Annotated in this window: 50 protein-coding genes (2 of these 50 running past the window's edge); 19 read left to right on the top strand and 31 right to left on the bottom strand. The window is 69.1% G+C overall.

From position 1 onward, the window contains the following. Both HOV77_RS17530 and HOV77_RS17525 read left to right on the top strand, forming a co-directional pair. On the top strand, positions 1–877 hold the 3' portion of the coding sequence (locus tag HOV77_RS17530; RefSeq protein ID WP_290863469.1) for a choice-of-anchor D domain-containing protein. It extends 2,831 nt beyond the left edge of the window; only the last 877 of its 3,708 coding nucleotides appear in the window; its start codon lies beyond the left edge, outside the window; its stop codon occupies positions 875–877. A 37-nt stretch (positions 878–914) separates the two neighbouring features. Continuing rightward, positions 915–1,352, top strand: coding sequence for a hypothetical protein (locus HOV77_RS17525; RefSeq protein WP_290863468.1), 438 nt, complete (start codon positions 915–917; stop codon positions 1,350–1,352). Positions 1,353–1,362: 10 nt separating this feature from the next. Here HOV77_RS17525 and HOV77_RS17520 read toward each other — a convergent pair whose 3' ends face one another. After that, positions 1,363–2,820, bottom strand: a complete 1,458-nt coding sequence (locus HOV77_RS17520; RefSeq protein ID WP_290863467.1) for a methionine--tRNA ligase — start codon at positions 2,818–2,820, stop codon at positions 1,363–1,365. Between the two features lie 234 nt (positions 2,821–3,054). Here HOV77_RS17520 and HOV77_RS17515 point away from each other — a divergent pair, with 234 nt between their 5' ends. Together HOV77_RS17515 and HOV77_RS17510 are read left to right on the top strand one after the other, a co-directional pair. After that, complete coding sequence (locus HOV77_RS17515; RefSeq protein WP_290863466.1) at positions 3,055–3,324, top strand: DUF4287 domain-containing protein; 270 nt, start codon at positions 3,055–3,057, stop codon at positions 3,322–3,324. Between the two features lie 39 nt (positions 3,325–3,363). Then, positions 3,364–4,536 (top strand): glycoside hydrolase family 3 N-terminal domain-containing protein, encoded by a 1,173-nt coding sequence (locus HOV77_RS17510; RefSeq protein ID WP_290863465.1) that lies wholly within the window; start codon positions 3,364–3,366, stop codon positions 4,534–4,536. Between the two features lie 2 nt (positions 4,537–4,538). On the opposite strand, the gene HOV77_RS17505 is transcribed toward HOV77_RS17510, so the two are convergent. Further along, on the bottom strand, positions 4,539–5,012 hold the full coding sequence (locus tag HOV77_RS17505) for a molybdenum cofactor biosysynthesis protein (RefSeq protein ID WP_290863464.1): 474 nt from the start codon (positions 5,010–5,012) through the stop codon (positions 4,539–4,541). A 65-nt stretch (positions 5,013–5,077) separates the two neighbouring features. Here HOV77_RS17505 and HOV77_RS17500 point away from each other — a divergent pair, with 65 nt between their 5' ends. Then, the gene (locus HOV77_RS17500) at positions 5,078–5,551 is read left to right on the top strand and encodes a hypothetical protein (RefSeq protein ID WP_290863463.1); all 474 of its coding nucleotides are present in this window, start codon (positions 5,078–5,080) and stop codon (positions 5,549–5,551) included. 19 nt (positions 5,552–5,570) lie between these two features. Here the strand turns inward: HOV77_RS17500 and HOV77_RS17495 are convergent, their stop codons facing one another. From HOV77_RS17495 to HOV77_RS17475, 5 genes are all read right to left on the bottom strand, one after another. Next, positions 5,571–6,083, bottom strand: coding sequence for a DUF6346 domain-containing protein (locus HOV77_RS17495; RefSeq protein ID WP_290863462.1), 513 nt, complete (start codon positions 6,081–6,083; stop codon positions 5,571–5,573). A gap of 39 nt (positions 6,084–6,122) precedes the next feature. Further along, entirely contained in the window at positions 6,123–14,828 is an 8,706-nt protein-coding gene (locus HOV77_RS17490; RefSeq protein ID WP_290863461.1) for a DNRLRE domain-containing protein, read from the bottom strand. Positions 14,829–15,238: 410 nt separating this feature from the next. After that, positions 15,239–16,078 carry an HAD family acid phosphatase gene (locus HOV77_RS17485; RefSeq protein ID WP_290863460.1) on the bottom strand — a complete coding sequence of 280 codons (840 nt, stop codon included), beginning with the start codon at positions 16,076–16,078 and terminating at the stop codon, positions 15,239–15,241. Positions 16,079–16,233: 155 nt separating this feature from the next. Next, the gene (locus HOV77_RS17480; protein ID WP_290863459.1) at positions 16,234–18,567 is read right to left on the bottom strand and encodes an MFS transporter; all 2,334 of its coding nucleotides are present in this window, start codon (positions 18,565–18,567) and stop codon (positions 16,234–16,236) included. Between the two features lie 99 nt (positions 18,568–18,666). After that, a complete protein-coding gene (locus tag HOV77_RS17475; RefSeq protein WP_290863458.1) occupies positions 18,667–19,404 on the bottom strand; it encodes a carbon-nitrogen hydrolase family protein in 738 nt (245 codons plus the stop codon). Here HOV77_RS17475 and HOV77_RS17470 point away from each other — a divergent pair. Then, positions 19,403–19,537, top strand: a complete 135-nt coding sequence (locus HOV77_RS17470) for a hypothetical protein (RefSeq protein WP_290863457.1) — start codon at positions 19,403–19,405, stop codon at positions 19,535–19,537. The two genes, HOV77_RS17475 and HOV77_RS17470, sit on opposite strands and share 2 nt — an antisense overlap. 47 nt (positions 19,538–19,584) lie before the next feature. Here the strand turns inward: HOV77_RS17470 and HOV77_RS17465 are convergent, their stop codons facing one another. Beyond that, positions 19,585–19,911 carry a hypothetical protein gene (locus HOV77_RS17465; RefSeq protein ID WP_290863456.1) on the bottom strand — a complete coding sequence of 109 codons (327 nt, stop codon included), beginning with the start codon at positions 19,909–19,911 and terminating at the stop codon, positions 19,585–19,587. 145 nt (positions 19,912–20,056) lie between these two features. Between HOV77_RS17465 and HOV77_RS17460 the strand changes: the two genes are divergently transcribed. Then, positions 20,057–21,088, top strand: a complete 1,032-nt coding sequence (locus HOV77_RS17460; protein ID WP_290863455.1) for a right-handed parallel beta-helix repeat-containing protein — start codon at positions 20,057–20,059, stop codon at positions 21,086–21,088. 89 nt (positions 21,089–21,177) lie between these two features. Here the strand turns inward: HOV77_RS17460 and HOV77_RS17455 are convergent, their stop codons facing one another. From HOV77_RS17455 to HOV77_RS17435, 5 genes are all read right to left on the bottom strand, one after another. Then, positions 21,178–23,136: a thioesterase domain-containing protein gene (locus tag HOV77_RS17455; protein WP_290863454.1), complete on the bottom strand. Its 1,959-nt coding sequence runs from the start codon at positions 23,134–23,136 to the stop codon at positions 21,178–21,180. Next, on the bottom strand, positions 23,133–24,329 hold the full coding sequence (locus HOV77_RS17450; protein ID WP_290863453.1) for an NAD(P)/FAD-dependent oxidoreductase: 1,197 nt from the start codon (positions 24,327–24,329) through the stop codon (positions 23,133–23,135). Before HOV77_RS17450 ends, HOV77_RS17455 begins: the two co-directional genes overlap by 4 nt. A gap of 202 nt (positions 24,330–24,531) precedes the next feature. Next, on the bottom strand, positions 24,532–25,086 hold the full coding sequence (locus HOV77_RS17445; RefSeq protein WP_290863452.1) for a hypothetical protein: 555 nt from the start codon (positions 25,084–25,086) through the stop codon (positions 24,532–24,534). Between the two features lie 146 nt (positions 25,087–25,232). Further along, the gene (locus HOV77_RS17440) at positions 25,233–26,462 is read right to left on the bottom strand and encodes a glycoside hydrolase family 6 protein (RefSeq protein ID WP_290863451.1); all 1,230 of its coding nucleotides are present in this window, start codon (positions 26,460–26,462) and stop codon (positions 25,233–25,235) included. A 97-nt stretch (positions 26,463–26,559) separates the two neighbouring features. Next, entirely contained in the window at positions 26,560–27,135 is a 576-nt protein-coding gene (locus HOV77_RS17435) for a TetR/AcrR family transcriptional regulator (protein WP_290863450.1), read from the bottom strand. A 117-nt stretch (positions 27,136–27,252) separates the two neighbouring features. Between HOV77_RS17435 and HOV77_RS17430 the strand changes: the two genes are divergently transcribed. Then, entirely contained in the window at positions 27,253–28,239 is a 987-nt protein-coding gene (locus tag HOV77_RS17430; RefSeq protein WP_290863449.1) for an LLM class flavin-dependent oxidoreductase, read from the top strand. A gap of 6 nt (positions 28,240–28,245) precedes the next feature. On the opposite strand, the gene hrpB is transcribed toward HOV77_RS17430, so the two are convergent. Both hrpB and HOV77_RS17420 read right to left on the bottom strand, forming a co-directional pair. After that, complete coding sequence (gene hrpB / locus HOV77_RS17425; protein ID WP_290863448.1) at positions 28,246–30,726, bottom strand: ATP-dependent helicase HrpB; 2,481 nt, start codon at positions 30,724–30,726, stop codon at positions 28,246–28,248. A gap of 33 nt (positions 30,727–30,759) precedes the next feature. Beyond that, complete coding sequence (locus HOV77_RS17420; protein WP_290863447.1) at positions 30,760–32,688, bottom strand: alkyl sulfatase dimerization domain-containing protein; 1,929 nt, start codon at positions 32,686–32,688, stop codon at positions 30,760–30,762. Positions 32,689–32,809: 121 nt separating this feature from the next. Between HOV77_RS17420 and HOV77_RS17415 the strand changes: the two genes are divergently transcribed. Next, complete coding sequence (locus HOV77_RS17415) at positions 32,810–33,655, top strand: LLM class flavin-dependent oxidoreductase (protein ID WP_290863446.1); 846 nt, start codon at positions 32,810–32,812, stop codon at positions 33,653–33,655. On the opposite strand, the gene HOV77_RS17410 is transcribed toward HOV77_RS17415, so the two are convergent. Further along, positions 33,645–34,529 (bottom strand): aminoglycoside phosphotransferase family protein, encoded by an 885-nt coding sequence (locus HOV77_RS17410; RefSeq protein WP_290863479.1) that lies wholly within the window; start codon positions 34,527–34,529, stop codon positions 33,645–33,647. The genes HOV77_RS17415 and HOV77_RS17410 overlap by 11 nt on opposite strands. 11 nt (positions 34,530–34,540) lie before the next feature. Continuing rightward, on the bottom strand, positions 34,541–34,993 hold the full coding sequence (locus tag HOV77_RS17405; protein ID WP_290863445.1) for a hypothetical protein: 453 nt from the start codon (positions 34,991–34,993) through the stop codon (positions 34,541–34,543). Positions 34,994–35,074: 81 nt separating this feature from the next. Here HOV77_RS17405 and HOV77_RS17400 point away from each other — a divergent pair, with 81 nt between their 5' ends. Beyond that, positions 35,075–35,674, top strand: coding sequence for a putative glycolipid-binding domain-containing protein (locus tag HOV77_RS17400; RefSeq protein WP_290863444.1), 600 nt, complete (start codon positions 35,075–35,077; stop codon positions 35,672–35,674). Between the two features lies 1 nt (position 35,675). Here the strand turns inward: HOV77_RS17400 and HOV77_RS17395 are convergent, their stop codons facing one another. From HOV77_RS17395 to HOV77_RS17375, 5 genes are all read right to left on the bottom strand, one after another. After that, the gene (locus HOV77_RS17395) at positions 35,676–36,287 is read right to left on the bottom strand and encodes a hypothetical protein (protein ID WP_290863443.1); all 612 of its coding nucleotides are present in this window, start codon (positions 36,285–36,287) and stop codon (positions 35,676–35,678) included. Positions 36,288–36,330: 43 nt separating this feature from the next. Next, positions 36,331–37,092, bottom strand: coding sequence for a GntR family transcriptional regulator (locus HOV77_RS17390; protein ID WP_290863442.1), 762 nt, complete (start codon positions 37,090–37,092; stop codon positions 36,331–36,333). 67 nt (positions 37,093–37,159) lie between these two features. Beyond that, positions 37,160–37,900 (bottom strand): SIS domain-containing protein, encoded by a 741-nt coding sequence (locus HOV77_RS17385; protein ID WP_290863441.1) that lies wholly within the window; start codon positions 37,898–37,900, stop codon positions 37,160–37,162. After that, entirely contained in the window at positions 37,897–39,240 is a 1,344-nt protein-coding gene (locus HOV77_RS17380) for a hypothetical protein (protein ID WP_290863440.1), read from the bottom strand. Before HOV77_RS17380 ends, HOV77_RS17385 begins: the two co-directional genes overlap by 4 nt. Then, the gene (locus HOV77_RS17375) at positions 39,237–40,163 is read right to left on the bottom strand and encodes a BadF/BadG/BcrA/BcrD ATPase family protein (protein ID WP_290863439.1); all 927 of its coding nucleotides are present in this window, start codon (positions 40,161–40,163) and stop codon (positions 39,237–39,239) included. Before HOV77_RS17375 ends, HOV77_RS17380 begins: the two co-directional genes overlap by 4 nt. 59 nt (positions 40,164–40,222) lie before the next feature. Between HOV77_RS17375 and HOV77_RS17370 the strand changes: the two genes are divergently transcribed. The 3 genes from HOV77_RS17370 to HOV77_RS17360 are packed head-to-tail and all read left to right on the top strand — an operon-like array spanning position 40,223 to position 42,539. Next, positions 40,223–41,176 (top strand): hypothetical protein, encoded by a 954-nt coding sequence (locus HOV77_RS17370; RefSeq protein ID WP_290863438.1) that lies wholly within the window; start codon positions 40,223–40,225, stop codon positions 41,174–41,176. A gap of 39 nt (positions 41,177–41,215) precedes the next feature. Next, complete coding sequence (locus HOV77_RS17365; protein WP_290863437.1) at positions 41,216–41,692, top strand: macro domain-containing protein; 477 nt, start codon at positions 41,216–41,218, stop codon at positions 41,690–41,692. After that, the gene (locus HOV77_RS17360) at positions 41,676–42,539 is read left to right on the top strand and encodes a hypothetical protein (RefSeq protein ID WP_290863436.1); all 864 of its coding nucleotides are present in this window, start codon (positions 41,676–41,678) and stop codon (positions 42,537–42,539) included. Before HOV77_RS17365 ends, HOV77_RS17360 begins: the two co-directional genes overlap by 17 nt. On the opposite strand, the gene HOV77_RS17355 is transcribed toward HOV77_RS17360, so the two are convergent. From HOV77_RS17355 to HOV77_RS17345, 3 genes are all read right to left on the bottom strand, one after another. Further along, positions 42,523–43,077 (bottom strand): NADAR family protein, encoded by a 555-nt coding sequence (locus HOV77_RS17355; RefSeq protein ID WP_290863435.1) that lies wholly within the window; start codon positions 43,075–43,077, stop codon positions 42,523–42,525. The genes HOV77_RS17360 and HOV77_RS17355 overlap by 17 nt on opposite strands. Positions 43,078–43,164: 87 nt before the next feature. Beyond that, the gene (locus HOV77_RS17350; RefSeq protein WP_290863434.1) at positions 43,165–44,016 is read right to left on the bottom strand and encodes a hypothetical protein; all 852 of its coding nucleotides are present in this window, start codon (positions 44,014–44,016) and stop codon (positions 43,165–43,167) included. A gap of 67 nt (positions 44,017–44,083) precedes the next feature. Continuing rightward, complete coding sequence (locus tag HOV77_RS17345) at positions 44,084–44,566, bottom strand: VOC family protein (RefSeq protein WP_290863433.1); 483 nt, start codon at positions 44,564–44,566, stop codon at positions 44,084–44,086. Positions 44,567–44,640: 74 nt separating this feature from the next. Between HOV77_RS17345 and HOV77_RS17340 the strand changes: the two genes are divergently transcribed. After that, the gene (locus HOV77_RS17340) at positions 44,641–45,282 is read left to right on the top strand and encodes a TetR/AcrR family transcriptional regulator (protein ID WP_290863432.1); all 642 of its coding nucleotides are present in this window, start codon (positions 44,641–44,643) and stop codon (positions 45,280–45,282) included. Positions 45,283–45,355: 73 nt separating this feature from the next. Here the strand turns inward: HOV77_RS17340 and HOV77_RS17335 are convergent, their stop codons facing one another. Both HOV77_RS17335 and HOV77_RS17330 read right to left on the bottom strand, forming a co-directional pair. Then, entirely contained in the window at positions 45,356–45,970 is a 615-nt protein-coding gene (locus HOV77_RS17335) for an HAD-IA family hydrolase (protein WP_290863431.1), read from the bottom strand. Between the two features lie 51 nt (positions 45,971–46,021). After that, positions 46,022–46,912, bottom strand: a complete 891-nt coding sequence (locus HOV77_RS17330; protein ID WP_290863430.1) for a GNAT family N-acetyltransferase — start codon at positions 46,910–46,912, stop codon at positions 46,022–46,024. Positions 46,913–47,158: 246 nt separating this feature from the next. Between HOV77_RS17330 and HOV77_RS17325 the strand changes: the two genes are divergently transcribed. Continuing rightward, a complete protein-coding gene (locus HOV77_RS17325; protein ID WP_290863429.1) occupies positions 47,159–49,618 on the top strand; it encodes a glycoside hydrolase family 3 N-terminal domain-containing protein in 2,460 nt (819 codons plus the stop codon). A gap of 44 nt (positions 49,619–49,662) precedes the next feature. On the opposite strand, the gene HOV77_RS17320 is transcribed toward HOV77_RS17325, so the two are convergent. From HOV77_RS17320 to HOV77_RS17305, 4 genes are all read right to left on the bottom strand, one after another. Beyond that, positions 49,663–50,436: a GH25 family lysozyme gene (locus tag HOV77_RS17320; protein WP_290863428.1), complete on the bottom strand. Its 774-nt coding sequence runs from the start codon at positions 50,434–50,436 to the stop codon at positions 49,663–49,665. Between the two features lie 10 nt (positions 50,437–50,446). Continuing rightward, on the bottom strand, positions 50,447–51,109 hold the full coding sequence (locus HOV77_RS17315; protein WP_290863427.1) for a peptidoglycan recognition family protein: 663 nt from the start codon (positions 51,107–51,109) through the stop codon (positions 50,447–50,449). A 71-nt stretch (positions 51,110–51,180) separates the two neighbouring features. After that, a complete protein-coding gene (locus HOV77_RS17310) occupies positions 51,181–51,933 on the bottom strand; it encodes a GH25 family lysozyme (protein WP_290863426.1) in 753 nt (250 codons plus the stop codon). Between the two features lie 224 nt (positions 51,934–52,157). Then, positions 52,158–52,781 (bottom strand): VOC family protein, encoded by a 624-nt coding sequence (locus HOV77_RS17305; protein ID WP_290863425.1) that lies wholly within the window; start codon positions 52,779–52,781, stop codon positions 52,158–52,160. A 264-nt stretch (positions 52,782–53,045) separates the two neighbouring features. Here HOV77_RS17305 and HOV77_RS17300 point away from each other — a divergent pair, with 264 nt between their 5' ends. The 4 genes in view from HOV77_RS17300 to HOV77_RS17285 are tightly spaced (at most 46 nt apart) and all read left to right on the top strand, a layout consistent with a single transcriptional unit that may run on beyond the window. Continuing rightward, entirely contained in the window at positions 53,046–54,824 is a 1,779-nt protein-coding gene (locus HOV77_RS17300; RefSeq protein WP_290863424.1) for an AfsR/SARP family transcriptional regulator, read from the top strand. 46 nt (positions 54,825–54,870) lie between these two features. Continuing rightward, the gene (locus HOV77_RS17295; protein WP_290863423.1) at positions 54,871–56,295 is read left to right on the top strand and encodes an amino acid adenylation domain-containing protein; all 1,425 of its coding nucleotides are present in this window, start codon (positions 54,871–54,873) and stop codon (positions 56,293–56,295) included. Continuing rightward, positions 56,292–56,510, top strand: a complete 219-nt coding sequence (locus tag HOV77_RS17290) for a phosphopantetheine-binding protein (protein ID WP_290863422.1) — start codon at positions 56,292–56,294, stop codon at positions 56,508–56,510. The genes HOV77_RS17295 and HOV77_RS17290 overlap by 4 nt, the downstream gene beginning before the upstream one ends. Further along, a protein-coding gene (locus HOV77_RS17285; protein WP_290863421.1) for an NAD(P)/FAD-dependent oxidoreductase crosses the window boundary here: on the top strand, positions 56,507–57,259 show its 5' portion. 600 nt of this gene lie beyond the right edge of the window; the window shows 753 of its 1,353 coding nt (coding positions 1–753); it begins with the start codon at positions 56,507–56,509; the stop codon falls past the right edge of the window. Before HOV77_RS17290 ends, HOV77_RS17285 begins: the two co-directional genes overlap by 4 nt.

Below are 57,259 nucleotides of genomic sequence, written 5' to 3'. Positions count from 1 at the left end.
TGATCCCTCGGACAACTTCATCGGCCTGGCGACGACGATGAAGTCCGACGGCGGTTTGGCCTGGTTGCAGACCAGCACGCAGATCAACACGATCCGCAGGAACACCCACAAGTTCACCGTGCAGGTCGTCGGGAAGACGATCACGGTGGCGATGGACGGTACGCAGAAGCTGTCCCTGTCGGTCGCGAGCCTGCCGCCTGCGGCGTTCGTCGCCTTCACCGGGGCGAACGGAGCGCTCACCGACATCCACACGATTCGCGACGCCAACATCACGGCGACGGCGTACGCGTTGCCGCCGCCCGGGGTCAACGGCTGGACCTTCAACGGCACCGCCAAACTGTCCGGCACGGACCTCGTGCTCACGCCGGCCGCCAAGGGCGTCAAGGGATCGGCTTTCCAGTCCACGGTGATCCCGCCGACCCGGCTCAAGGCCCATTTCGTGGCACAGATCAGCGGCGGCGGGACCATCGGCGCCGACGGCATGACGCTGGCGCTGCTGGACTCGTCGAAAGCCGGGGTGACGTCCCTCGGCGGCGGCGGTGGCGGTCTGGGCTTCCAGGGCCTGCCTGGCGTGGCGATCACACTGGACACCTATCGGAACAGCTGGGACCCGGCGACCAGCCTCGTCACGGTGGCGACCACCGGATCGAGCGGGCATCTGGCGTACGCGGCCACGGCGAGCGTGCCGAATCTGCGCTCGGGCACGCACACCGTCGACGTGGCGTACGCGTCAGGCCAGCTCACCGTCGCGGTGGACGGCCGGCAGGTGATCAACGTCGCGATCACCCTCCCGGCCGGGATCATCGCCGGGTTCACCGGAGCTACGGGCGGCTACTTCGACGTGCACACCGTACGAAGCGTTACAATTAGCTACTAAGCGTGCATTATCTGTACGCAAGCGGGAGGTGAGCGGCATGCTCCGAACGGCGACCGCGATCGCGGTGACCCTGCTGGGCACGCTCGCACCCGCGACGGCGTACGCCGAACCGCCGGCGCCGCCACCGCTGACGGTCGAGATCCAGGAGAGCGACATGGCCGGGCGGGTGCTGGCCACGCTGGACGGCATGACGCTGTACACGTACGACGCCGAAGCGAACGGCACCGTGGTCTGCGTCGACACCTGCGCCGACCTGCACCCGCCGTTCGCGTACCACGACGGCGACCCGCTCGCGTTGCCGCCCGGGCTGATCGGCACCCTCGGCACGGTGCCGCGCCCGGACGGTTCCCTGCAGGTCACGTACGACGGTTTCCCGATGTACACGTCCGCGTACGACTCGCAGCCCGGCGACGCGTTCGGGGCGGACCTGCATTGGCAGGTGGCCGAACCGCACGACGCGCCGCAGTCCGACTAGGCTGAGTCATTCAGGGCTCAACGACCCGGGGGAAGGCGGGAGCCGTCCGCTCGCCGTCGCACTGAGACTGCAGCCGGGCAGCGCCCTCCGGCAGGAAAGGCGTGAGTTCGCCCGCGATCAATCGGCACGCGGCGAGCAGATCCGCCAGCACCGCGCTCTTGGCGGCCGAGTCCCGATCGCCGAGCTGCCACGGCCGCGTCGCGTCGATGTGCCGATTGGCTTCCTCGACCGCGCTGCACAGCGCTCGGGTGGCGCTCCGGAAGTCGCCGATGTCGAGCGCCCGGCTCACCTGTTCCGGCAGGCTGCCGATCGCCTCCGTCAGCGGCCCGCCGGCCACTGCGGGTGGCGGAGTCGCGCCGAAGTGCCTGCGTACCAGTGTGGTCGTGCGATGGATGAGATTGCCGAAGCCGTTGGCGAGGTCGCGGTCGGCCCGGTCGACCAGGCGGCCGGTCGTGAAGTCGGTGTCGCCCAAGCGCGCCACGTCGCGCAGCAGCCACCAGCGGACGGCGTCGGTGCCGTAGCGGCCGACGAGCTGGAGCGGCTCGACGCCGGTGCCCGCGCTCTTGCTGATCTTCGCGCCATGGAGCGTGATGTAGTCGTGCACGAGAATGGTCGTGGGTAGCGGCAACCCCGCCGAGAGCAGGAGAGCCAGCCAGTAGACGGCGTGGAACCGCACGATGCCCTTGCCGATGATGTGGATACGCTCGTCGGACTCGGCCCACCAGTGCCGGTACAACGGCGAGTCCTGGCCGAGCGCGGTGACGTAGTTGCCGAGCGCGTCCCACCACACGTAGACGGTCTGATCGGGGTCGCCGGGGACCGGAATGCCCCAGCCGCCGGATCGCGCGGCCGGGCGCGAGACGCTGATGTCGTCGAGGCCGCACCGCAGGAAGGCGAGCACCTCGTTGCGCCGCGCCGGAGGTTCGACCCGTACGCGGCCCGACTCGATCGCCGCGAGGACGGCGTCCTGGTATCGGGACAGGCGGAAGAACCAGTTCGTCTCCGTCACCGGCTCGGGCACGACGCCATGCTCTGGGCATACGCCGTCGACGAGGTCGGCCGGGGCGTAGAACTGCTCGCAGCCTCCACAGTAGAGACCCGAGTACGCGCGGCGGTAGAAGTCGCCCCGCTCCGCGCACGCCGTCCAGAGCCGGGCGACCCCGTCGGCGTGCCGCTGGTCGGCGCTCGTCCGCACGAAGTCGTCGTACGCCACTTGCAAGGGCCCGGCCAACGCGGCGAACGATGCGGCGTTGCGGTCGACGAAGGTACGCGTGTCCACTCCGGCGGCTCGGGCGGCGATCACGTTCTTCAGCGCGTTGTCATCGGTGCCGGTGAGCAGCCGCGCCTCGTGCCCGGCTCGGCGCGCCTGCCGGGCCAGGACGTCAGCCTGCACGAGTTCGAGGGCGTACCCGAGATGGGGTTCGGCGTTGACGTAGGGAATGGCGGTGGTGACATAACGGCGTCCCATGGCGGGTCCTCTCCTCCTGGCCCGCGTACGCCGAGATGCCCCGCCGCCGCGGGGAGTTCTCGTCGGATGTGTCAGCGCACGACGAACGGCCCCGGGAAGGGGCGCATCATCTTGACGGTCGGCGCTGTCATGGGCGAATCCTGACACGGCGAGGCGCCGAACGCAGCCGAGTTTCACAGACCGCCCCGGGTACTCTGCCCGGCAGCTGCCGAACCACGATCGGGGAGGAAGAACATGTCGTTTCAGGCATACCTCGACAACATCGAGGACAAGACCGGGCTGACCCCGCGCCAGCTCATCACACAGGCGCAGGAGAAGGGGTTCGATGCGCCCGGCACCAAGGCCGGCGTGATCGTCGACTGGCTCAAGGCGGATTACGACCTCGGACGCGGCCACGCCATGGCGATCGTCCACGTCCTCAAGAACGGCGACAAGGTCGGCGGGAAGGATGCCGCCGAGGGCGAGAAACTCTGGCTGGAGGGCAAGGCCAGCAAGCCCGCCTGAACGGGCCCGTCCGCCGCCGCGCTGAGCTACCTTGGCCTGATGGGACTGAGCCGCCGTCATCTGCTGACCGCGGCGGGCTTGAGCATGACCGCGGCGGCGTGCGGTTCGACCGACGAACCCACGACGACGCCGTCCGCCACGCCCGCGAGCCCGACCAGTGGCGCGCCCGCGACGACCGGAGGCTTCGACGAGGCGGCGGTGCGGCGCAAGGTCGCCAGCCTCCTGGTCGTGGGCTTCCGCGGCCAGACCGTCGGCGCGAACGACTGGATCGTCAAGGCCGTCCGGGATCAGCACATCGGCGGCGTCATCCTGTTCGACACCGATCAGCTGACCGGGCGGCCCCGCAACATCACCTCGCCCACCCAGGTCACGAAGCTGGTCACCACGCTGCGCGACGCGGCGCCGGGTCCGCTGATCGTCTCGATCGACCAGGAGGGCGGGCGCATCGCGCGCCTCAATCCGGACAACGGCTTTCCGGCCAGCCAGTCGCAGGCTCAGGTCGGCGCGGTCAACCAGGCCGCGCATACCACGGCTTGGGCTCAAGGCATGGTACGCAGCATGCAGTCAGTCGGCGTGACCATGAACTACGCCCCGGTCGTCGACCTGGCCACGAATCCGAACAACCCGGCGATCGCCAAGCTCGGCCGCAGCTTCTCCGCCGATCCGGACGTCGTCGTCGGCAATGCCACCGAGGAGATCAAGGTGCACCGGGCCGGCCGCATCAAGACCTCCATCAAGCACTTCCCCGGTTTCGGCAGCGCGACCGGCAACACCGACTTCGACGTGGTCGACGTGACCGGCACGTGGAAACGCAGCGACCTGATCCCGTTCCAGCGGCTCATCTCCAGTGGAATGACCGACTCGGTCCTCGTCGCCCATCTGCTGAACCGCCAGCTCGACCCGGACAAGCCGATGTCGTTGTCCCGCAAGGTGGTCACCGATCTGCTGCGCGGCGAGCTGGGCTGGGCCGGCCCGGTGGTCAGCGACGACATGCAGGCCACCGGCATCACCGACAAGTACGGCACCGACGAGGCGTTCACCCTGGCCGTCCAGGCGGGCGTCGACCTCCTCGTGTACGCGAACCAGCAGGTCTACGACCCGGCGATCGTCACGAAGATCCTCGATGTGGCGGTGAACCGGGTCAAGCGCGGCGACCTGACGATGGCTCAGATCGACGCGGCGGTCGCCCGAGTCGACCAGCTGCGCCCCTGACTTCAGCGCAGGATCGTGACCTCGACCGGACCGACGCGCAGAACTCCGTCGGTCAACGGGGTGCACCGTAGTCCGCCCCGGCCCTTCAGCAGGTCGCGCGCGCCCGACCCGATGGTCACGTCCATCCAGGCGCACGGATTGGCCGGGCGATTCGCCTGGAGGCGTACCGGGCCGTCGCCGCAGTCCAAGATCAGAACGGCGCCGACGAGCTCGTCGACGGCCACCCCGGACAAGAGCACGTTCCGGCGTACCTGGGTCAAATCCGCGCCGGGCGGCAAGGACTCCTGCGCGATGACCGTCACTGCGGCGTCCTTGTGCGCCTGATGCCCGAAATAGCGATCACCTACGATGCCGAGACCGGCGCGGAGGCGTACTTCGGCGACGAGTTCGCCATGCGGAGCGGGCACCGGCCCGTCCTCCGGGCGGCCCTCGAATCGATGGATCGGCGACGCCAGCAGCTGCACGATCTCCGGCATGACCGCATGGTACTGGGTTTCTGCGTATCGGAGTCAGGTAAACCTGGGGCGGCTACGGTGGGGGGATGAGCGAAGATCCGCTCACCCCGGCTGAGCTGGGCGAAAAGCCCGCCTCGCCGGGCAAGCGGCGCTGGCCGATCTGGGCGGCCATCGGCGCTGCCATCGTGCTGTTCCTGTGCTGCGCGGGAACCGCCACCGCGGGAGCCGTCGTGTGGAAGATGCGGCACGACGACTTCACCGTCACCGGCGACCTGACGCTTTCCGACGGCGGGACGAAGGACGGCGCCGTCTGCTCCGGCAGCGAGATGTACAGCGACATCGTCCCCGGTATGCAGATCGTCGTCAGCGATCCCGCCGGGACCGTCGTCGCGATCGGCGCGCTCGGCGAGGGCGTGTCCAAGGGCTCGGACTGCGTCTTCCCGTTCACGATCGCGCACGTGCCGAAGATGGAGAAGTTCTACGGCGTCACGATCTCGCAGCGCGGCACCCTGACCTATACGCCCAAGCAGATGCGAGACGGGTTGCACCTCTATCTGTAGGCGCGGTCGGGGCACAGCTCTATTGCCGCTGGGACTTGCCCACCCAGGCATCGGCCAACCGGCCATAGCGATGGCGGCCGAGCGCCGCGCGTACGAGACAGATGACCGCGAACAGCGCCAAGCCCGCCAAGATCACCCATTGCAGCAGCCCGACCACCCCGAGCAGCAGCGTCCACCCACGACCCGCCGGTCGCCCGTAGGAGCAGTCGGTCGTGCCGGACTTGCAGGCCTCCCGGAACTCAACCGGCTTGCCCGCGTCCGCCGGAGTCACGATCGACCTGTCCACCGTGGTACGCACGACTCGGCCGTCCTCGGCGCGGACCGTCACGTCGCACTTCCACCAGAAGCCGAAGCCGTTGTCGCTGACCGGGCCCCGTTGCTCACAGGTGCCGACCTCGGCGGTCGCCGGGCGTTCGGGCGGACCCCACCAGCCGGTGTTCGCCCCCGGGTAGACGTTGAGCAGAGTCAGGCCCAGCAGATACAGGACCACACCCGCAGCGATCGCCCCGACTGCGCCCAGGACCAGTTTCACCCGTTCCCGGGCGGGTTCCGGATCTTCCGCGGCGGTCGATCACTGGAATCCTCCACCGAGCATGCCACCGATGATATTGACGACATTCGGCACGCCGAAACTCGGGCCTTGTTTGAACAGGCCGACGGCGTCGGACCGGGTCGACGGCATGGCTCCGCCGACCGCCCCGGCACCGATTCCGTCGGGAGTGACCATGCCCTTCAGCAAGTCCTTCCCAATCGCAAGCGCCTGCCCGCCGAGGCCCTTCTCGGCGAACTCGGTCCTGATGTTGCTCAGCGAACCCTTGGCGAAGGCGCTCAGCGACCGGGCGCCGAAGGCACGGATCGCCGAACCGGTGCCGGGGATCAACCCCTTGGCGGCGTTCGTGAAGCCGGATCCGATCCCGCGGACCGCCGCGCCGATGCCGCCCCGGGCTCCGGCGATGAGGCCCGCGCCGGCTCCGCCGATGAGCGCTCCGAGTGCACCACCGGCTGCGCCGAGCGCCGCACCGGCCACTGCGTCGAGCAGCAGTCCTGCGCCGCAGTGGGACTGGTCGCCTCCGGCGCATTGCAAGCCGCCGGTGACCAGGCCGTTGACCAGGCCGCCCAGTGCGCCGCAGGCGATCGCCCCGGCGCCGCCGGTCAACGCGGTGCAGCCCAGCCCGACCAGTACGCCCGCGACGGTGCCGACCAGATCCGCATGTTCGATCGACCAGTCCTTGACGTCGTTGGCGATCTCCTTGGTCTTGTCCCAGGCGTCGGAGGCGATCTCCTTGGTGTCCTCCCACCGGTCGCCGACCCAGTCCGTCGTGGCGTCCCACGCGTCGCCGACCCAATCGGTGGTGGCGTCCCACGCGTCGCTGACCGCGCCGGTGGTGGCGTCCCAGGCGTCACTGACGCAGTCGCCCCAGGTGGTGGGGTTCCAGCCGCAGTGGCCGTCGACCTCGACGTTGGTGATCGGGTTGCCGCCGCCGAAGCCGTACCGGCTGCCCGTGAACGGATCGGTGGACAGTCCCATGTCGGACATCGCGCCGGCGTAGCTGTCGCGGACGTTGAACCGGTTCGTCGCCGGGTTGTAGTCACGGAACCCCATGTCGTAGGTGCCGGTGCCGGGGTCGACGCGCTTGGCGTTGAACCGATACGTGTTGTACGCGTCTTTATCCGGGTTCTGCGGATCGGGCTTGTCCCGGCCGGTGAACAGGTCGGTGTTGTCGGTGCCGAAGGCGCTGTAGCCGTACGTCGCGATGACGCTGCCGTTGGCCGCACTCAGCGTCTCGACGTCGGAGTGGGAGTTGTAGCCGTAATAGGCGACCTCGTCGGTGCCTCCGGTGTGGGTGACCTGAGCGAGCCGGTCACCGGTCGCGGAGTACTCGTAGGTCTTCTTGAGGACTCCGGCGACCTTCTCGTCCAGGACCTCACCGGACAAGCCCTGGTACGCGAAGGTCGTCGTCTCCGCGTCGGCCGTGCCGGCGTCCGTCGTCTTGGAGGTGGTGCGGTCCAGTGCGTCGAAGGTGAACTTGCTGACCTTCGTGGTGCCACCCGCCGTGGACCGATTCTCCACAACGTGGTCGAACCCGTCGTAGATCATGCGTTGGACGACGGATCCATTGGCGGACACCGTGTCCAGCCGCCCGTACGGGTCGTAGTTGTAGCGGCTGGTCACCCCGCCGCTGCTCGACGTGAGCAGCCGGTTGCGCTCGTACACGAACGAGGTGCTGGTGCCCTTGACGTTCTGGCTCACCACGTTGTTGTTCGCGTCGTGGATGTAGCTCTCGGTACGCGCCCCGGCCCCGGTCGAGGTCAGCGAACTGAGCCGGTCCCGTGGGTCGTAGGTGTAGGTCGTCGTGGTGTTGAGGTACGCCGAGTTGTCGTCGGCGTTCATCACCGAGGCGGTGTCCTTGACCCGGTTGCCGTTGGCGTCGAAGTCCAGCGTGTGCGAGGCGACCAACGTCCCGCTGGAGGTCTTCTCCGTCTGTGCCTTGACCAGGCCGTCGAGGTAGTAGTCGACGTCTACGGTGTTGCCGTTGGCCTTGGTCTGACGCTTGAGCTGGCCGGTGTCGGTGTACGCGTACTGGGTGACGTGAGGTGACGGAGCGGTCGGGGTCGCCCCGATGCTGACCGTCGACAGCAGATCACGCGCGTCGAACTCGTACGAGGCGTACTGCTGGTCGTGGGTGACCGTCTTCGTCGCGCCGATCTCGTTGTAGGTGAACGTCGTCGTGTTCGTCACCGAACCCGACTTCTTCTCCTGCACCTGGCCGAGCTGGTTCAGCCCGTCGTAGGTCATCGCGTACGCGTCGACCAGCGCGTTGGGGCTGGCGTCGCCGATCGACGTCCGGTTGCCGTTCGGGTCGTACGCGTACGTGAAGTCCTGCTTCTCGGTGTCGGTCTCGCCGGTGTTGTCCCGGACGAGCTTGACGGCGTCGGCGACGACCACCCCGTTGGCGGCATCGCTCAGCTCGATCTTCTGACCGGACCCGTCGGCGAAGGCGAGGCTGCCCAGGCTCACCCATTGACCGCCCGCCGTCGTCTGGTCGACGGTCTTCGTCACGGTGCCGGTCGCGTTGGTGATGGCGAACTTGGCGTCCGACGCCGCCCCCGCGACACTCGGATACCGGACGAACACCTCGTAGGTGCCCGCCTGTGGCAGGTTCAGCTGCCAGGTGAACTTGTCGGTGCCGGTGCCCGCCGGGTGGGTGGCGTAGTCGCGGCCGTAGAAGCCGGTCGCGGTGGTGGCGGCCGTCCAGGTGCCGGTGGTGGTCACGTTGTTGACGTCGGTGTCGTCGACCAGGGCGACCTGCTTGCCGACCGGCACACCGTCGTCCGAGCGAGCCTTGAGCTTGCCGTCGGGGTAGTACTGCCAGGTCATGGTCCGCTCGGACGAACCGCCGGCGCTGGTGAGCCGCCGCAGGGTCTGGTTGCCGAGGTTGTCGTAGTCGTAGGTCGTCAGCAGATCCCACGCGTCGACCGTCGTACGCGTCCAGCCGTTGTCGTAGTAGGTGAAGGTGGTGTCGTTACGGACCGTCTGCCCACCCGACGGCGGAGCCGAGACCTTGGCCAGCCGGCCGGCCGCGTCGTAGGTGTAGACGGTGGAGTCCGGGGTCTTGTAGCGGGCGTCGTCCTTGTCGTACGCCGTGCGGGACTCCGCCACCCGGTTGAGCTTGTCGTAGACGGTAACCGTCGCGAAGTCGTCGGGGTCGTCGGTGGTGTCGACGCCTCGGGGGGTGGTCGTCTTGACGACGTTGCCGACCTCGTCGTACTCGGTGCGGGTGATCCGGTACTGGACGCCGCCGCCCGGGTCGACGTGCGGGATCTTGACCTCGATCGGCTTGCCTCGCGGATCCAGCGCGGTCGTGACCGTGGTGCCCGCCTGGTCGGTCGACGAGATCGGGATGCCGTCCTTGTCGTACGCCGTCGTGGTGAACTTGCCCAGAGCATCGATCGACTTGGTCAGCCGGTGGTCGAGGTCGTACTCGGCTTTGCTGGTGTAGTCGTTCGGGTCGGCGGTGGCGTTCTTCCGGGCGTCGATCGTGGTGGCGACGTTGCCGCCGCTGTCGTAGACGTACGTGGTCACCTGCCCGGCGGCGTCGGTGACCCGCACCAGCCGGTTGAGTTCGTCGTACGCGTTCGTCGTGGTGAAGTCCCCGACGGTGGCGGTCAGATTGCCCTTCGGGTCGGTCGTGGTGAGGAGGTTGCCGTTGCGGTCGTACGTGTTGGTCGTCCGGCGCTCCGGGTCACCCGCCTTGTCGACCGGCAGGATCATGCTGACGAGCTGGTCGGCATCGTCATAGGAGCTGGTCGTGACTGCTCCGTTGGGCGCCACGGTGGCGATGATGTTGTTGTTCGCGTCGTAGGTCGGCGCCGGGACGGTCAGCACGACACCGCCGGCCTGGTCCTTCGGCACGGTGCTGACCAGGGGCCGGCCGAAGACGTCGAAGGTCTGCGTCGTGAAGGTGCCGAGCGGGCCGGTCGCCTTCGTCGTCTGACCGCGTACGCTGAACTCGTAGGTCGAGACGTTGTTGAGCGCATCCGTCACCCGGCGTGACATGCCGTTCGCGTCGTAGTCGCCGTACGCCGTGATGTTGCCGTTGGCGTCGGTCGCCGACTGCATCTGACCCCACGTGTCATAGGCGTAGGTCGTCATGTAGTCGTCGGGAGTGGCGGTGGCGGTGCCGTTCGGGTCGGTGACGCTTGTGAGATTGCCCTCGGTGTCGTAGCCGAAGGTCCACAAGCGACCTTCCGACGACTGCTTGGCGATGACGTCGGCCCAGTGGCCGTTCAGCCCGGTCTGGTACGCCAGCGTCGTGCCCGGCCAGCCGTTCTTGACCGCCTCGGCGTCCTTGACGACGGTCGGGTACCCCGTCTTCGGGTCGAACGCCCAGGTGGAGACGGCTCCGTCGGCCGCCTCGAGCCGGGTTACGTTGTGGTCGCCGTCCCAGCCGAGCTTGGTGACCTGATGCAGAGCGTCGGTGATCTGGGTCGGCCGACCGAATCCGTCGATGAGGAAGGAGGTCGGCCGCAGGTACGCGTCGAGCACGTCGGTGGCGATCGTCGTGCCCGTGGGCCCGTCCGGATCGGTGTACGCGAACGCGGTCGGGTAGCCGAGCCGGTCGGTGTAGGACCTGGTGTTCCAGTGGAACTTGGGGTCGTCGTCGGGCAGGTCGTAGTACGCGACGTCGGTGGCGTGCCCACGCGGGTCGGTCACCTTGACCAGCTTGACGTTCTTGTTGCCTTGGGTCATGTCGTACTGGAAGCCGAACACCTTCGGCTGCGTCGACCCGGCCCCGTCGACGAGTTCGCCGAGCAGACCCTTGTCCGTGTAGGTGAAGGTCAGCGTACGCCCGGAGACGTCCACGATGGACCGAACGTGGTCGATGATCTTCGGGTTCGTGAGGTTGGCCTGCCCGGTGACCTTCGTCCACGTGGTGTCGTTGACATAGTCGTAGGTGTCGCCCTTGGCCCAGTAGGTCAGGGTGAGCGTCTGGCGGCCGGTGGCGTCGGTGACGTACTTCAGGAACTTGGTCGGCTTGTTCTGCGATCGGCGGACCTCATAGGTGAAGGTCATGAGGTTGCCGTTCTTGTCCTCGGTCGCCGACAGGTAGCCGTCGCAGTCGTAATAGAAGACCGTCCGGTCCGGCCGGGTCAGCGTCCAGGCGCGGTCTTGCTCCGTCTGAGGCGTACAGGTCACGAGTCGCTGCAGGAACAGGTGCACGCCCTTCGGAGAGGTCCACTCGTTCGCGGTCGCGTTCCAGACGAACGTGTGCGTGGTGCCGTCGCCGTCGGTGAACTTCACCGTCGTCGGGTTCGGGTTCGGGTGGAAGTCCAGCGGCGTACCGAGGCGCATCATCGACGACGCCTGCAGCGACCAGCCGAAGCCGGCCACGGTGTCGGTGGTGTCCTGCGAGTTGTACGCCATTCGCACGAACGAGGACAGTCCCCGGGACGGGTTGGCGATCGGGTCATAGGTCCACACGGTGTTCCCGGCGTACAAGTTGTTCATGAGCTCCGACCCGGCGCCGGTGCCCTTGCCCGCGTACGCGTAGAACTTCTCCAGGCCGAGCTGGTCGGAGGTCGGCTCCTCGACGGCGACCTTCTGGTCGAGCGGCGCGATGCCGGCGGTGGCCGACAGCCATTGGCCGGTGGTCTTGTTGTGGAGTTCCCATTTGAGCACATAGTCGGTGCGTTTGTTCGCGTCGGACGAAGCAGGCGTCTTCACCGTGGCGGCCACGTCCGCGGTCGACCCGGCGGCGATGTCGCGGGGCAGCGCGGTAGTCGCCTGGTTTCCGCTGGTGGTGACGTCGGTGCCGTCGGGCAGCGTCCAGTGGTAGGACAGCTCCCAGTTCGCCGCGGTCCAGCTGGTGGTGGTCGGATTCGACACCGACACGGTCACCGGATAGCTGCTGGCCGGAGCCATCAGCCCCGCGGTGCCGGGGGCGTAGTAGGTCGACTCGGCGGTCGGCTCCAGGTAGGTCACGCGCAGCGTCGGCCGCAGCAGCGGCTCGGCGCCCTCACCGGACAGCAGCATCGACCGCTGCGTCGACACCGACTCGTCGCGCATCTTCAGCAGGAACCCGTAGTTGGTCGACGGGCTCGCCAGCCACGACTTCACCGTGTTGGTGACCGTCCACGACGCCCACTCGGGGTCGTTGGTGAAACCGTCGAAGTAGGACTCGGCGGTCGGATCGTAGTCGCCGCCGGGAGTGGTCCACGCCGTGCCGGAGGCGGCGCTGTTCCAGGTGGCGGTGGTCTCGTCGAAGGCCCGGGTCAGCCGGTGGACGTCGACCTTGCCGTCGGTGACGTCACCGGGATACAACCCGGTGTTCCACATCTCCAACTGGGCGTCGACCACGTTGGCGTTCGCCGGTACGCCCGCCAGATCGGTGAATCTCACCAGCCCGCGGGTGTCTCCGTAGGTGCTGGAGTTGTTGCCCGGCGACACGTACGGGTCGCCCGCGTAGCTGTTGACGTTGGCGGTCGGCTGCGCCGCCGACAGCGTCGTGTCGGGCACCTGGTTGGCGGCCGTCTCCCGGTACACCTTGGTGATCCGGCCCGCCTTGGGCAGCAGCACGCCCTGGGTCGGCCCGGCGACGACCTGCCCGTCGGCGGTCTTCACCGCGATCATGTAGTAGTAGAAATGCCGCTTGAGCGGATCGGTCTCATCGGTCGGCGTGGGTATCGCAGTGGTGTCCTGATAGGCCAGCGACGTCTTGCCCACCGGGGCGACGAGGGTGGCCGCCGACGGGACGAAGGTCTGATAGACGCTGCGGTGGACCTGGTACTCGACGATGTCGTCCGCCGTGGATCCCGACCCGGTCGGGTCGACGTACGCGGGCCAGGTCAGCGCCGCTCCGGTGGAGGTGATCGTCGTCGGCGTGTCCACCGACACCCCGGGCCGGCCGAAGGTCACCACGAGCTTCGGCAGGTTGTAGTCACGCCGGTTGTTGTCGTACGCGTACTCCGACGCCTCGTAGACCGGCCCGCCCCGGCCCTTGTCGCCCTCGTCGACGGCCTTGACCATGAAGCCGTAGTTCGGCTGCGTCCCGTTGACCCAATCCTGCACGACGTTGCGTACGGGGAAGCTGTTCCAGACGCTGGAGATGCCGCGCTTCTTGGTGGTGGTGCCCCACTTGGTGAACCGGACGGCGTCGGCGATGACGGACTTGTTCGCCACGTCGCCGAGCACGACCTTCCCGGTGGTGCCCGCCGCGAACGGATGCACCCCGAGGGTCTTCCATACGCCGTCGGCCGCGCCGGTCTGGTCGACGGTGTACGCCTTCGACCCGCCGTTGTAATACACGGTGTACGGAGTGGCGGTCGACCGGTCGGCTTCTGCGGTGAAGTGCACCTCGACCTGGTAGTCACCGGCCTCGGTGATCGTCGGCGTCCAGGTGTGCGTGTTCCCGGCCGTCGCATCGTTGTTGTAGCGGTAGTCCGCGCCGATCGCCTTGGCTGTCAGCGAGTTCGTCGAATACGGCCAGGTGCCGGAGAACGAGGTCCCGGCGTCACCGTCGTCGACGACGATCACGTTCCCAGCCGGCTGTGCCGCCATCGCGGTGTTGATGCTGCCCCACGTCGCCGTCGACTCGTCCCACGCGCTGGTCACCCGGCGCGCTTCGAGGGCCACGTCGTACGACCAGTCCCAGTGCGTCTGCGAGTAGTACAGCTGCAACTGGGCGTCGTCGATCGGCGTACCGGCCGGGATGCCCGTGAGCGGGAACCGCACCAGCGACCGCCACGTGTTCACCGATTCGGTGCCGACCTTCAGCTGGTAGGTGCTGTTGTAGTTCGTGCCGGTCGCGCCGGAGTAGATCTCGACGTCCTGGCCGTCGGAGGGCACCGGCTGGATCTTGACGGTGGGGTCGATCGTCACCGGGTACTGCCGCGCCGGGTCGGCCAGCCAGGCGGCGTCCGGCACGATCGTGATCTCGGCCGTCGAGCCGTGCTGGGTCAGCGTCTGCGCCACCTTGCGCGACATCGACTTGCCCACGTCGGACTGCGCGTCGTCCTTCGAGTCGAACATGTACGGCGCGGGCATCACGAACAGCACCCGGCCGCCGTCCCGCCCGGTGAACTCGATCGATCCGTCGGCCGCCTGCCGGGCCACCAGGCCGCCGGTCTTGATCGTCATCGTCACCGCGAACGGCTCGACCGGCGCCTTGGCCAGGACGAAGTCCTCCTGCAGCGTCGTCGGCGTGACCTCGTAGACGACGTCCGCGCCACTCGCCGCATCCGAGTAGGTCACCGTCGAGCCGTCGAGCCTCGGCGTCAGCTCCGCCGCCGGTCCGGCCAGCCCCAGCTCGATGTGCCGGCCGCCGGACTCGAAACGCACCAGCTTGTCGCTGCGATCACCGAAGCGGGAGGTGAAGGCGTTCGAGACATTCTGGTACGCCCAACCGCCCGACCCGGTACGCATAGCGAGGTCGATCGGCTTCCATGTGTTTCCGTCGCGGTAGTTCAGCGGCGTCTGCGACACCTCGGCCTGCATCCGGCCATCCGACAACAGATAGAACCGGGCGTTCTGCGTACGCCGGGCAGTCAGCTCCTTGACTCGCTTCGCAGGACCCCACGCCTTGCCCTTCGTACCAGGGTCATCGTGCGGCACACCGTCCAGCTTCAGGTCGACCGACTTCGGCGGCGCCTTCGGTCGAGGCGCGGTGCTTGCCCCGAACAAGCGGCGAATCGGATCCCAGAAACCGCCGGGAACATCGGCGGCCTGCTGCGCACTCGTGGGGGCGGCGAACGCCGGCACACCCGATCCCGTGATCATGACGACACTCAGTGCGCCGGCCAGCAGCCAGCGACAGCTCCGGTTTCGCAACGCCGAATCCTCCCCAGGACCAGGTGCACAGCACCCGAATCGGCCCACCGGTCCAGGGATCGAACGAAACGAACGTACGGCCCCCGTTGCCGACGGTCTTCGGTTGTCGACGCCATCGACGCAATATGCATCCCTGGCGATGCGCCACATCCTGGGTAGTGACGAACATCGCTGTCAACAGCGTCGAACCGGTGTCGAAGAGGCCCACCACTGCCGAGCGGCGGGGCACTCGCCTGCGTAAACGAGTGCCCCGCCGCTCTCTCGGCCGGCCGGCCGGGTGTTACGGAGCCGTTATCGCTGTCACGGGGTTCTCGACAGCCGCGGCCACGCTACGTGTCACCGTCCGCGTCATGGATTCATCAGGGCAGGAAGTAGTTCGGGTTCGGCAGCTTGAAGGTGCGGTCGGCGTACCCGCCCTCCAGGTCGCTGAACTGGTCGCCGAAGTTCGCGACGATGTCGTAACCCAGCGACTCGATGTGCGCCCGGGTGGCCGACTTGTAGTGGATCGTCGTGCAGGAACCGTTGGGGTCGCCCGCGCACGCCGCCTTCAGATAGTCGGGGTACTGGGCGACCGGCGGCTTCGTGAACAGGCCGTCCTCGCCGTCGACCAGGGTGGTCGGCGTGGGATAGCCCGCGTCGACGCCCACCCCGTCGGAGGTGAGGTTGCCGAGCGTGGCCGGCTCCTGCGCGAGCGGACGCCCGGTCAGGAAGAACACGGCGAAGCCCTGCTCTTGGGCGTACCGGACGAGGTCGACCATGCCGAAGACGGCCGGGAATCGCTGCTCGGTCACGAACTGCCCGTTCGTCGCCGGGTTGTACGCCCAGTTGCTGAACACCTCGTAGTTCCAGGTCAACAGGGTCGTGTCGTCGACGTCGAGCACGATCGCCTTGTTCTCGCCGGGCTGGTGCCGCACGGCGTCCAGCCACCGCCGGCCCGCCGCCGCGACCTTGCGGGCCTCGTCGGCGTAGTTGCCGTCGGGGGCGGCGATGCCGCTGCCGAGTGGGTCGCCGTAGTAATTCCGAAGCTGCTGGCGCAGGACGTCGATGTTGGTGACCTGCTCGGCGTACTTCGGGGTGATGGTCTTGATGGCCGGCTGCGGGGTCGCCGCGGAGGCCAGCCCACCTACGCCGACCAGCACGACAGCCAGCAGCGAGGTGGTGATCAAACGGCGTGGTGAGCGCCAGGATCGTGAAGTCACGTCACGTTCCCTTCATCGGGGGTTCACGTACCCCGTGACGCTAACCCCATGATCGGGCACCCGCACGACCGGGCTCGCGAGCCGAAACGCAGTTGCTGGGCATGCGATGATCGACCTACGCCGACGGCTGGACCGTACCCGCCTAGAAGGGGAAGTCAACGGGAGACGCGGATCGGGCGGCTCGGCGTCACCGCGTGCCAGCCGGCGTGCGGCTGGTCCGGGTACGGCTCCTGGGCGTGCCGCCCGGCAGGCTGCTGCCCGGCCTCTCGTCCCAGCGTGATGGAAGTGTCCACCCGGCCCGGCCCGTCGATGCGTACGCCGATCGCAGCCGGGCCGTAACCGCTGGCCACGAGGGTGTAAGCGCCGTCGGCCAGGTCGTCGACCGCGAAGACGCCCGTGGTGTCGGTGTGCGTACTGCCGCGCACGGTTCCGGCCGCGTCCAGCACCACGACCAGTGCGTCCTTCAGCGGCTGGCCGTCGGGCGCGCGGACCGTCCCGGCCACCGTCGCCGAGCGGCGCAGGGTCAGCTCACGCTCCACAGTGTCGCCCGGGGTCAGCGTGATCGCCATAGCACCGGGTCGATGCCCCTCGGCGGTCACGGCCAGCGTGTAGCTGCCGGCTTCGAGCCGTTCCAGCACGATCCGGCCCGCGTCGTCGGCCCGCGCCGTCGCGGTCTGCCGGCCCACGTCGTCGGTCAGGCTCGCGGCGGCTCCCGGCACGCGCGTAGCCACGACCAGCGTCGCCGCTCCCGTCAGCAGGATCTCGTGGTACGCCGTGGTGGCGAGCTGCACTCGTGACGCTTCGGGGCGGTATCCCTCGGCTGCGGCGACCAGCACGTGACTCCCCGCTCGTGGGGCGCCGACGGCGAAGGCTCCGTTCTCGTCGCTCGTGGTGGTGGCGAGCAGTTCCCCGTCGGTGGCGAGCAGGCTGAGCCGGACTCGAGGCAACGGCGTACCGGTGGCGTTGCGAACGATCCCGGACAGGAGATGGGCCGCCTCGACCACCGGGGCGTCGTGCATACGCAGAGACACGGCGGGCAGCACGCCGACGCAGATCAGCGCCACGATCAGCAACGGAACCAAGGCTAGGAAGATCGGCGGGAGCGCGTCGGCGAACGCCCGGGCGATCCCGTCGCGTACGGCGTCGGGCAGCTCGGCCAGCCGGGCCGGGGTCAGCGAGCCGACGCCGCCGGTGATCGGCATGCCGGGCAGTTCGCGGGCGAGCGCGTCGTAGAGCCTCGTCGTGAACAGCGAACCGCAGACGGCCACGCCGAGCGCGCCGCCGACCTGGCGGACGAACGTGATGGCGGAGGTCGCCACCCCGAGGTCGCCGCGTTCGGCGGTGTTCTGCACGACGAGCACGAGCACCTGCATGATCAGGCCGATGCCGAGCCCGACGACGACCATGTACGCGCTGATCAGCGTACGGGTGCTGTGTTCGTCCAGGGTGGACAGGAGCCACAGGCCGAGCCCGGTCAGGATGGCGCCCGCGATCGGGTACGCCTTGTACCGGCCGGTCCGGCTGATCAGCTGACCGGACGCGATCGCGGTCACCAAGATGCCGGCGACCAGCGGCAACATCAGCAGACCGGAGTTCGTCGCGTCGGCCCCGGTGACGACCTGCATGAAGATCGGCAGGTAACTGATCGACCCGAACATCGCGACGCCGACGGCGATGCTGGCGACGGAGGACAGTGCGAAGGTCCGGTCCCGGAACAACCGCAGCGGCAGGATCGGCTGCGCCGAGAATCGGGCGCTGACCAGCCACAACACCGTGAATCCGAGGGTGGCCGCCAGCAACCAGCGGATCTGCGCGCTGCTCCAGGCGTACTCGCTGCCTCCCCAGGACGTGACGAGGACCAGGCAGGTGACCGCGGCCGAGAGCAGCACCGCGCCGAGATAATCCACTCGCGACCGGGACGTGGGCGCGGGCAGCTTGAGCACGACGGCGATCATCGCGAGGGCGACCGCCCCGAGCGGCAGGTTGATGTAGAACACCCACCGCCAGCTCGCGTGATCGGTGAGATAGCCGCCGAGCAGCGGCCCGGCGACCGACGCGACGCCGAACGCCGCGCCGATGAAGCCCATGTAGCGGCCACGATCCCGGGGTGGCACAAGGTCGGCGAGGATCGCCTGCGCGAGCACCATCAACCCGCCTGCGCCGATTCCCTGCACCGCCCGGTACGCGATGAGCTCGGTCATGGTGTGCGACCAGCCGCACAGCGCCGATCCGATGAGGAACACCGCGATCGCGAAGATCACGACGGGTTTGCGGCCGTAGATGTCGCCGATGCGGCCGTAGAGCGGGAGCGTGACCGTGGCGGTGAGCAGGTACGCCGTCACCACCCACGAGATGTGATCGAGCCCGTCGAGGTCGCCGACGATGGTGGGCAGCGCGGTCGCCACGATCGTCTGGTCCAGCGCGGCGAGCAGTACGCACAACATGAGTGCGATGAAGATCGTGACCAGCTTGGCCTTCGGTGTCTTCATGTCCACTGTGTCATTCATCGCTGTGCCGTTCATCGCCTTTGCTAACGAGCCGTACGTACGTTACGAAACGGCCATTTCACGCATCCAGCGCGCCTGGTATCAGCGGGAACTGCGGACTTCCACCGTGATGTGACCCTCCGTCAGCAGGGGCACTTGGGCGACGACGTCGCCGTCCGGGCTGATGGCGCAGGTCGGGCCGTAGCCGATCCGTTCGCCGTCGCGCTCGCCGGTGACGTCGGCGGAGAACAGCCACATGCCGGTTTCGCGTACGCGCTGCTTGCGGATCTCGTTGTGCCTGTCGCGCCAGATCTCGGCGTTGGCCCGGCGCATCATGTTCTGGGCCGGCAACAGCAGCACCTCCGCGCCCTGGGCGGCGACTGCGGCGGCGGCCTCGGCGAACTGGGCGTCGTAGCAGATGTTGATCCCGAGGCGTACGCCCCGGCGATCGAAGACCGGGTAGTCCGCACCCGGCTGGAAGATGGACTCACCCGCTACGAGGTGGGTCTTGCGATAGCGGCCGGACAGGTCTCCCCGGTCGAGCACGACCGCCGTGTTGTAGAGGCAATCCCCGGCCCGCTCGATCAAGCCGATCACCAGGGTGGCTTCGATCCCGGCGAGGCGACGCCGCACGGCGGCGAACTCGGCCGACCGCAGGTCGACGGCGTACCGGTTCAGGTGGGCGGCTTCAACGAGGTAGCCCTGCAGAAAGCACTCCGGGAACAGCAGCAGATCGGCGTCGCCGGCCTGGCGCGCGAAGTCTTCGACGCAGGTCAGCGCGGCGTCGACATCGCCGAGAATCTCCGGCGTCTGACAGGCCGCGATGCGCAGTCCGGTCATGAGGACCTCATCGGCGGGCCTTCGCTCGCCGGCAGCGACCACCGGTGGTCAAGGCGAGCGGTCGCCGGCGGTCAAGGCGAGCGACCGCCGGTGGTACGCCATCGACGTCATCCTGTCGCCGAGAGGTGCGTGACGTACCACCCGCCGCCCAGCGCTGCCAAGACTGTCGGAACCCGACGATCATGAGGGGTCGGCGGGAGCGCGACCGGCGGTGATCGCGGCGATGAGCGCGGTGACTCCGGCGATCAGGATCGGGCAGCCGATCGACAGCAGACTGAGCACGCCGAGGATCACCAGCACCACCCCGGCGAAGCTGAGCAGACCGCGCCGATGCGGACGCTGCCGGTCGACGGCGTACCCGCAGAGAATCACCGAGAGACCGAGCGCGAGGACCACCCACCACAGTGGCGGGTCGCCCTGGCCGCGCATGATGACGACGTACGCGGTCAGCATGACCGCAGCGGTCACGGCCGCGATCGCCGCGAGCAGATCCCATCTACGTCCCACCTGGCGAGCATAGGGGATCCATCGTTGACAAATTAGAACGACGTCGATACCTTACTGAGTCAGGAAAGCGCTTTCCAACATCACAACCGCCCCTGCGCGCCCACGCACCCGGCGGACGGCGCGCAGATCCCACCGGAGGTCATTCATGACGTCTCCCTCGCACAACCCACTCCACGGAAGACCGTCGCACAACCCGCTCCACGGAAGGCTTCTGGCACTGGCCGGGACGATCGCCCTCGTCGCGGCCGGACTCGCGGTCTCGGCCGCACCCGCCTCGGCGGCCACCTTCAACCTCGAAGGCTGGGCCACCCAGGGCGGCGGCACGACCGGCGGCAGCGGCGGCTCGACCGTCACCGTCACCAGCGCGTCCGCCCTGGCGAGCGCGGCCGGTTCCAGCACGAAGCAGATCATCCAGGTGAGCGGAAAGTTCACCTGCTCCAGCGAGATCACGGTGGCGTCCAACAAGACGATCATCGGCGTGGGCTCGAACTCCGGGCTCACCGGTTGCGGGCTGAGGCTCAAGAGCGTCAGCAACGTCATCATCCGCAACCTGGTCATCGCCAAGGTACCGGCGAGCGTCGGCAACGGCGACGCGATCCACGTCGAGAAGTCGACCCGGCTCTGGATCGACCACAACGACCTGTCGAGCGACACGAGCCACGGCACCGACTACTACGACGGCCTGCTCGACATCACGCACGCCGGTGACTACATCACGGTGTCCTGGAACAAGTTCCACGATCACATCAAGTGCTCGCTCGTCGGCCACAGCGACGACAACGCGTCGGAGGACACCGGCCACCTGCGCATCACCTACCACCACAACTGGTTCAACAACTGCGACCAGCGTGGCCCGCGGGTACGCTTCGGCAACCCGGTGCACGTCTACAACAACTACTACTACAACTCCGGCACCTACGGCGTGGCGTCCACCTGCAACGCGGGCGTCTACCTCGAGCGCAACTACTTCGAGAACACGCCGAACTCGGCGGTGTCGCAGACCGGCAGCTCGCCCTCGGGCAACATCAAGCTGCTGAACAACTACCTCGTGAACTCCGGCACCCCGGCGGCCCGTAACGGGGCCAGCGTCGCGGCCATCCCGTACGCGTACACGGTGGACGCGAACTCGTCGGTGAAGTCGATCGTCACCTCGGGCGCCGGCACCGGCAAGATCTAGCTGAACGAGTGCTGGATCAGGGTTCTGGATCGAATCTTGCGCCATGATTCGACCCAGAACCCTGATCCAGCGCCCAAGGGATTGAGGGGCTAGCGGGCGATCCGAAGTCGCCGAGCAATGCGAGCCGACCGCCGCTGTCTGCGAGCCAGCACCGACCCGACACTGCGTGCGAGGGCAGGCACTCGGCAGGGCTGGTCGACGATCGCCGGGTCGGTCCCCGCCGGAGCCGGGAACAACGCCAGCACGCGACCGGCCGGCGACAGGCCCTCGACCAGCAGATGGCAGGTAGGCGTGACACGGGCGTTGATCTCCAGCAGGAAGGCTTCGCCCGTCGGAGCGATCATGAAGTCGAAGCCGCAGAAGCCGGTGAACCCCAACCGTTCCACCAGTACGCGAGCCGCCGAGGCCATCTGCGGATGGTCGATGACGCTGATCACCGCCGCCGGTCCACGGGGTTCGGAGGCTTCCTCGACCTGGAGGCAGACCAACCGGGTCACCTGACCCTCGAAGCAGGCCGCCGTGACGATTCCTTCGCGGCCGTCGACGAAGCCTTGCGCGTTCACCACGGGGCGTACGCGCCGGGCCCAGGCGGCCAACGGCGCAGCCTCGAAGTTGACGAGCAACCGCTTGAGTGCCCTGGGCAGGCTCGGCGGGTTCGCGACCGAGTTCCAGGCCGGGCGGACGTCGCCGGCCGAGTGGACGAAGGCGACGCCCCGGCCGCCCCAGCTGCCGTCGGTCTTCAACGCGTACGGCAAGGGCCGGTCGGCCAATCCCGCCGGGTCGGCGACCACCACGGTGTCGGGCACGGTCACGCCGAGGTCCCGGGCGGTGGCCGCCAGCCCGGCGCGCGACGTCACGGCTGTCCATTGTGCAGTGTCGCCAAGCGATCGTCCGATGAGCGCCGCCAGCTCCGGATCGGAGATCCGGACCGCCTCGTGCACCCGTCGCAGCAACGCCAGCGCGCGCTCGTCGTCCGGCAGGATGATGTCCGGTTGCGCCCGCCGGATCGCAGCCACCAGCGATCGCCGCCGCCACAACCGGTTCAGCTGGGAATCGGCGGTCAGGCCGTCGATCACTCCCAGCACGTGCCCGCGAGGCCGGCAGGCCGACACCTCGAAGCCCGCCTCGATCAGCGCGTGCGCCAGCCTGGCCGAGGCATACCAGCGCATCGTGGTCAGGATCATCGGCCGCTCGAAACCGGGCCGCGGCCGCACACCAGGCCACTCAGGCTGGGCCATCGCCAGGCCGTGGTCGATCGCCGCCGCCACCGCGGCCACCGCCGCGGGCTCCCGCACGATCGCAAGGTGGTCGCCGTCGACGCGCTGCACGACCACGCGGTCGGCCAGGCCCGCCCACAGCCGGGCCACGTCGCAGCCGAAGTGCCGGTCCTGCGAGGTGGCGATCAAGGTCAGCGTCCCCGGATAGGTCCGCGGTTGATAGGCCGCCATCGACCGGTACGCATAAAGAGCCGAAAGCGTCTCGGCGCTCGCCACGTCCCGCACCGCGTCCGGGGTCTTCGCGTTCCGCCGCACCAGTCGCCGCAGGAGGCGTACGCCGCGCAACCGGATCTCGGCGATCGCCGCGAGCGGCCGCATCCGCACGATGCGCCCCAACTGCCAGCCGGTACGCCGCACGAGCGCGCGTACCCACATCTTGCGCGGCCAGAAGCGCTCGTCGTAGACGCCCTCGATGAGGAAGAGCGCCTCGACGCTCTCCCCCGCCGCCCGCAGCTGCTGGGCGACTTCCAGAGCGAGCAGTGCCCCGAACGAGTAACCGCCGACCCGGTACGGACCGGCCGGTTGCAGACCCCGGATGGCCGTCACGACCTGGGCGGCCGCGGCGGGTAGCCCGATCGCGTCCGGCAGCACCGGCATCAGCCCGTAGACCCGTTGCGGGCCGGTCATCGCCGACACCGCCGGGATCAGCTCGCCGATGTCGCCTTCCACGCCTGGTACCAGAAACAGGGTCTCGCCTTCGTCGCCGGCCTTCAGGAGCTGAAGGCGTACGCCCTCGGCGGCCGCCGCGTCGGTGGCGAGCGTCGCGGTCACTTGGTCGCCGCGGCTCTACGGGCGAGGGTCCGCGCCACCCGGGGCGCGACGTACTCAGCGCCGACCATGAACCGCATGAGCGGCCCGAAGCTGTTCGCCGCGGGTGGGCCGACGAAGTACAGCCCGCTGACGGAGCTCTCGAACCGGCCGGAGAGCACCGGCATCCGCTCGTGCGTCCGGATCGCCGTACGCAGGCCGTCGCTGAAGAACTCCAGGCGGTCGACGTCCGGCCAGTACCCGGTCGCGGCGATGATGTGGTCGGTGACGTGCTCGATGGGCCCGTCCGGCGTACGCAGGACCAGTCGCGCGCGGCTTCCCTCCACGGTGGCGTTCTCGATCGTGGCGCTCAACGCGGTCGTCACGCCCGCGTCGAAGCGCGGCTTCATCCACCAGGCGGACGAGGGACCGAGGTGGCGGCGGACGATCTTCAGGCGCAGCCCGCCGGGCAGGAAGCGGAACAGGTTGGGCCGCTTCTGGAAGATGAACGAGCGCAGGCCGGGCCCGATTCCCGTCGACGGGTGCCGCAGCCGCTGGTAGAGGCTCCGGCCACCGGGCGGCGGCGCGGAGGCGAACTTGATCCGGTCCCGCCGGGCGATCAGCGACGTGGTCGCGCCTGCCTCGGCGAGCAGGGCGGCGATGTCGATGGCCGACGAGCCCGCGCCGATCACGGTGACGTCGCGGCCGGCGAAGGCGGACAGGTCATGATGGGCGGACGCGTGTGAGACGAGGTTCGCGGGCAGGCCGGACAGCTCCTGCGGCATACGCGCGAAGTGCGTGATGCCGACCGCCGCCACGACCAGGTCGGCCGTGAGCGTCTCACCGTCGTCCAGCTTGAGCGTGAACCCCTCCGCTCCCTTGTCCAGCGCGACGACCTGACGGTCCTCGACCTGCGGCACGAACCGCTTCTGGAAGTCGACCGCGTACGCGGTGAACACGTCCAGCTCGACCGGGATCGCCGTGTCGTCGTAGGCGATTTCGTTCTCGGCGCAGTACGCCGACAGCCGGCTGCCCGGCTCGGGCGAGCTGAGGCTGGACGCGAACCCGTCAGACTTCAACGACATTCCGGCGGGCATGTGACGCAGCCACGTGTCGACCGGCGTGCCGAAGATCCGATGTGGCACGCCGAGCGACCGCAGATGCGCCGCGATAGACAGTCCGTAGGGCCCCGCGCCGATGATGGCCACCCTGGTCACGAACCCGCACCCCCACAACGATTCGGGTCACCTCTCAGCCGGGGACCCGCAGGATAACCGGGGATGCTATTCGCCCTATGGACCACTAAGTAACGTCGTGAACCGTCAGACTCCCGACAACGGTCACCCGCCAGGAGCGCTGCGTACGCACAATGCCGGAAAGGCGGGTTGTCCGCTCGGCCGGACGGTCAGGTCCGGCTCATCACTTCCTCGACATCGGACGCGGATCGTCGCGCAGGAACGACGTCCAGCCAGCGAGCGTGCTCGGAGTCGGCGTACGCGGGAAGCCGGAGGACGACTCGGTCGACGACCACGCCTCGGTGGCGAGTTCCGGCTCGGGCCACCGCCGCCACCGGCCGACGCTGACCAGCGCCAGCAGCAACATCGACCCGACGAGAGCCGATGTTCCGGTACGCAACGGCATCGCGAGGTCCGCCCGCAATCCGCCGAACGAGATGTCCTTCGACAACGCGTCGAGGACGGCGTTCGGGGCGATCAGCAAAAGGATGTAGCTGCCGGTGTAGAGAACTCCGGTCAGCACCGCGCCCAGAGGCGACATACGCAGAGTGGCGATGAGGCCGAGCATGAGCCCGCCGACCGCGAGGAAGACGAGGGGACGCAGGATGTCGGCGCCGCTCGGGGCGGCCGAGGACGCGTCGTCGAGGACGCGCAGCGAGGTGGACTGGCCGATGGCGAGCAGGAACCAGGAAAGCGGGGCGATGACGAGGGCGGCGATCAGGGTCCAGAGGTGTCGCATGCGCGGGATCTTAAAGGCGTTCGCCGCTCGCGTCCTGTTTTGTACGCCTCGTCGCCGTCCACCTACCCTGTGCGACCGCGTACCCGATGATCGGGGCCGATTCCGTGGCCGATGAACCACCGGAACCGGCCCCGATCATGCGAGCGTCACCACAGCGGCGGATTGGCGTACTGCACCAATTCGATCGCCTGCTGCGGGAACCACGCGCCGGCCGCCGGATCGGCGATCCCGCCCCGTGCCGGGTCGACGCCGGTGCCGGTGCCGCGGTCGCACTGCCCGTCGGACTGACCGGGCGTCTTGATCCACAGGTACGCGTCGACCAGCGGGTTACCGGTGTTCGAGGTCGGCTTCAGGCCGAGCCCGCGGTCCGGCGGGTTGCACCAGACTTGGGCGTCGGGCCAGCCGTTGCCGGCCGGCGGCGTCCACGGACCTTGCCCGTTGCGGCTGGTGTCGATCACGAAGTGCGGCAGGACGTCCGGCGACACCGCGCCGACGTTCTGGTCGTACCACGCGTCGGTCAGCCCCCACGTGCTGAAGTCCGCCGGATTCGCCGGGTAGTACTGACTGGCGCACCAGTCGAAGTGACCGCGCGCCCAGTCCGGGCCCTGCGTCCCGAAGTAGACGCACTTGCTGATCCAGCTGCCGTACTTCAGCTGGCGCTCGGTCGTCTCATAGTTCGACAGGTTCAGGAAGAACCCGTCGGCCTGCTGCACGCCCGCCTTGACGAGCCGGTCGGCGGCGTCACCCGAGCCGAGCCAGCCGCTGTGCGTACCGTCGAGGTAGACGCTGGTGTTCGGCAACGCGCCGAGCTTGGCCACCGCGTAGTTCAGCATCGCGAACCGGTCGCTCGCGGCGGTCGCCGGGTCGGCCTCCGCCGGCTTGCACCACTCGGCCGCGCCGTTGATCGTGGTGTACCAGGGGATGATGCCGAGGCTGTCCGGCTCCAGCGCCACCACGACCTCGTGCCGCCCGATGCCCGCGGCGAACGCGTCGATCCAGGCCTCGTACTCGGCCACGCTCGTCGCTCCGCCTGCGGAGTACTGGGCGCAGTCTCGGAACGGGATGTTGTACGCCACCAGAACCGGCACCTTGCGCTGCAAGGCCGCCCGGGTGACCTCGGTCTTCACCGACTTCGTGACGTCCTGCCCCACGCCGCCGGTGAACCACACCGCCTGCGGGGTGCTGACCATGGTCAGCAGTTTGGTCGCCAGCTCCCATTGGCCCTGGCGGTAGAGCGAGGTGATCTGCTGCACGGCCCCGGGATCGGGCTTCGGCGTGTAGAACCTCGTGCCGTCCGAGCCGTGCGCCTGCGCCGGAGCGGCGACGAAGACGCCGGCCAGGACGGCGGCTGTTACTGCTGTGAAGATGCGCTTCACCGAATGTTCCTCCTGAGGGGGACGAGGATGGGAACGCTCCCACGGTGGTGGTTCGACCCGAAGATGTCAACACCTCGATCGGCTGAGTACGCGTCGTTCACATGGGGGTGGCCGCAGTCGCCCGCAAGCCGTCCAACGCCACGTGGAGCACACGGCGCCAAGCGGTTTCGGGAACCACCGTCGCGATTCGGCCCAGCGCGACGAGGAGCAGCGAGACGTCTTCATCGGTGACGTCGGAACGCAACTCTCCGGCTTGTCGCGCGGCCTGGACCAGCTCGGTGATCAGCGGTGCGACCTGCTGGCGGCAGTGCCGGCGGGCGGTGTTCCCGGCTTGGCCGGGCAGCGCCTGACAGTACGCGTCGAGCAGACCCGGCGACGCCGTCTGCCGGGACAACGCGTCGCCGAGGAAGGTGCTCAAGTCGCGCCAGGCTTCGCCGGTCCGGGCGGCCGCCGCCTGCTCGGCCCAGGACGTGAACACGTGCTCCAGCGCTGCGTCGAGCAGCGCCTCCTTGGTCGGGAAATGGCGGTACAGGGTGCCCATGCCGACACCGGCCCGGCGGGAGATCTCGCGTACGTCGATGTCGCTGCCACGTTCGGCGATGAGGCCGGCCGCGGCGTCGAGCAACCGGCCCCGATTGCGGGCGGCGTCGCTGCGGATGGCCGGTGATGTCATACACACACCCTACCGGAGCATCTGCTCCGCTTCAGTGTTACCGTCGGGAGAGGCGGAGCACGTGCTCCGCTTCGTGTCGACCCACCCGGTGCCCGCTCGAGTCAAAAGGATCGCCGTATGCCCACCCCGCTCTCCATTCTCGATCTGGCTCGCATCGGACCGGGCGAGACCGCGCGCGACAGCATCGCGGCGAGTGTCGACCTGGCCGTCGCCGCCGAGCAGCATGGTTACCGTCGCGTCTGGTACGCCGAGCACCACAACATGCCGACGATCGCCTCGTCGTCGCCGGCCGTCCTGATCGCCCACATCGGGACGTTCACCCGCACGATCCGGCTCGGTGCCGGCGGGGTGATGCTGCCCAACCACACGCCGCTGACCGTCGCCGAGCAGTTCGGCACCCTCGACGCGATGTACCCGGGACGCATCGACCTGGGCCTGGGCCGCGCTCCCGGCTCGGACCAGAACACGATGCGCGCCCTACGCCGCGACGCTCAGTCGGCCGAGGCGTTCCCGCAAGACGTGCTGGAGCTGCAGGGCTACCTCGCCGGCCGGTCGCGCATTCCCGGCGTGGACGCGGTGCCGGGCAAGGGTTCCGAGATCCCGTTGTACATCCTCGGCTCGTCGCTGTTCGGCGCGAGACTGGCCGCCGCTCTCGGCCTGCCGTACGCGTTCGCCTCCCACTTCGCGCCGCAGGCGCTGGCGGCGGCCGTGGCGGCGTACCGCGCAGACTTCCGCCCGTCCGAGCAGCTCGACCGGCCCTATGTGATCGCCGCGGTCAACGTCGTCGCCGCGGACACGACTGCCGCCGCTCATGAGCAGTTCCAGGCCACTCGCCGGGCGTTCGCGACGGGATTGTTCGGGCGCGGGCAGACCTTCACCGACGAGCAAGCCGATCAACTGCTGGCGCAGGGCGCGGGCGCGCACGTCGACCAGATGCTGCAATACTCCGCCCTCGGCACACCGGCCGAAGTACGCGAATACCTGGACACCTTCATCCGGCACGCGCAAGCCGACGAGTTGATCGTCGCCCATCACGCCACCGGCAAGGCCCGGCTGCGCTCGGTCGCCCTGCTCGCCGAGGCGATGCAGTCCACACACGACTGAGCCCCGTCACTTGCGAGGCTTGGTACGCCCCGACGGCTTCGCCTTGAGCGGATTGTCGGGCCAGGGGTGGTTCGGGTAGCGGCCGCGCAACTCCGAGCGTACCGACACGTAACCGTTGTCCCAGAAGGATGCGAGGTCTGCGGTGACCGCTGCCGGGCGGCCCGCCGGTGAGAGCAGGTGCAGCACCAACGGCACGCGTCCACCGGCGAGCGTGGGCGCCTGCGCCGAGCCGAACATCTCCTGCACCTTCACCGCGAGGAAGGGTGCAGCCGGGTCGGTGTAGTCGACGCGAATCCGGGAACCACTCGGCACTTCGATGCGGTCGGGGGCGTACTCGTCGAACTGGGCGGCCTGCGCCCAGGGAAGCAGCCGGCGCAATGCCGAGGCCACGTCGATGCGGGCCAGATCGGCACGGTTGCGGGCGTTGACGAGCGCCGGACCCAGCCAACTCAGGTCGGCCAGCAGTCCGGCGTCGTCCACGGCCGGCCAGGGCTCGCCGAGCGCGTGACGCAGGAAGGCGAGCCGTTCGCGTACGCCGGTCGCTTCGTCAGACCAGCGCAGCAGCTTGAGCCCATTGCGGCGCAGTCCTTCCCCGAGCGCGGCCGCCACCGCTTCCGGATCGGGCTTGGCCAGCGGCCGATCGGTGAGGACGATCGCGCCGAGGCGGGTGCGGTGCCGGGCGAGGACGTCTTTGTTGGTCCACGTCACTTCGCCGCGGTCGGCGTACAGCGTTTCGGCCGCCAGTTTCGCCGTTTCGGCGTCGATCGGTGCGGCGAGCCGGATTCGGGCGGCGGCGTTGCCGGGCTGCCGGTCCGCGTCGGCGATGGCGAGCCATTCCATCCCGTGTAGCGAAGTGTCGGCCGCGAGTTCCGCCGCAGTCCCGCCGGTCATCAAGTACACCCGCCCGCCTGGTGTGCGTACCCGTCCGATTCGTTCGGGAAAGGCGAGCCCGACGAGGAGCGCGGCCGCGAGATCCGACGACCAGCTGCTGGTCGGCCGGTTGGCATCGATGCCGCCGGCGAGCCTGCGGACTTCGGTACGCCAGGCGCTGGTGACCGCCGGCTCGGCGTTGCCCTGCAACCGCCGCAGCGCTGCCGGCAGGTCATCCGTGGCCGTACGCACGTCGGCCGAGAGCAGCGCGACCACCTCGGCTGCGATCTTGCTACCCACGATCTTGGAGCCGTCGAGAAGTGCGCGAGCGAGCCGCGGATGAGCGCCGACGTCGTTGATGTCGCGCCCACGCGGGGTGACCCGGCCAGCCTGGTCGAGCGCGCCGATGGCGGTCAGCGTCTCACGCGCCACCTGGGCGGCGGCCGCCGGTGGCGGATCGAGCAGGGTGAGCCCCTCCGCGTCGGCCCGCCCCCAGCAGGCCAAGTGCAGCACGAATCCGGTGAGGTCGGCCCCCGCGATCTCCGGATCGGCCTGCGCGGGCAGCCGTTCATGGTCGTGCTCGGACCAGCACCGATACACGCTTCCCGGCGCTTCCCGACCTGCTCGGCCGGCCCGTTGGGTGGCGGCCGCCCGCGATGCCCGGACGGTCACCAGCGCACCGAGACCACGACCATGGTCGGTACGCGGAACGCGCGCCAGTCCAGAGTCGACGACGATCCGGACGCCCGGCACGGTGAGGCTGGACTCGGCGACCGCGGTGGCGAGCACGACCCGTCGGCGTACGCCCGGACGCAGGGCCTCGTCCTGCACCGAAGCCGCCTGCCGCCCGTGCAGGCTCACCACGTCCACGCCGCTCAAGCGGCCGAGCCGCTGGGCCACTCCGCCGATCTCCGCCGCCCCGGGCAGGAACACCAGAGCATCGCCGGGGCTCTCCGCCAAGGCGCGCCGGACGACGGCGGCGACGTGATCGAGCAGTCGAGGGTCGACGCGCAGGCCGTAGGGCGCGTCCACCGGACCGGTCGGCGGAGCCCAGACGACCTCGACGGGGTGCATCATCCCGGCCGCGCTGACGATGGACGTGCGCGCGCCCATCGCCGCTGCGAGCCGCTCCGCGTCTGCGGTCGCCGACGTCGCGAGCAGCCTCAGGTCCGGGCGCAGGTGCGTACGGGAGTCGAGGGTGAAGGCGAGGGCGAGATCGGTGTCGAGGTGCCGTTCGTGACATTCGTCGAGGACCACCGCTGCGACGCCGGTCAGCTCCGGATCGCGGTGCAGTCGCTGGACCAGGACACCCGTGGTGACGACTTCGACTCTGGTGTCGCCACCGGTGCGGCTGTCACCTCGAACCGTGTAGCCGACGAGCCCGCCGACCTGCGTACCGGTCAAATGAGCCATCCGAGACGCGGCCGCGCGAGCCGCGATGCGCCGGGGTTCGGCGACGATGACCCGGCCTTTCACCTGGTCGGCGAGGGCGAGCGGGACCAGCGTGGTCTTGCCGGAGCCCGGTGGCGCGACGAGCACCGCGGTGCCGGACCCGTCCAGCGCAGTCAGCAGTTCTGGCAGCGCAGCACGCACGGGCAGGTCGACGTCGGGCATCATGCCGCCAGTCTGCCGCGTGCGATCGCCGCGGTGTCACGGGGTGACGACGTTGAACATGACGTCGAAGTCGTCGAGCATGCTCAGCAGCTGGACGAGGCGCTGCTTGTCCCCCTCGACCGTGATGGCGCCGTCGGCGATCGCCTTGTCGAAGGTCGACTGGCTCAGCGAGATCGCGTCCAGCGCCGCCTTCGTCAGCGTCAGGCTGACGTCGGCGGGGGCGTCCGGCTTACCCACCCGGTAGGTCAGCGTCGCGTTTCGCAGGGTGACGACATAAGTCTCGTCGAGATCGGTGAAGGTCCAGGCCATCCGCGTCTCCGGAACGTGGGCTGCCTTGTCGCCGTTGAGCCGGATGCCGAGGTAGTCGAAGTACAGGTCCGGGCTCATCGAGCGGATCATGTCCGGGCTGGTGGTCGTCAGCGCGACACCGTGGAAGACGCCGTTGCGCAACTCGTGCGCGCCCATCAGGTACAGCGATCGCCAGGTCCCGTTCTCGCACTGGTAGCCGAGCTGTTCGAGGGCGTCGGCCTGGAGGGCGACCGCCTCGCTGTTGCCCGGGTCGGCGAAGACCAGGTGGTTGACCAGTTCGGCCGCCCATCGGTAGTCGCCGGAGTCGAAGGCCTCCCGGCCGGCCGCGAGCACCTTGTCCGGCCCGCCGATGACCTTCACGTAGCGCTTGGCCGCCTCCACCGGCTGATGCGGGTTCAGATGCGCCGGATTGCCGTCGTAGAAGCCCAGGTAACGCTGGTAGATCGCGCGTACGCCGTGGCTGATCGAACCGTAGTAACCGCGGAGGTACCACCGCTTCTCCAGGTCCGGCGGCAGCTTCGTGAGCGTCTCGGCGATCTCCATCGGGGTCAGTCCGTGGTTGATCAGTCGCAACGTCTGGTCGTGCAGGTACTGGTACATGTCGCGCTGATCGGCGAGGAACTCGGCCACACGCTCGGAGCCCCAGGTCGGCCAGTGGTGCGAGGCGAACACGACGTCACTTCGATCGGCGAACATCTCGATCGCCTCGTCCAGGTAGCGCGACCACTGACGGGTGTCGCGTACCTCCGCGCCGCGCAGGGTCAGGATGTTGTGCAGGGTGTGGCAGGCGTTCTCGGCCGCACACAGGGCCCGCATCTGCGGGAAGTAGAAGTTCATCTCCGACGGAGCCTCGGTGCCCGGCGTGAGCTGGAACTCCATGCGTACGCCGTCGATCGTGCGCGAGCCGTTCTCGGTGATCAGGTCGGTCGGCGGGATCAGCGTGATGGTTCCGTTGGAGACCGCCTTGCCCAGGCCGAGGTCGACCTGCCCGCGCTCGTCCCGGGGCAGGAAGACGCCGTACTGGAAATGCGAGCGGCGGCTCATCGCGGTTCCGGCGAACACGTTCTCCGACACGGCGTGATAGAGGAAGCCCTCCGGTGCGTAGATCTTCACCCGGCCGGAGGTGACGTCTTCGTCGGAGATGATGGCGCGTACGCCGCCGTAGTGGTCGACGTGGCTGTGGGTGTAGATCACCGCCACGACGGGCTTGTCGCCACGATGCTTGCGATAGAGGTCGAGGCCGGTCTTCGCAGTCTCGGTGGAGATCATCGGGTCGATGACGATGATCCCGGTGTCGCCCTCGACGATCGTCATGTTCGAGATGTCCATGCCCCGTAACTGGTAGATCCGCTCGGTGACCTCGAACAGCCCGGCCACCCGGTTCAGCCGGGCCTGCCGCCACAGACTGGGGTTCACCGTCGGCGGCGCTTCGTCGGCGTCCTCGAAGGCGTACGCGCCCATGTTCCAGGCGGGCATCGGAACGCCGTCGGATCGGGTCACCGGCGCAGGCGCCGCCGCTTCGATCAGTCCCCGGCGTACGTCGTCGAAGTCCGTCGTGTCGTCGAACGGCAAGGCTCCCAGCACCGCCGCGTTCGCCGCCGCTGTGATCGCGGTCGCCTCTTTCGTGCCCGTGCGTGCCTCATCCACCGACGTCATCGCGCGCCCCCTTCGCCCTTCCTGGGAGCGTAGGCCGCCGCCTGGTAAAGCGCGGACGAATCAGCAGAATCCGCCAGTACGCCCAGACGGATCGTGGCGGCACCGTGAGAGGCTTACCGGCATGAGAGTCGGAGTGGTGATCCTGCCGGACCGTCCCTGGGCCCAGGCCCGGCGGCTGTGGGAGAAGGCGGAGACGGTCGGCTTCGCCCACGCCTGGACCTACGACCATCTCGGCTGGCGCGACCTAGTCGACGGGCCGTGGTTCGACTCGATCGCCACGCTGACCGCCGCGGCCGGCGTCACCGGCCACATCAAGCTCGGCACGATGGTCGCTTCCCCGCATTTCCGGCACCCGGCGCACTTCGCGCGGGAGATCACGACGCTGGACGACGTCAGCGGCGGGCGGGCGGTGATCGGCGTCGGCGCGGGCGGGCTCGCGGGATTCGACAACGACGTGCTCGGCCAGCCGCGCCTCGACCGCCGCCAGCGCTTCGAGCGGTTCGCCGAGTTCGTCGAACTGCTGCATCGGCTGCTGCGCGAGGGGCGCGTGACCTACGACGGCGCGTACTACCGAGCGGTGGACGCCCGCTGCGAGGTCAGCGAGCTGCCGCTCGTCATCGCCGCCGAGGGTCCGCGCGGGATCAAGCTCGCCCAGAAGTACGGCGACGCGTGGCTGGCCGGTGGCGACGTGACCGAGGACGTCGAGGAGTGGTGGAGCTCCGTCGAACGGCTCAGTGAGCGCAACCCGATCAACACGACCCGCTTCCTCATTCTCGACCCCAGGTCCGCGGTCTACTCACTGTCCAGTGTGGAATACTTCGTGGACACGGTGGAACGCGCGGAGCGGCTCGGCTTCACCGACGTCGTCACCCACTGGCCGCGCGAGAGCGGCTGGTTCGCGGGCGACGAGGCCGTGCTCGACGAGGCCATGGCCGAGCTGCGGCTCCGTGGGCTCCTCAGCTCATGAGCCGGGCAAGGGTACGCACACCGAGGCGGGCCATGACGGGATTGGTGTCGGCGTAGTACCACGGCAGACCCATGGCTTGCTGGAAGGCCCAGGCCCGGCCGCGTTCCCAGTCGAGGTCGTCGCACCCGAGGCGCTCCCGCATCGTCTGCCGCGGACCGGCTTCGAGCAGGTGCCACGCGCTGACCAGGTCCAGCGCCGGATCGGCCGGGCCGAGTCCGCCCACGTCGAGTACGCCGGCGAGGCGGCCGCCGGCGACGAGGACGTTTCCCGGGATGAGGTCCTTGTGTGACATGACGTCGGGAGAGGTCCGGGGCAGTTCACGGAACTCCGCCCACATCGCGCGCAGCCGGGGGACGTCGAGGAGCCCGGCGCTGCGGTCGAAGCAGAAGTCGAGCCAGCCGTCGGAGTTCTTCAGGTCACCGCCGCGGCCGCCACCGCTGAAGGTACGCCCGCGGGTGTCGATGGTGCGTACTCCGGCGATGAACTCGGCGAGATCTTCGGCGAAGGCGATGGACTCCCCTGGGTCGGCCACCGTCGCGACGGTTCCCGGCAGCCAGGTCTGCACCGACCAGGGCAGTGGATAGCCATGCCCCGGCTCGCCCAGCGCCACTGGCTCCGGGGTGGGGAAACGCGTACGCCCGGCCAGTTCGGCCGACGCGTCGGCCTCGGCTTCCAGATCTCGCCGGACTTCGGCGGGGTCGCCGGGCACGAGCGGGAACCGGGCCGTGAGGGTGTCGCCGATGCGGAAGATCCCGTTGACTGTGCCCTCCGACGCCGTCAGTTGCCGGATCGGCCAGGAGCGCCACTGCGGGAATTGGTCGCCGACGAGCGATCGGACGATTTCGGGAGTGATGTCGAGCTGGTCGTCATGCATCGGCACGATGATCAGGTTACGGTGTCCTCCACCAGGAGGCCGACCGCCACCGGGTCACTGTCGAGCGTCGATGGCGCGGTCCGGGCGAGGGACATGGCTCGCATCGAGATCCGCAACAGCATCTGCAGTACGACGCCGACGACCGGGAACGCGATCAGATAGACGAGGGCTTCGATGACGGTGGCCCGGACGTCGCCGGCCGCGCCCAGCGGCACCGGCCGGCCGACGAGCGAGTCGAGACAGAGCATCTCGGCCCGGACCAGGTCGAACTCCAGCCAGCCGATGATCATCACGCCGAGCCCGATCGCGCCGAGGTCGAACAGCCGCGGTGGCACGTCCGCCCACGAGCGCAGTTCGCTCATGCCCCGGCCGAACTGGCGGGCGTACGCGATCAGCTCCACCAGCGCGGCCAGGGCGAAGACCGGCAGGAGCTGGGCGACAGTGGACGCGAAGGCCTCGTGCATCGCGAAAGGATCGCACGACGAGCCGCTCGCCGAAGTCGGAAAGACGTCACGGCGTACGGGTCGGCCGGTAGGTTGGGGCACATGACTCTTCCCCGCGCGCTCGCCTGGCGGCGTACTGACACGACGGGCGGCGAGTACGCCGGTTACGACGATCGCGACGGGCTCACCGCGCACGGCTACGCCTTCACGGGTTCGCCGGTGGCGTACGCCTGCCGCTATGAGCTGTCGACCGACAGCCGGTGGGCCGGCAGCCGGCTCGACGTGACCGTCGAAGGGCCTGGCTTTCTGCGTACGCTCAAGCTGGAAAGGGCGAGTGGCCGCTGGCGCATCACGGCCTCGGAGCGGGGGAACCTCAACGCCGTCCTGCCGACCGCCCCGCTGGCGGGCACCGAGGAGCCGGACCGGCTGGCCGAGGCGATCGACGTGGACCTGTACGCCTCACCGCTGACCAACACACTGCCGATCCGGCGGCTGAACCTGCTGGGCAAGCCCGCCGGGACGAGCACCACCATCGTCGCGGCCTGGGTGCTGCTGCCGAGCCTGGCGGTGGTGCCGTCGGAGCAGACCTACACGGTGCTGGGCGACGGCCAGATCCGGTACGCCTCCGGCACCTTCACCGCGGACCTGACGGTCGACGAGAACGGGTATGTCGTTACGTATCCGGGCCTGGCCGAACGCTGAGTCAGGACGTCGGTTCGCGGCTTCCGCCGTACGAGGCGATCAGGGCGTCGGCGACGACTTGCGCGTCTGCGTCAGCCGGCTCCGCCGGGTACTCGGGCATCAAATCGTCCCAGACCATCAGCCACGACCCCAGCATCTGCCGTTGGCCCGCCGGCCGGGCGAAGAACCAGACGTGCAGATGCGCCCCGCCGTCACCGAGCCGATAGACGTGCGCCCGGCCGATGTTCGGCAGGGCCTGGATGTGCCGGACGAGATGCGTGCTGAGCACCCCCAGTTCGGCGGCGAGATCGTCGGTCAGGTCCGCCATGTCGTAGTGGTCCCGTGGGCGCAGCATCAACGCCAGGGGTACGCCGACACCCTGCACCCGGTTGAGCCGCCAGTTGTCGGTGAACCAGATGCCTTCGTCGCGCAGCTCGCACGACTTGCAGTCGGCCGGGTCCTCGCCGTGCCGGGGCGGTTCGGGCACCACCGGCGGCCGGAGCGGCGAAACCCGCAGCCCTTCCGGGTCGAACGGGCTGATGTCCCATTCCGTCATCCGGGCCAGCGGCAGTCGCCGGTCCTCGTCGGCGGCGGCGAGGGCGTGCGCGTAGTACTCGTCGGGAGTCAGGGCCATGATCGAGACCCTAACCCGCACGCCCGGCCCGCGTGGGGCCCGGTCAGCTCGGGTGGACGTCGAACTCCACGTCGTAGCGGTCCCCGCGGTATCGGGAGCGGCCCCACTCGATCGGCGCGCCCGCCGCGTCGTAGGCGACCCGGTCGATGACGAACGACGGCAGGCCGGGCGGCACTTCGAGCAGTTCGGCGTCGGTGTCGTCCAATGCGATCACGGAGACTCGGTGGGCCGCCGTCGCGATCTGTACGCCCCAGTGCTCGTTGAGGATCGCGTACAGCGAACGGTCGTCGCCGAGCAGATCGAGCAGGCCGGGAAACCGATCGGCCGGCAGATGGGTGTTCTCGACCGCGATGGGCACCCCGTCGGCCGTACGCACCCGATGCAGGGCCACGATCGGATCGCCTTCGGTCAGCTGCAATCGTTGCGCTATCAGTCCGGTCGCTGGGCGTACCCCTGAGGAAACCACCCGCGCGCCGGGAACCAGACCCCGCAGCCGCATGTCGTGGCTGAACGAGCCGGTGGTCGTGCCGTGGGTGAGGCGCGGCTCGGCCACGAACGTGCCGGCGCCGTTGACGCGGCGGATGAGCCCCCGGGTGACCAGGTCGGTGATCGCCTGGCGGGCGGTCATTCGGGCGACCTGGAAGCGCTCGGCGATCGAGCGCTCCGACGGCAGCAGCGTGCCCGGCGGCTGTTCGCGGACCATCGCCTCGAGGATCTCCCGGAGCTGCTCGCCCTTGGCGCGCACGGTGTCGAACGCGTCGGGGAGCGGGATCTCCGGGAACGTATTGTGCGGGCTGCGGGCCATCGCGCTCCTCGGCGCTTTCTTGTCGGTCAGGCGGGGCGTCTTCGCGGTGCTGTGCCAAGTCGGCGGATCAGGCGTCGCCCAGCCGGACGCGCCCGCCGTATCGGCGCAGGATCTCGGCGTTCCGCTCGTATCCGCCCGGTGTGTTGGCCGAACGATACACCAACGGCTGGTGTCCTGCCGCCAACTGACGGCCGACGACCTCGGCCACGAGCAGATTCGCGGCGAGTACGCCGGTCAGGCCGGACAGCGGGCCGAACTTGTCCCCGTCAGGCATGGGAATCGCGGCGTCGCCCCACGGCGCTCCATTGTCGATCACGACGTCGGCCAGCTCGGCCAGCGACGGGCTGCGGTGGGCCGTGGTGGCGTGTTCGACCGAGGTGATCGCGATGACCTTGTGCCCCCGCGACTGTGCGAGCTGGACCATCTCCACGACAGCGGTGTTGCCGCCCGAATTGGACGCGATCACGAAGACGTCCTCGGGCCGGATGTCGGCCAGCGCCCAGATCTGCTCGGCGATCCCGGCCTCCCGTTCGAGCAGCGGATCGAGGATGTCGGCGACCTTGGCGTCTCCATAGTAGACAAGATCGCGGATGCCGAGCTGATTCGCCGGGATCAGCCCACCGGCCCGGCCGACCAGCTCCAACGCCGTCGCACGCGAATGCCCCGTCCCGTACGCCTGGAGCACGCCACCGGCCGCCAGCGCGTCCGCCACCAGGCGGCCCGCTTCCGCGATCGCCTCCCGTTGGGTGGTGATCAGGCGCTCGACGGCGTTGCGGGCGACCTCGGCGTACGTGGTCTGGTCGATCATTTCGCTCCCTCTGCCTGCCATGGTTGGGTCAACTCCCGGATGAGGTCGGCGGCGGCGGCGGTGATCAGCTCGGCGCATCCCGGTGCGGCGGCGCTCGCCAGAACCTCATAGGTGGCATCGGCGTACGCGGTCTCCGGTGGCAGGTAGCCCGGATAGGCGTTCGTGTATCCCAGCACGATAGCGGGGTGGAGCTGGGTGGCTGCGGTGAGGAACGGTTCGCCCGGGAGGCCGGCGAGGAGGACGTCTCCTATTCGGAGCGCTGCGACTTCCGCCGCTATCGGCAGTTCTTGCGCGATATCCGGGATAACGCGGTCTCGCACAGTGTGCGAGGGGACGTTATCCCGGATATCGCGACGCGCCCGCCCCCCGCGCTCGGTGGAGTGAGGCGCGTCAGGCAGTAGCGAAGCAGCCCACCGAGCCCCGTCGAGCACGCCTTCGGCGATGCGTACGGAGATGGGGTCGGTCGCGTCCCGAATGTCGCGCTCGGCCGCGGCGATCAGGGCGTACGCGTCGACGGGCGGTTTGGCGTCCAAGGTCAGCTCACGGCGTCGCCAGGCAACGGTGCTCCCCGCAGACCACGCGGGGACACCGTCGCCGAGAAGGGAAAGGCAACGGTCGGCGACGAGGGCGCCGAGCCGGTCGAGTTCGGCCGAGTCCTGGCCTTGACGCGTACGCCGAGTGCTGATGTCCCCGGCCGCACCGGTCGCGACGGCCACCCAGGTTCCGGGTTCGAGGCGGTCGGTCAGGGCGCGGCGGACCGCCCCGGTCAGGTCGGCGCTGACGAGGAGGTTGTCGGAGGGCAGCACGGTCGGATGCACCGGCAGCACTACGAGGACCCCGGTACGCCGTCCGCCCGCCACGACCTCGACGACGTCCAGCGGAACGCTCGCCTCCCCGGCGGGCTGGCTGCGTACCGCGCCGACGCCGTGCAGCAGTCCGGAGTGCACCCGGCCGGTCGTCTCGACCTCCGCATCCCGAGCCACCGCAACGGTCTCGGCGATGTCGGTGGTGAGCCGGGCGAGCCATTCGGGTGGAGTCGCCGTCCCACCCGGTACGCACCCGGTCTCCGGCCCGGCGTGCGTATGGCTCGCAGCGACCCACAAGACGTCGAAACAAGACCCACCGGAGACAGCGGCCCGAGCCGCCCGGGTGAGGTCGGCGTTGACGCAGATGACGTCGAGGAGCGCCAACGCGACCCGGTGAGTGCCGTCGAACCAGGTGATCGCCGAGACGGTCAGCGGATCGAGCGTTCCCGCCGAGACGCCTTCGCGGAAGGCGTACCCGCCCATCGGGGCACCCGGCGGCACGGTGATGGTACGGGTGGCGAAGCCGACTCTCACCGCACAGTCACCCGCATCAGTCCGGAGTGGAGGCCCAGCTCGGGTGCGGCGGCGAGCTTCGCCGCTCCGTCGAGCCCGTCGCCGATCGGCTCGTGGAGGCGTACGCCGGGCCGCCGGATCGCCAGTTCGTCGGCGAACCGCCGTCGTAGTCCGTCGTGCTGGAGCAGCCGCCCGGTCCACGACACCGGCAGGTCGCCGGGGCCGGAGGCGGCGGCGACGGTGGCGGCGAGTTCCCGCGCTGCTTCGTCGACGATGTTCGCGGCGTACGCGTCGGCGTCGGCGAGGCCGAGGACGGCCGGGGCGAACTCGGCGATCCTCGCGACGGCGTCGGGAGCCGGATACAGCGTCTCGGCGAGGTCGGCGAGCTCCCCGAAGTGCGCGGTCGCGTGGTCGATCAGCGCGCTCGGCTCCGCCCGGCCGTCGTGGCCGCGCAGCGCCGCCTCCAGTCCCCGGCGGCCGATCCAGAATCCACCGCCCGCGTCACCGCAGAGGTAGCCCCAGCCGTCGACCTGACGGCGTACGCCGTCGCGGTCCAGCCCGAGCGCGATCGCGCCGGTGCCTGCGGCGAGCACGACCCCGGGTCCGAGACCGAAGGCGCCCGCATGGGCGGTGACGACGTCCCCGGCGATCAGTACGCGCCCGGCCTCGAGCCGGTCGATCAGCCCACCGGCCAGGGCGGCGTACTCGTCGGCCGAGCCGAGGACGCTGGTCAGTCCGAGGCAGACGGTGGCAACCTGATCGCGTACGGCGAGCTCGGCCCAGGGACCGGTGATCGCGGCAAGGACGGCGTCGGACGGGCGTACGTCGTGCCGGTAGGTCAGCCCGGGGCAGTCGGCCACCCGGGTCACCCGCCCGGCGTACGCGAGCCCGATCCGCATGCGGGTCTGGCCGGCGTCGATCGCCACGTCCACCATGTCAGCCATGCGGGGCATCGTAATACCGGTCTAGACCGAAAGCCAGAGGCCGTCTACGCTGCGGACTTATGAGATGGACGCCTGTCGCTGCCATGACCGCCGCCGTGGTCGCCGCCCTGCTGACCACCGCATCCCCCGCCACCGCCTCCGACCTGCGCGTGTACACCGCCAAGCCGGGCACGTACACCGTTCAGCCGACCTCCACCAACGGCACTCCGATCTTCCATGATCTCGGTGCCCGGATCACGGTCCCCGCCGGAACGACCAAGTACCTCAGCAGCAAGCTCATCGTTTCGAACGCGACGGTCGTGACCGAGACGTCGCACCTGGTCTACTGCCGTCAGGCGGGCTCGACGACGCTGGTCGACCGGCTGGTGTCCGGCCAGAACGTCCTCGCGGGGACGGCGACCACGATCCTCACCCGGGGCATGATCACCGCCCCCGTCTCCGGCGATCTCACCTGCTCGCTGGAGGCGATCTTCATCGATCACACGGCGACCTCCGGCACGCAGACGATCCGCGTCGAGTCGACCACCTACGTCGAGGACGTGTTCGGCGTCCTCACCGCATCCGCCCAGACCTACCAGCCGACGCGTACGCGCGTCGACAGCGGTTACTACGCCGCCCCGGTCACCTTCACCGCGCCGGCCGGCGTGACGAGCATCCAGGCGATCGGCGACGTCAACGTCACCACCTGCTACGGCACTCGCCCGGAGACGTTGTGCGTCGGCGGGCGGCTGACGGGCAACTACGCGTACGTCGGCACGCAGTTGGTGGTGCACCAGCTCAACCAGGACGGATCGGTCTGCGCCACGACGACCAACGGCGCACTTGCGGGCGTCACCGTCACGAACACCGTGCACCATTTCAAAATCAACACCTGGCATACCGCTGTGCCCGTCTCGACCGCCTGCTCCTCGCGTACCTTCTCCGCTTCGACGCGGGTAACGGCCAACGCGGGCGCCGAGTCGATCATCGTGGAGGCCAACCACCAGTCGCTGACGGCTTTGTTCGTGCCGTGACCCGCCGGGGGTGTCATACCTCGATGGCATCATCGCGGCATGACACCCCTCACCGTGGTCCGGGGCGACGCGACGAGCCCGCAGGCCAAGGGCCCCAAGGTGATCGCGCACATCTGCAACGACCTCGGCGGCTGGGGCAAGGGCTTCGTGCTCGCGATCTCGCGGCGATGGCCCGAGCCCGAGCGCGACTACCGCGAGTGGCATCGTCACCGCGCGGGCAACGACTTCGGTCTCGGCGCGGTCCGGCTCGTCCAGGTCACGGCGGACACCTGGGTGGCCAACCTGATCGGCCAGCACGGCATGAAGATCGGCAGCAACGGCCCGCCGATCCGCTACGACGCCGTCGAACGCTGTCTCGCGAGGCTCGCGGAGCTGCTGCCGTCCGGCGCGTCCGTGCACATGCCGCGCATCGGCACGGGGCTCGCCGGCGGTTCGTGGGACAAGATCGAGCCTCTACTTGTACGCACACTGTGCGCGCGGGACATCCCGGTGACGGTGTATGACTACGGCAAATGATCCGATTCCGTGGCACCGGTTGCACCATGCGTACGGGACGGCGGACGACGTTCCGGGGCTGCTCGGCGATCTCCGCTCGGACGATGTGGAGGTACGCGGCCGGGCGCATTACCAGCTGCGGGGCAATGTCTACCACCAGGGCACCCGCTGGGAGGCGAGCGCATACGCCGTCCCGTTGCTGGTCGAGCTCGCCGACTCCACGCGTACGCCGGATCGGCCGCTCGTCGTCGACCTGCTCCGCCTCGTCGGCGTGGGCGACCTCGACGACCGTTACCTGCCGTTCGCCGGGTTCCCCGGGTTCGACGACAAGCTCCGCCGTCGCATCAGCGAGCTGCTTCCCGCCTTCTACGACGGGGAGATCGACGACTCGGGCGACGACTTCGACGTAATGAACCTCGCCGACCAGGTGTGGGCCGCCGACGCGTACGCCGCGTTCACGCCGAACGGCGAAGTCTTCCGGCGCTGGCTCGCCGACGCCGATCCCGAGGTCGCCGCGCGCGCCGCCGAACTGCTCACCTGGGTTCCGCCGACGTCTTCGCTGCTAGACGACTTGGTTGCGGTTCCCGACGGCGGTGTCGTCCGGGCCAGCGCCAACCTGGCCCTCGGCCACATGTCGGGCCACGACGACGTCGTGCTGCCCCGACTCAGCGCGCAGCTGACAGACGCCTCGCCGATGATCCGTTGGACGGCGGCGATCGCGGTCGCCCGGCGTACGCGGCCGGCGGTTCCGTCTCACGTACGCCGGATGCTGACCGACGAACGCGACCCGCGCAAGCCGTTGAGCGTACCGGGCTGGCCGCGTCCGCTGGCCGGCCTCATGGCGCTGGCGCTCACTCCGCCCGAATAGCGTCCCGCGCCTCCATCAGCGCGAACCCGAGCAGGTTCAGTCCACGCCACTGCGCGGGATTGGCAGCGCGCGGGTCGGCCGCAGCCAGCCCGATGCCCCAGATCCGATCCAGCGGACTCGCTTCGACGAGCACCCGCTCCCCCGTCCCGAGCAGGTACGCCCGCAGGTCGTCGTGCTGGCGGAACTTCGCCGCACTGCCCGCCACCACGATCGCGTACCGGTTGTCGTCCCAGGTCTGCTGATCGAAGTCGAGCACCTCGCGGCCCAGCTTCTTCGCCTCCCCCGGCGTCGACGCGTCGAGCACCTTCTCGGCGATCTCGTCGTCACCGAAGAGCTTGGCCTTCGACCACATCATCCAGTGCTCGGCAGTGGCGTACGCCCGGCCGCCGACGACGAACGAGGCCGGCCACCACTGGCTGAGACAGCCGGCGCCGACGCTGCCGTCGGGCTGCGGTTGATGCCCCCAGAAGTGGAGGTACTTGACCTTCACCCCGGTGGAGACGAGGTGGGCCAGGTCGGAGCGGGTGTGCGCGAGCATGCCGGACAGTCTGCCCGGTATGTACGACACTCCGCTACTACCTAGCTACTCACTATGTGCACGGATTGCACTCATCAGGCCGGCCCGTCAGGCGGCTTCGAGTACGTGGAGGTCCGACCACGCGCGGCCCTGTTCCGCGCCTTTCCACTGGTCGAGAAGGCGACGGGCGGCGTCCTCGGGCGCACCGAGCAGCATCTGCTGGCGGCCGGCCTCGAACGTGCGCTCCTGAGTGACCGAGCCTTCGCTGCAGCATTTGCACATCACGACTCGGCTGGACATGACTTCACCGCCGAAGTCATGCTCGGCGAACAGGTCGGCCAGGGCCACCGTGTCAGCCATGTCGGCAGAGGTGATCATCACCGACAGCGTGGGCGTGGGCGACGGCTCGAACAGCATGATCTCGTCGAAGACCGGGTACGCGTGCCCGTCGAAGACGCGCTCGCCGTTCGGTGCGCCGTCGTGGAGGACGATCTCGCCGTATCGGCGCGACGGGTGGAACGGCACGTTCGTGATGCGAGCCCGAGTGGGGCAAAGTCGTTGCGCCCACACGACTTCCTGCCCCTCGGCGGTCTGAATGCGTACGCAGGTCATGCCGAAGCGGCCGGAGATCTCGCCTTCGCCGTCGGGCAAGGTGAGGCCGTAGCCGGTCCAGGCGTCGCGCGCGGTGGCCCAGTCGCGGAGTACGGTCGCGGCGATGCCCAGATTCCAGAACGCCGGTTCTTGCTGCCCGCGGGTCACCAGACTCGCCGCGGTCTTTCCCAACTGGTACGCCTTGGGCCAGTCACGGGCGAACTTGTACGCCAGCGCGGCGTCGAACCACAGAATGGCGATCTGCTGGGGATCGCGTTCCTGAGCCACCGCCTGTTCGAGCAGCCGACCGGCGACCAGCCAGTCCTCGGACTCCCAGGCCTCGTACGCCTGCGTGGCCACGTCGTTCATGTCCGCACTCCGGTCCGTCGCGATGATCAGCGAACGGTACCGGAGCGGGCGCGACTTCGCAGGACGGTCAGCGCGCTCCTTCGTGCGCCGTTTCGTTCGCTTCTTCCTGCGCGACTGCGTGGCCGTAGCCGGGACGGTGTGACTGGTCGATGCCGTGCTTCGCCCACGAGTACAGGTGCAACGTCAGACCGTCGGGGTCGTCGAAGACGAGCAGCCAGCCGATCGACGCCTCGATCACCGGCGAGCGGTTCACGCCGAGTTCGTCGAGGCGGGCGGCCCACGCCTCGATGTCGGCCTTGCCGTCGACGGCGAAGCTGACCGGATCGAAGCCTTTGCAGCCTTCGGCCGCCTGCGGGTTCACCCGGAAGGCGATCATGGTTTCGCCCAGGCCGGGCGCGGTGCCGGCCACGCCGCGGACGACGCCGTCGGCCTCGGGGAACTCGATGGTGGTCCGGAAGCCGAAGACCCGGCTGTACCAGTCGACCGAGCGGGTCAGGTCGGTGACCGGGATCTTGATGTGATGGATGCCGGACAGGACGGGCATGGTCATGGGTGCGGTCATCGTGAACCCCCGGGCCAATTGGGCGCAGTAGCGCTGCGCCGAATATCTGTAGAATGCTCCTCATGGCGCACCCCGTCAAGAGGACCTACCGCTCGCCCGCCCGCGCCGCCGCGGCGGCGTCCACGCGCGAGCGCATCCGCGACGCCGCTCAGCGGCTGTTCACCGGCCAAGGATTCGCCGCGACGACGATGAAGCAGGTCGCGGCGGCGGCCGGGGTCGGCGAGCGCACCCTCTACGATGCGTTCCCGACGAAGGTCAAACTCTTCGGCCACACCCTCGGCGTCGCAACGGTCGGCGACGAGGAGCCCGTCCGAGTCGCCGACCGCCCCGAAATCGCCGCCGCCCGTCAGGCCGCCGACCCGCGTCTCGCAATCGAGCGGTTCGTCGCGTACGGAAGTGATCTGCTGGACCGGGCCGGCGATCTGATCATGGTGAGCGTCGAGGCGGCCGGGGCGGACCCGGACATGCGAGCGGCCGCCGACGCCGGCTCCCAGGCCCACCACGAGGTGATGCTCGCCTTCGCCGAGGCGCTCCACGACCACGGCGCGTTGCGGCCGGGCCTGGACACGGCGACCGCCGCCGACATCCTGTACGCCCTCAGCTCACCGCACCTGCATCAGCTGCTTCGGCGCCATCGCGGCTGGGACTCGCAGCGCTACCGCAGTTGGCTCACCGACGCCCTCGTACGCGAACTGCTCCCCTGATCCCGTCGGGCGCTTGATCCAGTGAGCTGGAAACGTCGAGAACGGCCTCCGACAACGTTTTCAGCGCACACGATCATGAGGGCTGATCGGACCGTGGGGAAATCCGCGCTTGGACGTCGCGGCGTACTTGGTCGCTGTCGCGGAACAGGATCGTGATCATGCCGAGCTCGGCGGCCGGCGTCAACGCCCATTCCTTGTCGTCCACATAGATCACCTGGTCCGCCGACCCGCCGACGATGTCCAGCAAGCGCTCGTAGATCGCGCGATTCGGCTTGCGTACGCCGGCTTCGTGGGAGAACACGCCGCCCTTGAACAGCCGCAGGAAACCGTAGCGGCGCTCGACTGCCTCGATGCGGTCGGCCACGTTGTCCGACAGGTAGTAGACGTCGTAGTGGCCGGCAAGGTCAGCGATCAGATCCCGGGTACCCACGTTGAGGCGGTAACCGTCGATCCATCTCGCTGCGAGATCCTCCTCGGAAGCCGTCAGCTGCAGTGACTCGCGGAACGCGTACCAGAAGTCTTGGCGGGTAAGCCTTCCCTCCCGGTACGCGCTCCCGAGTTCGCCGTGGAGCAGCTCGCCGGAGCGGGCTGGGTCGACGGCGTACGCCCGATGCAGGTGGTCGACGAATTCGGCCGTGCCGTCGCTGAACAGCACTCCCCCGAGGTCGAACGCGATCACGAAGGTCACACCGCGACGGTACTCACCAGCGGCGGGCACTGCTTTGTGCGTACAAGTTGATCAGATTAGATCGATGCGCTCGCGCTCGATCGGGTAGCCGGCTCGCGCGAACGTCGCGGCCATGGGCTTGTTCGGCTGGTCCGTCGCGGCCACGATGCGATCCGCGCCCTCCGCGACCAGCAGGTGGGTCGCCTCGGACAGCAAGTCGTACGCGTAGCCGTGGCCCCGATGTTCGGGCAGGACGCCGATGAAACCGACGATCGGATCGTTGTAGTTGCGCGCCGGAACCGTGATTCCGGCGAGCTCGCCGTCGGCCGTGTACGCGAGCCGCCACCAATCGCGCGGGCTCGGCAGCCAGCGGAGGATGTCGAGGTCCTCCTGAGCCGCCGCGTCGACGCCTTGTTCGTCGGCGACCCGGCGGGTGTGTGCGTCGAGGCTGCCCTCCGCGATGCGGCGCAGCACGTCGTGGATCACGGCGTCGTCCGGCACCGGCCGGAACTCGAGGCGGCCTGGACGGTCCGGCAGGCCGCAGTCGGGTGTCCAGCGGTAGCGGTACCGCTCGACCAGGACGCGCATGCCGGACGCGATCGCGGCGTCGATGCGGGCCTGACCCTGGGCGTGGATGGCGGCGTCGGAGCGCCAGCCGTTGGGGAGTGAGATGGAGTATTCGGTCTTGAACGGCGCGGTCCGCAACAGTTCGGCCGCGGCGTCGGCGTCGCTGAAGTCGAACCAGTCCAGGGCGAGCGGCGCCGGGTCGTCGGGACCCGCCCACCAGGCGGCCCGGGCGACGACCACGCCGTCGCGCAGGGCCACCCAAGTCCACTCAGGACGATAGTTGCCATCTCGATATGTCTCGCCGAACGCGGCCCGGCCGACGAGCCCGGGGTCGGGCAGCGAGTCGAACAGATCTTCCTCGCCCGCGACGAGCGGGCGGATGACCAGATCGGTCATGGGGTTCCTTCCGGAGAGCTTTGCGCTCCCGATCAGGCTGGGTAGCCCGACGAAGACCCCGGCGTCCTCGCGGCCGGGTGGGAGCACATGACAGTCAACGCGTTCATCGCTCTCACCTCCTGGTAGCTCGCCGTTCGAGGACGCGCCAAGATCGTATCACCGCAAAGAGGTCCCGAGGCATGGAAGCGCTCCCACAATGCGCCTATCCTCAGATCACGTCTCCTCATCGCCCTTAAGGAGAGATCTGTGAATCACCGTCCCCCGTCGCGCGCCCGCGCGATCCTGGCCACCCTGGCGATCGCCGCGACTTGTGCCGTCTCCACCGGCGCGACGTCCGGCGTCGCCCGTGCGGCCGCCTATCCCTATCAAGACCCGAGCCTTCCGGTCGCCACGCGGGTCGCGGACCTGCTCGGCCGGATGAGCCTCGACGAGAAGCTCGGCCAGATGACCCAGGCGGAACGCGGCTCGGCGACGCCGTCCGACGTGACCACCTACCGGCTGGGTTCGATCCTGTCCGGCGGCGGCTCGACGCCGTCCTCCAACACGCCCACCGCCTGGGCGGACATGGTCGACGGATACCAGAACGGCGCGCTGGCCACCCCGTTGCGCATCCCGATGATCTACGGCGCCGACGCCGTGCACGGGCACAACAATGTGGTCGGCGCGACGATCTTCCCGCACAACATCGGGCTCGGGGCCACCCGCGATCCGCAACTGGCCCAGGACATCGGCCGCGCCGTGGCCGAGGAGGTCACCGGCACCGGCGTCCAGTGGGACTTCGCGCCGTGTTTGTGTGTGGCGCGCAACGACCGGTGGGGCCGCACCTACGAGTCGTTCGGCGAGAAGCCGGAGATCGCGTCGGCGATGACGACGATCGTCACCGGTCTGCAAGGCGCGAGTCTCGGTGGGTCGGCGTCGGTGCTGGCGACGGCCAAGCACTACGTAGGCGACGGCGGCACCACCAACGGAACGGACCAGGGCAACACCCAGATCTCCGAGGCCGAGCTGCGGGCGATCCACCTCCCGCCGTTCCAGGCCGCGGTGCAGAAGGGGGTCGGTTCGGTGATGGTGTCGTTCAGCAGCTTCAACGGCGCGAAGATGCACGGCAACCAGTATCTGATCACCAGTGTCCTCAAGGGAGAGCTCGGCTTCACCGGGTTCGTGGTCTCCGACTGGAACGGCATCGACCAGATCGACGGCGCGACCGGGTTGTCCGCGACCGATGTGCGTACGGCGGTCAACGCCGGCGTCGACATGGCGATGGAGCCCACCGCGTGGAAGACCTTCATTTCGTTACTGCGTACGGAGGTGCAGGCGGGGCGGGTCAGTCAGGCTCGGATCGACGACGCGGTCAGCCGCGTCCTGCGTAAGAAGTTCGAGCTGGGCCTGTTCGAGCGGCCGATGGCCGACCGCTCCTACACCGGCACGGTCGGCAGCGCCGCCCATCGGGCGCTGGCTCGGCAGGCGGTTCGCGAGTCGCAGGTGCTGCTGAAGAACACCGGCAACGTACTGCCGCTCGCGAAGTCCGGCGGCAAGATCTTCGTCGCGGGCAAGAGCGCCGACAACATCGGCTACCAGAGCGGTGGCTGGACCATCACCTGGCAGGGCGGCAGCGGGGCGATCACGCCCGGAACGACCATCCTGCAAGGCATCCGGAACACCGTCGGCTCCGGGGCGACCGTGACCTACAACGTCAACGGCAGCGGGATCGACTCCAGTTACCGCGCTGCGATCGCGGTCGTCGGCGAGACCCCGTACGCCGAAGGCCAAGGCGACCGGCCGGGTTCGCTGGGACTCGACAGCACCGACCTGGCCACCCTCAGCACGCTGAAGGCCAGCGGCGTACCGGTCGTGGTGGTGCTCGTCTCGGGCCGGCCGCTCGACATCAGCGCGCAACTGCCGGACTGGCGAGCGCTGGTGGCGGCGTGGTTGCCCGGCACCGAAGGACAAGGCGTGGCCGACGTGCTGTTCGGCGACTACGCCCCGACCGGGAGACTGCCGGTCACCTGGCCCGCCAGCGCCGGCCAGGAGCCGATCAACGACGGCGACGGCCAGACCGGCCTGTTCCCCTACGGCTACGGACTGGCGTACGCGACCGGGGACACGTCGCCGCCGACCGCACCCGGTACGCCGACCGCCTCTGCCATCACGAGTAGCGGCGCGACGCTGACCTGGTCGGCCGCGAGCGACAACGTCGGCGTGACCGGCTATGACGTCCTCAACGGCAGCACGGTCATCGGCACGTCGGGGACGACTTCGGCCGTGCTCACCGGGCTGACGCCGTCGACGGCGTACAGCTTGACCGTCCGGGCCCGGGACGCCGCGGGCAACCTCTCCCCCAGCTCGGCACCGGTGACGTTCACGACGTCGGGCACCGGCGGCGGGAGCACCTGCAAGGTGGTCTACACCGCGAACGACTGGGGCGGCGGCGGTTTCGGCGCGAGCATCGCGATCACCAACACCGGCACCACGACCATCACCAGCTGGACGCTGCGCTTCGCCTTCCCGGGCACGCAACGCGTCACCAACGGCTGGTCGGCGACGTGGACGCAGTCCGGCGCCGAGGTCACAGCGGCCAGCATGAGCTGGAACGGCACGCTCGCGCCCGGCGCGTCGACGAGCATCGGCTTCAACGGCAGCTACACCGGGTCGAATCCGGCTCCGACCGCCTTCACGCTCAACGGCACCGCCTGCACCACCAGCTGATGGGGTGTGCCTGGGCCTGGTCGAGTGCAGGCCCAGGCACGCTGTCAGGTGTTGTTGGCCAAGGCGACAAGCCGGTCGTACGCACCGTTGAAAGTGGACCCGTCGGCGCAGCCGGTGATACCGGACGTGGCCCGGCAGTTGGTCGATTGCCAGAACGTGTAGACGCTCCAGCCGGCCGGCAGCGTACCGGCGCTGGTGTCCCAGCGGATGATGGACAGCGGGCTCTTGCCGGCGAACCCGGAGTAGTTGCCGGTGCAGATCTTCCAGAACGACAACGTGGTGTGGATGACCGCCCAGCGGGTCGTGCGGGCCTTGTACTCGGTGAGGAACGCGTTGATCCAGCTGACCATCCCACTCTGGCTGAGGCCATAGCAATAGCCGCCGGAGAACGGGTTCGGCTCGATGTCGAGCAGCGCCGGCAGGGTCTTGCCGTCGGCCGACCAGGCTCCGCCGTTGCTCGCGAGGAAGTCCGCCTGGACGGTCCCGTTCGACAGGTTCGGCCGGGCGACGTGGTACGCGCCGCGGACGACGCCTGCGTAGTAAGCGGCCGGATAATTCGTGTTGAAGCTGGTGTCCTTCACGCTCGTGCCTTCGGTCGCCTTGAGGTACGCCCACTGCACCCCGGAAGTGTGCGCACTAGCCCAGTCGATGCTGCCGTTCCAGCTGTTCACGTCGATGCCGAGGGTCCCGGTGACGGCGGCCGTCTGCATCGGCGGTGCGGTGTCGGACTCGGCGGCGTCGACCGCGGTCACGACGGCAAGCGCGGACGACGCGGCGGCCACGACGGAGACGACTGCCACGACGATGCGGCGATTCATGGCTTCCCCCTCACGCGTTCAGCAGGGCGTCGGTGCGGTCACGGAGTTCGGGTAGCCGTGCGTACAGGACGTCTCCGGGGCACTGAGTGGTGGTGACGTAGTCCCGATGGCCGACGATCGACGCGTACGGGTCGAGTCCATAGGCGACGCACAACCAGGCACAGGTGCGCACCAGCGAGTCGAACAGCATCGTCGTGGTGTTCTGGGTGACGTAGATGCCCTCGTTCTCGATACCGATGGTGTGGCTGTTCTGGTCCGCGGTCTGCGCGCCGACTGCGAGCTGACCGTTGTTGATCGCGGTGAGGCTCTTGTCGCGGCCCTCGAGGACGTAGCCACCGCGGCTGATGGTCAGTTGCTGTCCGGCGTCGGACCAGCCGTTGGTGTCCATGTGGAGGTCCTGAATCCAGTGGGACAACCGGCCGGCCTGCAGCAGCGAGTAGTCCGTCGTGTTCCCGCTGGCGGTGTGGTGGACGACGATGTGGTCGGGTGGCGTGGCGAGCACCGTGATCGGCGACGACGACGGCCGGGCGCTCCACTCGGCGCGGGTGTAGACGCGCGGTGGGGTGACTGCGGCATACGTGCGCCGGGCGGGCAACGGGCCGGCCGCGCCGCCGAGGATCAGACCGCCACCGGCGAGGAGCACCGCGCGGCGGCTCGGACGAAGAGGCTTCATGATTCCTCCCTATGCGCCGGACGGATGTGCGGTACGCGGCCCGTCGCCGGGTCGCGTACCGCAGTCGGTTCTCAGGCGGTGTTGTTCGCCAGCGCGATCAGCCGAGTCCGGTCGCCGTTCCAGTAGTCACGGTCGACCGCGCCGCTGATCCCGGAGACGCTGCCGGAGCTGGTGTACTGCCAGAAGCTCCAGACCGGCGCACCGGCCGGCAGCGTGCCGGCCGAACTCGCCCAGCGGGCCACCCACAGCGGGTGGTTCGCCCATGGCGAGGTCCAGCTGCCGGTGCACGTGTTCCACCAGCTCGTGGTGGTGTAGATGACGGCGTACCGGGTCGTGCGGGACTTGTAGGTGTTGAGGAAGTCCTGAATCCAGCTGCGCATGCCCGAGGTGCTCAGGCCGTAGCAGTAGCCGCCGCTGTACGGGTTCGCCTCCAGGTCCAGCGCGGCGGGCAGCGTGCGGCTGTCGGCCGACCACGCGCCGCCGTTGCTCGCCAGGTAGTTCGCCTGGGTCGCGCCGGAGGAGATGTTCGGCCGGGCGAAGTGGTACGCCCCCCGGATCACTCCGGCGTAGTAGGCGTTGGTGTAGTTGGCGTTGAACGCCGAATCCTTGTAGCTGGTCCCCTCGGTCGCCTTGATGTACGCGAACTGGATGCCGGCGTTGCGTACGCTCGTCCAGTTGATCGTCCCCTGGTAGTGCGAGACGTCGACGCCGGCGACCGTGGCGGCCGCTGCCGGGCTGGCGCTGACGACCAAGGTGGTGGCGGTCATCGCAATGGCCGTGAGGGTCGCTGCGGCCAATCGGCGAATGGTGATCTTATGGGACATGTAAACCTCCCCAGGTATCCCAATCGATAGCTACCAATGCTGGCGATATTCGTCTCCGAACACAAGAGCACCAAAGAAATTTTTCATGGATAGTTCCCCATTGATTAATGTCATCGCGAGTTCGCGCTGGTCAGCCGTCACGGAGAAGGAGACATACGCCGCACCACGGACGACGCCCGAACGGGCGACAGCGCCATGATGAAGTCAGATATGAACGCCGCCGATTACTCGCGGCCGAGCCACGTCGCGAGGCACGCTTCGTTGCCCTCGGCGTCGGCCAGCACCCACCACTTCGGGGCGTACGCGTCGCTGACGAGGCGCCCGCCGGCCGCGAGCGCCGCGGAGATCCGGGCCTCGACGTGGTCGTGCGGAACAGCGACGTCGAGGTGGACGCGGTTGCGCTGCGATCGCGGAGCGTCCATCTGCTGGAAGTCCAAGCCGGGGCCGCGTCCCCGAGGATCGAACAGGTAGTCGTCGCCGACTTGCCCGTACGCGAGGACCGCCTGCCAGAACGGCAGCACGTCGGCGATCACGAGCGCGTCGATCGTCACGTTGACCACCTCGACCGCCGTCGGGTCCGCAATCAGACCGAGCTCCCGGGCGGCGGCCGAGATGCGCCGGGCGAGCGCGACATCGCGATTCCGGAGGCTCACCGTGACACCGTCCGGCCGCAGATCGATCTTCAGCAGCTCACCGGGGTCGGCCAAGCGGCCGATTTCCGTGGCGAGTGCGAGTCCGCCGGTCAGCGAATCGGTCGGAAAATGGGCCGAGACAAGGTGATACAGCACCCGCCAGTCGGCCACGCCGTTCGCCGCATGGAATTCCGCCGCCGTGATCTGCCCCGTCATGGCGCTGAAGGTAGCACCAGGTATCGCAATCCTTCGACAAGCCGAGGGCCGTACTTACGTTGCGTGACCATGATCTGAGCGCCACCCCGCGATCGTATGATCCGGTACTGCCCAGACGGCCGAACGGATGAGTACGCGGGTCGAGTTTGGTCTCGCGGATGGCGTCGTCAATTCATCCACTTGATTGTCCAAGACAGCGGTCCCGATCGATACTCTCGCCTCGCGGGAACAATTCGCATCGACGCGTATTGGATGGGTGCACAGATGCTGGAGGTAGATCTGCTAGGACCCGTAGAGGTCCGCCTATCGGGGGAGCTGGTTTCGCTGTCGCCGCTGGAACGGAACCTGGTGGCCATCCTCGCGCTGGCCAAGGGGACCGTGGTGTCCACGGCAAGGATCATCGACTGTATGTGGGACGAGCGTCCCCCCGCGTCGCCGAAGTCGCGGATTCAGGGTCTGATCTCGTCGCTCCGCCGCAAGATCGGCGATGCGCTGGTGACGCGGCATCCCGGCTATCTGCTCGATCCGGGTGCGTGTGTGGTCGACGTCGACCGCGGCCAGGAACTGGCCCGGCAGTCCAGGCTCGCCAAGTCGCCCGGGGAGATCGCCGGCTGGCTTCGCGAGGCGCTGGCCGTCTGGCGCGGCGAACCGTTGGACGGCGTCGGCGCGCCCGGGCTGGAGGTGGATCGCGTACGCCTGAACGAAGTGCGGATCGCCTTGCTGGAGGAGCGTTTCGCCGCCGAACTCGATGCCGGGCACCACTTGCGAGTGGTGGGCGAGATCAGTGCGGCCGTCGCCGAGCATCCGCTTCGGGAGCGGCTGACCGGGCAACTCATGACGGCGCTCTACCGGTGTCATCGGCAGGCTGACGCGCTGCGGGCGTACCAGGCTTTGCGGGAACGGCTGGCCGAGGAGCTCGGCAGCGATCCCTGCGCCGACCTGCGGAACCTGCACGCCTCGATTCTGCGCGGTCAGGACGCCGCGACGTCGCCACCGGGCGAACCGGCCCGCCCCGGCGACCTGCGGCCGGCCCAGCTGCCGCCGAGCGTCGGCCACTTCACCGGCCGCGACCGGGAGCTGGCGGTGCTCAGCCGGGCGCTGACCGCGCACCACGATGAGCCGCAGATCCTGCTCGTCTCGGGTGCGGGCGGGCTCGGCAAGACGGCGTTGATGGTGCGCTGGGCGCACTTGAGCGCCGCCCGTTTCCCCGACGGCCAGATCTTCCTCGACCTGCGCGGTGAGCAGACCCGGCCGGAGGACGCCCTGGCGGCGGTGCTGTCGGCGCTCGGTTCGAGTCCGGAGGACCTTCCGGCGACTGTGGACGGCCGAGTGGCCTTGTATCGGACGCTGGTGTCCGGCCGGAGGGTGCTCGTGATCGCCGACGACGCCGCCTCGGTGGGGCAGATCCTGCCGCTGGTGCCGCCCGACCCGGCAAGCCAGCTGCTCGTCGGCAGCCGTCGTCGCCTGCCCGCCCTGGCCGCGCACCACGCCGTGCAGGCGGTGCCGCTCGCCCCGCTGAGCCCGCAGGACACCCATGCGCTGCTCGACCAGATCGTCGGCGCGCAACGGCTCGCCGATCCCGCGGTCCATCGCGTCATCCGGTGGTGCGGCGGCTGGCCGCTGGCCATCCGGACGGCGGCGGCGTTGCTGGCAGCCCGGCCGGGCCAGTCGCTCACCTCGTTCGCCGACGAACTGGGCGAGAACGGGGACGGCCCGATGCTCGACGGCGACCCGCGCAGCGTGCAGGCGGCGCTCGCGACGGCGTACCGCGCGCTCAGCCCGGCGGCCGCGCATCTGTTCGTGCGGCTGGGACTGACCGCGCAACCGACGTTCCAGTTGCGGCGTGACGCGGTGGACGCCCAGCTCAGCCAGACTCGGCGGTTGTTCGACGAGCTGGTCGCGGCGAACCTGATCGTGGCGGCCGGGTCGGACAGCTATCAGTTCCACGACGTGGTGCACCGGTTCGCCCGGCGCTGCGGCGACGAAGCGAACGCGTGGCGGATCCCCATCGAATCTGTAGTGGATTTACAGCGATCACTGTGACCATCACCTCGCAGAACCGCGAGGTGGGAGGTGGCAGTTGAGCCTGATGGAGGCGTTTCTGGGGATCGCCGCGACGTGTCCCCGGCGGCCCGCGATCGTCCACAACGGACGTCCGGTCGCGTACGCCGAACTCGCCCGGGCGGTGTGGGCGGTGGCGGACCTCGTCGGGCCGAGCCCGGGGGCGGTGGGCGTCCTGGCGGCGCACAACGCCGGCACCGTCGCGGCGATGCTCGGCATCTGGGCGGCGGGCGGCACGTACTGCCCCGTCGATCCGGCGTTCCCGGCGCAGCGGCGGCAGGCGATGCTGGCCGCGGCGGGCTGCCGGAGCGTGCTCGATCCGGACGACGTGCCGTGGCCCGCCGACGACGACGGCACTCCCCGGGGGACGCTCGCCGCCGTCGACGCCGAGCGTCCGGCGTACATCCTGTTCACGTCGGGCTCGACCGGGCAGCCCAAGCCCGTGGTGACACCCCGGCGAGCGATCGCCACCGTGACAGCCTCCCTCCGGGATCTGTTCGACCTCTCGGCGGACGACCGGGTGCTCCAGTTCGCGTCGCTCAACTGGGACACCTGCCTCGAAGAGATCCTGCCGACCCTGACCACCGGGGCCTGCCTGGTCATGAACGACGACGCCCACACCGGGTCGTTCCCCCGCTTCCTGCGGCTGATCGAGCGGGACGGCATCACCGCCGTCGACCTGCCCACCGCCTTCTGGCACGAACTCGTCCACTACCTGATCGAGGACCGCTTCGCGCTGCCGCCGAAGCTCCGGCTCGTCGTCATCGGCGGCGAGTCGGCCAGCCCGGCCCGCCTCGCCGACTGGGCGTCCCTGGACACCTCCCGCGTGCGGCTGCTCAACACCTACGGCTGCACCGAGACCACGCTCATCACGCACGCCGCCGACCTGTGCGGGCCGCAGGCCAAAGGCGGGCCCGACGCGTACGCCCCGGTGCCGATCGGCCGGCCGCTGCCCCATGTGGTGCAGCACATCGGCGTCGACGGTGAGCTGTCCATCGGCGGGCCGGGCCTGGCGCTCGGCTATCGGGGTCTGCCCGAGGCGACCGAGCAACGCTTCACCACCATCGGCGGCATGCGGTTCTTCCGCACCGGCGACCGGGTCGAGCCCGATGCGGACGGCGTGCTGATCCACCACGGCCGGCTCGACAACGAGATCAAGATCCGCGGCATCCGGGTGAACCCGGCCGAGGTCGAGGTCCACCTGGCCGCCCATCCGTCGGTCGGAGCCGTCGCGGTCGCCCCGGTGACGGTCGCCGACCATGTGGCGCTGGCCGCGTACGTCGTGCCCCGGCCGCACGCCGACTTGTCCACATTAGATGCCGAGCTGCGGGCGTTCCTGCACGACCGGGTACCCCGGCACCTGACGCCCAGCCGCATCTCGATCGTCGACCACCTGCCGCACACCGCGACCGGGAAGATCGACCGCGAATTCATGAGGAGGCAGCTGCCATGAGCGTCGAAGGCGTCGCACACATCTTCGGCCGCGTTCTGGAAGTCGGCGACGTGCAAGCCGATGCCGACTTCTTCGTCCTGGGCGGCGACTCGCTGCTCGCCACCCGGGTCCTCAGCGCGGTGGCCCGCGACTACGGCGTCGAGCTGACCTTCGACGACTTCGCGTTCTCCCCCACCCCGGCCGCGCTGGCGGCGCGTATCGCGAGCGTCCGATGAATCGCGTCGTCGTCATCGGGGCTGGGCTGGCCGGGCTGACCGCCGCGGCCGACCTGCGGCACGCCGGCGTCGACGTCATCGTGCTCGAAGCGCGTGACCGGGTCGGCGGGCGTACGCACGGCGTCGAAGTCGCGCCCGGAGCCTGGATCGACGGCGGGGCGGCGTACCTGGGCGACCGGCACACCGACCTCGCCAAGATGATCGCCGACCTCGGTCTCAAGACGACGCCCACCACGATGGAGGGCCGCAGCTCCTTCGTCCTCGGCCCGGAGCGGATCGTCCGCGAGGGACGCTTTCCCCCGTTGAACGCCGTCGCCCTCGGCGAGCTGTTCGACGGGCTCGACGACCTCGTCCGCCGCGTACGCCCGCAGGCACCCTGGCAGTCCGACATCCCCGACGACGAGACCGCCGCCGACTGGGCCGTACGCACCCTCACCCATCCCGACGCCCGCACCTTCTTCCCGCTGTTTCTCGGCGAGATGATGGCGGCCGATCCGGCGGACGTCTCGGTGTTGCACATGGCTTTCTACCTGAGCAGCGGCGGTGGATTGCGGTACCTGAACGCCTTCGAGGGCGGCGCGCAGGACAGCCGGGTCGACGGCGGCGCGCATCAGTTATGCGAACGACTGGCGGCCGAACTCGGCGGCGACGCGGTCCGGCTCGACAGCCCGGTGCACGCCGTCGAGCAGACGACCGGACCGGTGACCGTGCACGCCGGTGGATCGGCGTACGCCTGCGACGCGGTCGTG

The organism is Hamadaea sp. (assembly GCF_013362815.1).
Lineage (GTDB): Bacteria > Actinomycetota > Actinomycetes > Mycobacteriales > Micromonosporaceae > Hamadaea.
This window is presented reverse-complemented; position numbering and strand designations above follow the sequence as displayed.

Bases quoted from the DNA above. Each gene is read 5' to 3' on its own strand.
- HOV77_RS17460 (WP_290863455.1), top strand. From the start codon at position 20,057: ATGACGTCTCCCTCGCACAACCCACTCCACGGAAGACCGTCGCACAAC.
- HOV77_RS17385 (WP_290863441.1), bottom strand. From the start codon at position 37,900: ATGATCGACCAGACCACGTACGCCGAGGTCGCCCGCAACGCCGTCGAG.
- HOV77_RS17310 (WP_290863426.1), bottom strand. From the start codon at position 51,933: ATGTCCCATAAGATCACCATTCGCCGATTGGCCGCAGCGACCCTCACG.
- HOV77_RS17435 (WP_290863450.1), bottom strand. From the start codon at position 27,135: ATGACATCACCGGCCATCCGCAGCGACGCCGCCCGCAATCGGGGCCGG.
- HOV77_RS17340 (WP_290863432.1), top strand. From the start codon at position 44,641: ATGGCGCACCCCGTCAAGAGGACCTACCGCTCGCCCGCCCGCGCCGCC.
- HOV77_RS17295 (WP_290863423.1), top strand. From the start codon at position 54,871: ATGGAGGCGTTTCTGGGGATCGCCGCGACGTGTCCCCGGCGGCCCGCG.
- HOV77_RS17360 (WP_290863436.1), top strand. From the start codon at position 41,676: ATGACTACGGCAAATGATCCGATTCCGTGGCACCGGTTGCACCATGCG.
- HOV77_RS17430 (WP_290863449.1), top strand. From the start codon at position 27,253: ATGCCCACCCCGCTCTCCATTCTCGATCTGGCTCGCATCGGACCGGGC.
- HOV77_RS17315 (WP_290863427.1), bottom strand. From the start codon at position 51,109: ATGAAGCCTCTTCGTCCGAGCCGCCGCGCGGTGCTCCTCGCCGGTGGC.
- hrpB (WP_290863448.1), bottom strand. From the start codon at position 30,726: ATGATGCCCGACGTCGACCTGCCCGTGCGTGCTGCGCTGCCAGAACTG.
- HOV77_RS17300 (WP_290863424.1), top strand. From the start codon at position 53,046: ATGCTGGAGGTAGATCTGCTAGGACCCGTAGAGGTCCGCCTATCGGGG.
- HOV77_RS17350 (WP_290863434.1), bottom strand. From the start codon at position 44,016: ATGAACGACGTGGCCACGCAGGCGTACGAGGCCTGGGAGTCCGAGGAC.
- HOV77_RS17525 (WP_290863468.1), top strand. From the start codon at position 915: ATGCTCCGAACGGCGACCGCGATCGCGGTGACCCTGCTGGGCACGCTC.
- HOV77_RS17420 (WP_290863447.1), bottom strand. From the start codon at position 32,688: ATGACGTCGGTGGATGAGGCACGCACGGGCACGAAAGAGGCGACCGCG.
- HOV77_RS17445 (WP_290863452.1), bottom strand. From the start codon at position 25,086: ATGCGACACCTCTGGACCCTGATCGCCGCCCTCGTCATCGCCCCGCTT.
- HOV77_RS17395 (WP_290863443.1), bottom strand. From the start codon at position 36,287: ATGGCCCTGACTCCCGACGAGTACTACGCGCACGCCCTCGCCGCCGCC.
- HOV77_RS17355 (WP_290863435.1), bottom strand. From the start codon at position 43,077: ATGCTCGCGCACACCCGCTCCGACCTGGCCCACCTCGTCTCCACCGGG.
- HOV77_RS17400 (WP_290863444.1), top strand. From the start codon at position 35,075: ATGACTCTTCCCCGCGCGCTCGCCTGGCGGCGTACTGACACGACGGGC.
- HOV77_RS17470 (WP_290863457.1), top strand. From the start codon at position 19,403: ATGAGGACCTCATCGGCGGGCCTTCGCTCGCCGGCAGCGACCACCGGT.
- HOV77_RS17475 (WP_290863458.1), bottom strand. From the start codon at position 19,404: ATGACCGGACTGCGCATCGCGGCCTGTCAGACGCCGGAGATTCTCGGC.
- HOV77_RS17480 (WP_290863459.1), bottom strand. From the start codon at position 18,567: ATGAAGACACCGAAGGCCAAGCTGGTCACGATCTTCATCGCACTCATG.
- HOV77_RS17520 (WP_290863467.1), bottom strand. From the start codon at position 2,820: ATGGGACGCCGTTATGTCACCACCGCCATTCCCTACGTCAACGCCGAA.
- HOV77_RS17345 (WP_290863433.1), bottom strand. From the start codon at position 44,566: ATGACCATGCCCGTCCTGTCCGGCATCCATCACATCAAGATCCCGGTC.
- HOV77_RS17390 (WP_290863442.1), bottom strand. From the start codon at position 37,092: ATGGCCCGCAGCCCGCACAATACGTTCCCGGAGATCCCGCTCCCCGAC.
- HOV77_RS17330 (WP_290863430.1), bottom strand. From the start codon at position 46,912: ATGACCGATCTGGTCATCCGCCCGCTCGTCGCGGGCGAGGAAGATCTG.
- HOV77_RS17405 (WP_290863445.1), bottom strand. From the start codon at position 34,993: ATGCACGAGGCCTTCGCGTCCACTGTCGCCCAGCTCCTGCCGGTCTTC.
- HOV77_RS17500 (WP_290863463.1), top strand. From the start codon at position 5,078: ATGAGCGAAGATCCGCTCACCCCGGCTGAGCTGGGCGAAAAGCCCGCC.
- HOV77_RS17290 (WP_290863422.1), top strand. From the start codon at position 56,292: ATGAGCGTCGAAGGCGTCGCACACATCTTCGGCCGCGTTCTGGAAGTC.
- HOV77_RS17365 (WP_290863437.1), top strand. From the start codon at position 41,216: ATGACACCCCTCACCGTGGTCCGGGGCGACGCGACGAGCCCGCAGGCC.
- HOV77_RS17510 (WP_290863465.1), top strand. From the start codon at position 3,364: ATGGGACTGAGCCGCCGTCATCTGCTGACCGCGGCGGGCTTGAGCATG.
- HOV77_RS17305 (WP_290863425.1), bottom strand. From the start codon at position 52,781: ATGACGGGGCAGATCACGGCGGCGGAATTCCATGCGGCGAACGGCGTG.
- HOV77_RS17410 (WP_290863479.1), bottom strand. From the start codon at position 34,529: ATGCATGACGACCAGCTCGACATCACTCCCGAAATCGTCCGATCGCTC.
- HOV77_RS17415 (WP_290863446.1), top strand. From the start codon at position 32,810: ATGAGAGTCGGAGTGGTGATCCTGCCGGACCGTCCCTGGGCCCAGGCC.
- HOV77_RS17490 (WP_290863461.1), bottom strand. From the start codon at position 14,828: ATGATCACGGGATCGGGTGTGCCGGCGTTCGCCGCCCCCACGAGTGCG.
- HOV77_RS17505 (WP_290863464.1), bottom strand. From the start codon at position 5,012: ATGCCGGAGATCGTGCAGCTGCTGGCGTCGCCGATCCATCGATTCGAG.
- HOV77_RS17370 (WP_290863438.1), top strand. From the start codon at position 40,223: ATGAGATGGACGCCTGTCGCTGCCATGACCGCCGCCGTGGTCGCCGCC.
- HOV77_RS17515 (WP_290863466.1), top strand. From the start codon at position 3,055: ATGTCGTTTCAGGCATACCTCGACAACATCGAGGACAAGACCGGGCTG.
- HOV77_RS17375 (WP_290863439.1), bottom strand. From the start codon at position 40,163: ATGGCTGACATGGTGGACGTGGCGATCGACGCCGGCCAGACCCGCATG.
- HOV77_RS17320 (WP_290863428.1), bottom strand. From the start codon at position 50,436: ATGAATCGCCGCATCGTCGTGGCAGTCGTCTCCGTCGTGGCCGCCGCG.